The organism is Cribrihabitans neustonicus, from assembly GCF_048820895.1.
In the GTDB taxonomy this organism is placed as follows: Bacteria; Pseudomonadota; Alphaproteobacteria; order Rhodobacterales; family Rhodobacteraceae; genus Cribrihabitans_A; species Cribrihabitans_A neustonicus.
This window is the reverse complement of the sequence record NZ_JBMERQ010000002.1, coordinates 836,747-892,302: the sequence shown is the minus strand read 5'-3', so window position 1 is coordinate 892,302 and position 55,556 is coordinate 836,747. Positions and strand designations below refer to the sequence as shown.

Sequence of the window (55,556 nt, the reverse complement as noted above, 5' to 3'; positions counted from 1 at the left end):
GCCGCCGCCCAGCGGTTCATCTCCACCGCCGAGGCCGCCAGCGAGGCAGGCCGCCCCACACGTGCGGCAGTGGCCGACATGCCGATCATCTCTGCAATCAGGTTGTTGGAATACTTCAGCATCGCCTTCAGCATGGCGTCCAGAGGCGGGCTCAGGCGGCTGGCCAGCACCTCGCCTTCGGGCAGCGACGCGGCCGCCTCCGGCGGCGGCAGCTTTATGCCCTCGGCCTGGACCAGGGTGCGGAAGACATCGCCCGCATAGACGCCCGGGTTGCGCACCGGCAGCCAGCGCGACCCGTCCCGGCCCAGCGCGCTGTCCGCCACTGTCCAGTGATCGAGGCCATTTTCCTGCTTGTAGGTGTAGACCGGCCCGGCCCGGTCCGCGACCTCCATCCGCGCGGCGGTGACGCCGGGGCGGTAACGCGCGGTGCGCGCATCCATCGTGATGTCCCAGCTGCTGCCCGCCCGGCGCCATTCGAAATGCACCCGGTTGAAGTTGAGTGCAATGCCCGAGACCGCGGGCGAATAGCCAAGGTGATCTGGCTGGCCCGGATCGATCGAAATCACATGCGGCAGCGCGCCGTCCCAGACCAGGAAGCGGCCGCGCAGCTCGCGAAGGCCCGCGGCCTTCAGGCCCGCGGCAAGCTCCGCAAGGCCATCGGTGTCAAGCATCGGATCACCGCCGCCCGCGAGCAGCAGATCGCCCTCCAGCACCCCGTTGGTAACTGGCGCCGTGGCCAGTACCCTTGTCTCAAACCGGTGCTGGGGCCCCAGAACGTCCAGCGCGTAAAGCGCGGTCAGCGCCTTGGCAACGCTGGCCGGCGGCAGCCCCGTCCGGCCGCCCTCGGCCTCCAGCACCATGCCGGTCTTCACATCCGCCACCGCGCAGGCAGCCTGCCCCGGCAGGTTCGCCTGGCGCAGCACCGCCTCCAGCCCGCCTTCGGAGGCCGGTGCCAGGGTGTTATGGCGTTCCCTCGGTCTGAGTGAGACCGCAGGCGCATTGGCCCAGGCCGCCGCGCCCGACAGCGCCGCAAGGCCGGTTGAAAGAAAAGAGCGCCGTGAAATCATTGCTTTATTCATTCCGTTGTTCGCCTAGGCAACACCCTCACAAAAAACGCGAATCCCGTGCTGCTGCAAGCTTTTGCAGGGCGGGACCCGCTGCTACCGGTTGCAGCCATGTTTCAGGCAGTCATTCTCATGTTCCTCGCCATGTCAATGATCCCTGCGGGGGATCTCTGCGGGAAATTGCTGACCGGCAGCGGGCTCGCGACGCCCGCCTTTGTCGCCTGGTCTCGGTTCTCGCTTGGCGCTGTGCTGATCCTGCCCTTCGTGCCGCGCCGCGCTTTTCTACTAATGCGCGACTGGCGGCTTTGGTTCCGGGCGCTGTTGCTGGCGGGAGGCATTTTTTCGATCCAGACCGCACTCAGGACCGAGCCCCTGGCCAGCGTCTTTGCCGCCTTCTTCATCGGTCCGGTAGTGAGTTATGTGCTGTCGGTGTTCTTCCTGAAAGAACAGGCCACTTGGGAACGCAGCCTCTTGATGGCGCTGGGGTTCCTGGGCGTTCTGATGGTGGTGCGGCCGGGGTTCGGCGGCTCCGCCAATCTGCTCTGGGCGGTGCTGGCGGGCTGTTTCTACGGCGGCTTCCTGACCAGCTCGCGCTGGCTTGCGGGGCTTCGCACGCCGCTGGAGCTGAGCCTCACCCAACTGGTGCTGAGCGCAGTGATGCTGCTGCCGGTGGGGCTGATGTCCCTGCCCGCCTTCACTCCCTCGACCGCCGCGCTGACGCTGGGAAGCGCGGTCTTCTCGATGCTCGGAAACCTGCTCCTGCTCAGCGCCTATGGCCGGGTGCAGGCGGTGAAACTGGCGCCGATGGTCTACTTTCAGCTGATCGCCGCGGTCGGGCTGGGCTGGGCGGTGTTCAACCAGCTGCCCGGCGCCTGGACCTGGGCCGGCCTCGCGCTGCTGACCAGCGCGGGGCTGGCCTCAGCCGTCTTGCGCCGCTGACCATTCGCCGCGGGCGCGGATCTCGGTCGAGCTCTCCGCCACCATCGGCACGTTCACAAAGCACCAGGCGGGTGCCTCGGCATGGGCCAGCAGGCGGCTCTCGCTGCCCTTCAGCATAGCATGGCGCCAGATCCGCGCCGCGGGCGAAAACCGCGCCGAGATCCTGTCCCCCGGCCGCGCCAGGACCCCCACCGGCACCGTCGCGAGGATCTGCTGCCAGTCCTTCCAGCGGTGGAAATGGGTGAGATTGTCGGCTCCCATCAGCCAGACAAACCGCACGCCCGGATGGCGGCGGCGCAGATGGCGCAGGGTTTGGGCGGTGTAGCGGGTGCCAAGGTCTGCCTCGATGCCGCTGACGTGGATGCGCGGGTGCTGCACCACGGCCTCGCTGGCCGCGATCCTCCGCCCGAGCGGCGCGGGCTGGCGGCGTTTCAGCGGATTGCCGGGCGAGACCAGCCAGATCAGGTGGTCCAGCCCAAAGCGCTTCAGCGCCGCCTCCGAGATCGCCGCATGGCCCCGGTGCGGCGGGTCGAAAGACCCGCCAAGCAGCCCGACGGTCTGGCCCGGGCGGATATGCGGCAGACGATGCATCATGGCCGCCTTGATGCGCATAGTTTGCAGGGGACATCAATCGGGTGTTGAGTAACGCGTTCGCGCAACAGAGGGCAATGCCCGGCCCTGGGTGGGCATGAAGCGCCCTCCCGTGGGGAGGGTCGGGCGCTGCCCGTGCTCCGCACGGGACGATTTGAGTAGCGGCAGCTTGCCTTCCCCGCCGGATCAGGTTTTGTTCACGCATTTGCTGCGCAAACGGTATTGGCAGACTGCCCTAGGAGAATTCGGATGAAGTGCTTTGTGATACGGATGGATTTCGAGGCCGAAATGTCGATGTTCTACAGTTGGTCACGGACGACTTCGCTCGAGGGTGTGTTTAGGGTTCCTTTGCCACGGGATGAATGGGTGCCAAGGCGGGACATCAGATTCGAACATGGCAGTGTCCGCTCTTACGGCGCACTTCTGCGGGGCGGCCGCCTAACAGAGGCGACCAAACATGAACTGGCTAAGTTACATTGTGTTGTGCAATCTCAGTCTGGGACAGCTCGTGAAACGATCGACAGCTATTCGATAAACATGGACAAAATCCCGTTGGTGAATGGCCGCTTGAAATCAGCACTTGAGGACAGGTTCGCCGGGGTTTTTGACTTTGCACCTGTCAATCAGGTTTGGAACGAAGTCCATGACTGCCCCTTGCCGGGAGGTCCGTACTATATGGCAAATCTACTGGCGCGCATTGACAGCTGGGACAAGGAAAAATCCGTCATCCACTCTGTCACGCGCAAGAACGGAACAAGTTTCAACTCAACGAACACCTCGAAAAGCGCACTGCTGGAAAGCGCTCTGGAAGATGCATCTATTTGGCGGGACACGGTCACGGGCGACGTTCTATGCACGGAAGACTTCCGTGACTTCGTAACCGAAGCTGGCTGTGCAGGATGGTCGTTCAGAGAAATTTCCGTAACCCCGATCGAGTAAGGACACCTTGCCGGTGCACGGCACGGGCAGCGGCCGGCCCGCCCCTGTCAAACCAAGATATTGCCTCCGGCAATGGGCAATCGCGACACAATGCGCGGGCCGCCCCGCTGCGCACCGCATCCCAATGAAGCAAGTTTCATCTGACGGGGGAACATTCGCAAGGCACCGCCCGGTGCACATGGGGTGCACAGTTGGTGCACGCGCCGCCCTCACACGGCCCCGCTTCCCGCATTGCCCCGCCTGCGCCCATCAGGTATCACACCCGCCAGCGAATTCCCCCCATCACGGAGCGACACAATGGCTTCCTACCAGTACGTCTACCACATGCAGGGTGTCTCCAAGACCTACCCGGGTGGCAAGAAATGCTTTGAAAACATCCACCTCTCCTTCCTGCCCGGCGTGAAAATCGGTGTCGTCGGCGTGAACGGCGCCGGTAAGTCCACCCTGATGAAGATCATGGCCGGTCTGGACAAGGACTACACCGGCGAGGCCTGGGCCGCCGAGGGCGCCAAGGTCGGCTACCTGCCGCAGGAGCCAAAGCTGGACGAGAATCTCACCGTGCGTGAAAACGTCATGCTGGGCGTGCAGGCCAAGAAGGACATCCTCGACCGCTACAACGAGCTGGCGATGAACTACTCGGACGAAACCGCCGAGGAAATGGCCAAGCTGCAGGACGAGATCGACGCCCAGAACCTCTGGGACCTGGACAGCCAGGTCGACGTCTCGATGGAGGCGCTGCGCTGCCCGCCGGACGATGCGATGCCCGCCAACCTCTCGGGCGGTGAGCGCCGCCGGGTCGCGCTTTGCAAGCTGCTGCTCGAAGCGCCCGACATGCTGCTGCTTGACGAACCGACCAACCACCTCGACGCCGAAACCATCGCCTGGCTGCAGCAGCACCTGATCGACTACAAGGGCACCATCCTCTGCGTCACCCACGACCGTTACTTCCTGGACGACATCACCGGCTGGATCCTGGAGCTCGACCGCGGCCGCGGCATTCCCTACGAGGGCAACTATTCCGCCTGGCTGGAGCAGAAGGCCAAGCGCCTGCAGCAGGAAGCCCGCGAGGACAAGGCGAAGCAGAAGACACTGGAGCGCGAGCTGGAGTGGATGCGCCAGGGCCAGAAAGCCCGCCAGGCGAAGTCCAAGGCCCGTATCCAGGCCTATAACGAGATGGCCAGCCAGTCCGAACGCGAAAAGGTCGGCCGCGCCCAGATCGTCATTCCGAACGGCCCGCGCCTCGGTTCCAAGGTGATCGAGGTGACCAACCTCGCCAAGCATTATGGCGACAAGCAGCTGATCGAGGGCCTGAATTTCTCGCTGCCGCCCGGCGGCATTGTCGGCGTGATCGGCCCCAACGGCGCCGGTAAGTCGACCCTGTTCAAGATGCTTACCGGCCAGGAGCAGCCCGACGAGGGCACCGTCGAATACGGCGACACGGTGAAGCTGTCCTACGTCGACCAGTCGCGCGATGATCTGAAGGACAATGAAACCGTCTGGGAGGCGATCTCCGGCGGCGCCGAGATTATCGAGCTGGGCGATGCGCAGGTAAACTCCCGCGCCTATTGCTCCTCCTTCAACTTCAAGGGCGGCGACCAGCAGAAACCGCTGAGCCTGCTCTCCGGCGGTGAGCGCAACCGGGTGCACATGGCGCGGCTGCTGAAAGAGGGCGGCAACGTCTTGCTGCTCGACGAGCCGACCAACGACCTCGACGTCGAAACCCTCCGCGCGCTGGAAGACGCGCTCGTCGATTTCGCGGGCTGCGCCGTGGTGATCTCGCACGACCGTTTCTTCCTCGACCGGATCTGTACCCACATCCTGGCCTTCGAGGGCGATGCCCATGTGGAGTGGTTCGAGGGCAACTTCGAGGACTACGAAGAGGACAAGAAGCGCCGCCTCGGCCCGGACGCGCTGGAGCCCAAGCGGCTGAAGCACAAGAAATTTGTGCGGTGACAATCAGCGGGTTACTGGGCTGTCAAAGCCCAGTAACCTTCACCTTTGCGTCCTGCGATTCTGAACCAATCCTGCCCAAGAAAGGCTTTGGAATCCGGAGAACGGATCTCCAGCTCTTTCCTCACTACCTCTTCGAGCGTTTCAGGAGTTGACCGTCCTGCGTCAGATCGAATTTCGCGCACTTTGGCATATATCTTTTCCAAGTGAGCCTTACCACCTAGTTGCGTTAGCGCTTCACGCACATCGTCACACCACCTTACTCTTCTCACTCTTTCTTCTCCTTTCCTGGCAGCAGTTCTCTTTTGAACCGTTTTAAAATCTCGTAGATTTCCAACAGGCTGCCTTTTCCCATCTTGATCTAAAAAGAACCAATTCATCCAAGCATTTTCTGTTTTTGTGCCGATAGCACGGCTCAGTTCATTCAAAGTACTGAAACTGGAGGTTTTTCCATCAAGCCTCCAAGCGCCTTGACTAACCACGGCTCTGTATTCGTTGCCGAGGTAGCGGCGAAAAATCTCAAAACCTTCTTGGAAAGTGACGCCAAATTTGAAGTCAACCAAACCATTGGCCTTTCCAGTAGTAAGGGAGGTCAGAGATTCCGCGGCTACCCTACTTTCCAAAAGCAGTCTGCGAAGAATCTGATCTTCCGTTTCCTCCCCTGCTTCGCGAGCCGCCCAAATAAGCGCAAAAACGTCTGTTGAAATTTCGATCTGCCGCACAGCCTACCTCCAGCTTCCTCTGCTAGATGGATCTAGATAACTCCAGAGTAGCCATTCTGTCAACAAGCCAAACTTATTGGTCAATTTGAGGTTGCCTCAACACAAGGCCCGCGCCTGACCTTGGGAGGGCGCGAACGCGCCTTCCCAAGGGGAAGGTCAGGCGCGGTCCGTGCCACTGCGTGACACGTCCCAAGAGGGCAGAATGTAATAGTCTCGCGATATGGCATCGGCGTCTGTCATACGCTGCACGGGTGGCGCATCGGCCCGCCTGCCAGCCTGCTCCGCCTCAAGTCCACATTGCGTTAACCGCATTTGAAGAAAGTCCGCCGCAATATCTCCTTGAGATGTTCCGCGGCGGCAGGGTTTCTTCGGCCTGTCTGCGATGGCGCGGGCGGGGAGGCGTCATGGCATGGGTTGGTATCTTCTTGGGCACGCTAGCGGGGCTTCTGGCCGCGGGCCTTGCCTATGCCGGGCTGGGCTGGCCGCTTTGGGCCAGCGCGCTGCTCTACCCTGCCGCGGGCACTTCCACGGCGGTTCTGGTCATCCTGCTGCTTGCTCTGCGCGGAACCGGCGGCGCGGGCGGCCTTCCAGAAGGGAAGCGCCCGGAACTGGCGGCAGCCTGACCCCGAGGCCTGGGATGTGCCCCGGCCGTTAGCCCAGGCGGGATCATCCCTCCCGGCGCCCCGCCCCGGGATTGACCGGCCCCGGCCTGCGAGCCGATACGCAACCCGCCGATGATTACTTTAGCCAGACTAGCGGGCGGACAACCCGCTGAGCGCCCGGCAGCTCTACCTATGCCAGAAAAGCGCCCGCGCGGAAATCTGCCGGAGGCATCCGGTAATTTTTTCTAATTTCCCTTGCCACATCGGCAATCATGCCCAAATGTGTCACCGCGACGTTACGCAACGGCCATTACTGTACCTTCACTGGCGCGGTCATGTCCTCTGCTGCACTGAGCCACTCTGCCGCACGCGCGGGCAGGCACTATGACACGATTTAGGAGTACAGACGATGGCCACCGGCACCGTCAAATGGTTCAACACCACCAAAGGCTACGGCTTTATCGCCCCTGACGAAGGCGGCAAAGATGTGTTCGTGCACATTTCCGCCGTGGAGCGGTCGGGGCTGACCGGGCTTGCCGACAACCAGAAGGTAACTTACGAACTGCGTTCCGGCCGTGACGGCCGCGAGTCCGCGGTCGATATTGCCCTGGCTTCCTGAGAGAGGGGCCTGAGAGGGCCCGTATCTCCCATTTGACAATCTGCTGACGGCCCCGCCTGTTCCGGGGCCGTTTTCGTGTCCCGGGTTATCCGCCCCGGACCCCGCCCGTCTGAACCCTTCGGTTCAATTTCCCGCTTGCGGCGCTTCTGCGCCCGCTCCTTCCGATTCGATCCGCGCCACCAGCTCCAACACCGCAGGCCCCATCGCCGCCACGTTCAGCGCCACGCCTTGGGCATTCGGGTGGATGCCGTCCTCCTGCATGAAGGCGCGTGCCGCTGCCGGGTCGCCCCCGGCCTCTGCCGCCATGCCGGCAAAGGCATCCGCGTGCAGCAGCGTGCCGTGCGTCTCTGCCAGTTCAGGGTAGAGCGCGTCAAAGGCGGCTTTATACTCCGGCCCGAAGTTGCCTGGCGCTTTCATTCCCACCAGCAGCACCTCGCTGCCCGCCGCCCCTGCGGCCTCCAGGATGCGGCCAAGGTTGGCCCGCGCCTCCTGAGGCGGCAGGCCGCGCAACAGATCATTGCCGCCCAAAAGCACGACTACCCCCTCCGGTCCGCTCGCCAGCGTCCATTCCGCGCGCTCCGCCCCGCCTGCGGTGGTGTCGCCGGAAACACCTGCGTTCTGCAGTTCGACATCGGCCCCCTGCCGGCGCAGCCAGCGCTGCAGCTGCGGCACCAGCCCGTCCCCTTGTGGCAGCCCGTAGCCCTGCACCAGGCTGTCGCCCAGCACGGTGATCCGCAGCGGTTCCGCCGCCGCGGCGCCCGCAAAAAGCATCAAACTCAACAGGGCCAATATCTTGCGCATTGCGGCAAACACTCCATATCCGAATGATGTAACCAACAGGCAGGCCGGATGACAGACAACAGCAGCCCCGTACTCCACCTCCAAGATGCCTCTTTGACCCTGAATGGCAATACCGGTCCTGTCGGGATCCTGCACGGTGTCTCGCTGGACGTGCACCGGGGGGAGACCCTGGGGCTTGTGGGGCCGTCCGGTTCCGGCAAGTCCTCGCTGCTGATGCTGATGGGCGGGCTGGAGCAGGCGAGCGGCGGCACGATCACCGCGCTTGGCCAGGATCTGACCGCGCTGGACGAAGACGCGCTGGCGCGGTTCCGGCGCGACAACATGGGCGTGGTGTTCCAAAGCTTCCACCTGATCCCGACCATGACCGCGCTGGAAAATGTCGCTACTCCGCTTGAGCTTGCGGGGGTAGCCGATGCCTTTGGCCGGGCGCGCGAGGAATTGGAGGCGGTCGGCCTCGGCCACCGGGCCGGGCATTTCCCGGCACAGATGTCGGGCGGCGAGCAGCAGCGGGTGGCGCTGGCCCGCGCGCTCGCGCCGCGGCCGGCGCTGCTGCTTGCCGATGAGCCGACCGGCAACCTGGACGAGGCCAATGGCGCGGCGGTGATGGACCTTCTTTTCGGCCTGCGCGACCGCTATGGCGCGACACTGGTGATGGTCACCCACGCGCCCGAGCTTGCCGCCCGCTGCGACCGCGTGGTGCGCTTGCGCGACGGCCGCATTGACGAGGAGGCCAGCGGCCGCGAGGCGGCGGAATGAGCGCGCGCGGCTTTGCGCTTGCCTGGCGATTTGCCACGCGCGAGCTGCGCGGCGGGCTGAAGGGCTTCCGCATCTTTCTTGCCTGTCTGGCGCTCGGGGTGGCGGTGATTGCCGCCATCGGCTCGATCCGCGCCTCGATCGAGACCGGCCTCACCCGCGAGGGCGCCGCCATCCTCGGCGGCGATGCCGAGATCAGCTTCACCTACCGTTTTGCCGAAGACAGCGAACGCGCCTGGATGGAGGCCGCCGCGGCGCGGGTGTCCGAAGTGGCCGAGTTCCGCTCCATGGCCACGGTGGGCGAGGAGCGCGCGCTGACGCAGGTGAAGGCCGTCGATGGGCTCTACCCGCTGAAGGGCACCGTGCGCCTCGACCCCGAAATGCCGCTGGAGACCGCGCTCGCGGGATCGGATGGCCTGCCCGGCGGGCTGATGGACAAGGTGCTCGCCGATCGTCTGGGCCTTCAGCCCGGCGACAGCTTCCGGCTGGGCACGCAGGACTTCCGGCTGATGGCGACGGTGGCACAGGAGCCCGACGCGGCCGCATCCGGCTTCCAGCTCGGCCCGCGCACGCTGGTGGCGGCGGAGGCACTGGCAGAGTCGGGCCTGCTGGCTCCCGGCACGCTCTTCACCGCCCGCTACCGCATGTCGCTGCCGCCGGGCACCAGCCTCGACGCACTGCGCAACGAGGCCGAAGCCGAGCTTGCAGGCAGCGGGATGCGCTGGCGCGATGCGCGGAACGGCGCGCCCGGCATCACCTCTTTCGTCGAGCGGCTCGGCTCCTTCCTGATCCTCGTCGGCCTCTCCGGCCTTGCGGTCGGCGGGGTTGGGGTCTCGGCCGCGGTGCGCGCCTATCTCGCCACCAAGACGGAAACCATCGCGACCCTGCGCACACTGGGGGCGGAGCGGCAAACCATCTTTCTCACCTACTTCCTGCAGATCGGCGCACTGGCGCTTCTGGGCGTCGTGCTGGGGCTGGTCCTTGGCGGGCTGGTGCCGTTGGCCCTGGGCCCGCTGATTTCCGCAGCACTGCCGTTCCCGGCGGTGTTCTCGCTTTACCCTGGCGCACTGGCGGAGGCCGCGCTCTACGGGCTGCTCACCGCCTTTGTCTTTGCGCTCTGGCCGCTGGCCCGGGCCGAGCGCATCCGCGCCGCTGCCCTGTTCCGCGATGCCTTTGCCAGCCGCACCCGGCTGCCCGCGCCGCGCTACCTGCTGGCGACCGCGGCGGCACTGGCGGCGCTGGTGGGGCTTGCCGCCTGGTTCAGCGGCTCCGCGCGTCTCACGCTCTGGACCGCGGGCGGGCTGATGGGGGCGCTCCTGGTGCTGCTCGTGGCGGCGCTGGCGATCGGCTTCCTCGCCCGCCGCGGCGCCACCCGCGCCCGCGGCCGCCCGGCGCTCCGCTGGGCGCTTTCGGCCATCGGCAGCGCCCGCGACGGCGCGGTGCCTGCTGTGCTGGCGCTTGGCCTCGGACTCACCGTGCTTGCCGCCATCGGCCAGATCGACGGCAACATGCGCCGCGCCATTTCAGGCAACCTGCCCGATGTGGCGCCCTCCTATTTCTTCGTTGATATCCAGCGCAGCCAGATGCCCGCCTTCCTGGAGCGGGTCGAAGGCGACCCGGCGGTGAGCAAGGTCGAACACGCCCCGATGCTGCGCGGCATCGTCACCCATATCAACGGCACCCCGGCCGATCAGGTCGCGCCCGACCACTGGGTGATCCGCGGCGACCGCGGCATCACCTACGCCGCAGCACAGCCCGAAAGCACCACGGTCACCGCCGGTGAATGGTGGCCCGAGGACTACACGGGCGACCCGCAGATCAGCTTTGCCGCCGAGGAGGCCGAAGAGCTGGGGCTGAAGCTCGGCGACACTATCACCCTCAACATCCTCGGCCGTCCGATTACCGGCACCATCACCAGCTTCCGCGAGGTCGACTTCTCCACCGCCGGTATGGGCTTCGTGATCGTGCTGAACGAGGCCGCGCTGAAGGGCGCGCCGCACAGCTTCATTGCCACCGTTTATGCCGAGGACGCGGCCGAGACGCAGATCCTCCGCGACCTGGCCCGCGCGATGCCGAACATCACTGCGATCCGCATGCGCGATGCCATCGACCGGGTGTCGGAGATCCTGAGGCAGCTGGTCGCCGCCACCGCCTATGGCGCGGGCGCGACACTGCTTACCGGGTTCCTGGTTCTGCTGGGCACCGCCGCAGCGGGCGAGCCGGCGCGCCGCTACGAGGCCGCGCTTCTCAAAACGCTGGGCGCGCCGCGGCGCCAGATCCTGCTGAGCTTTGCCCTGCGCTCGGCGCTGCTGGGCGGGGCCGCCGGGCTGGTTGCGCTTACGGCAGGCATCACCGGGGCCTGGGCGGTCAACGCCTATGTGTTCGAAACCGGCTACTCCGTGATCTGGCCGAACGCGCTCGCGGTGGTGTCGGGCGGGGTTCTGATCACGCTGCTGGCGGGGCTTGCCTTTGCGCTGAAGCCGCTCGCCTCGCGCCCTGCGCGCATTCTCAGAGCACGGGAATGAAGCCTGTTTTTTCTATGCCGGGAGGGCGCGGAAATATTCCTGCCGCCTCAGGCCGCCGAGGAGCAGGTAACAGGCTGCAACAGCTGCATCAGCGCATCATTACCGCAAAGCAGCGCCTCCAGCGTGATACCGTCGAGCGAGGCATAGAACGCCTGCGCCGCCTCGGCGAGCGCTGCCTTAAGGCGGCAGGCACCGGTCAGGGGGCAGGTGTTGTCGGCATCGGCAAAACACTCCACAATCGGAAGCCTGCCCTCCACGTCGCGGAACACGTCGCCGATCCGGATATCCGCCGCGGCCCGCCCCAGGCACATGCCGCCGTTACGGCCGCGCTGGGTGGTCAGATAACCAAGCTGGCTGAGCTGGTGGATCACCTGGGCCAGATGGTTTTCCGAGATGTTGCAGCAATCGGCGATTTCAGATTTGGTCACCAGGCGTTCACCATGCGCGGCACAATACATCAGCAGCCGCACCGCAATATTGGTCCTCTTGGTAATCCGCATGGGCAGGGCTCCCGCAACTTCCTTGCCAGGCATATTGCATGATGGGAGAAAGAGCGGATTGACATACATCAATAGGAGGACGAGAGCTCCCGCCATGACAGCACCCTATTTCTTCGGCTACGGCAGCCTGGTCAACACCGCCACCCATACGTATGGCGATGCCCGCCCCGCGCGGCTGAACGGTTGGCGCCGGACCTGGGCCCATACGGACCTGCGTGATGTCGCCTTCCTGACCGCAGTTCCTTGCGCCGAAAGCACCATCGACGGGCTGATCGCCGCGGTGCCGGGGGCGGACTGGGCGGCGCTGGACGAGCGCGAGTTCGCCTACGAGCGCCTGACCGCCAGCCACGCTGTGAGCCATGACCTGAAGGGCGTGGCGGATATCTCGGTTTATGCGGTGCCGCAAACGGCGCAGCGGCAGGGCTCGGAGCATCATCCGATCCTGCTCAGCTACCTGGACGTGGTGCTGCAGGGCTACCTGCAGGTCTTCGGCGAGCAGGGCGTGCAGGACTTCATCGCCACCACCAGCGGCTGGGAGGCCCCGATTCTGGACGACCGTGCCGCACCGCGTTATCCGCGCCACCAGCGGCTCAGCCGTGACGAGCGCGCCTATTTCGACGACCTGATCACCGCCACCGGCGCGCCGCGTCTGGCCGCGGAGTAATGAACAGCCGCCCGCTCCTGCTCCTGCGGCGGATCACCCGCCAGCTCTGGTTCCGGGTGGTGCTGATCTCGCTGTTCTCGCTGATCGCACTGGCGGTGGCGCCACTGCTCGCGCCAGTGACCCCCGGCGGCCTGGCCGACCGCATCGGCAGAGACGCGGTGCTGCCGGTACTGACCATCCTCGCCTCCAGTATGCTGGCGGTCACCACGTTTTCGTTGAACGTCATGGTCAGCGCTTACCGGACCGCGTCTTCGATGGCGACGCCGCGGGTCTACCGGCTGCTGCTTGAGGACACGGTGACCCACAGCGTGCTGGCGACCTTCACCGGCGGCTTCGTCTACGCGCTCTGCGCCATCATCCTGTTCCGCGCGGGCGCCTACACACCCGAGGCTACCATCGTGGTTTTCGGTATCACGGTGCTGGTGGTGGTGCTGATCGTCGGCGCGATCCTGCGCTGGATCGACCATCTCTCGGGCCTTGGCAGCATGGACCACACGTTGCGCCTGATCGAGCAGCGCACCCGCACCGCCCTTGGGCAGCGCGCCCGCAAACCCTGTCTCGGCGGTGCCCGCGCCACCGGCGGACCGCCGGAAGACGCCCGCCCGATCCTCGCCCGGCAAAGCGGTTTTGTCCGCTTTGCCGACATTGCCGCGCTAAACGAGCTGGCTGAGAAGGCGGGCGCTGAGGTGGTGCTGCATCGCGGCGCGGGCGAATACGTGCTGCGCAACCGCGCCGTCGCCTGGGCCAGGGGCGGGGACGAGAAATTCTGCACCGCCGCCGCCAAGCTGATCGACATCGGCGACGTGCGCAGCTTCGACCAGGACCCGTCCTTCGGTCTCACGCTGCTGGCCGAGACCGCGCTCAAGGCGCTGTCGCCCGGCATCAACGATCCCGGCACCGCAATCGAGGTGATGGGACGCATCGAGCGGCTGCTGTGGGAAAACTTCCCCGATGACGGCGGGGATGACGAGGGCGATGATGGTGCGGAAACCGAGCCGGGGCCGCCGCAGGCCGGGACTCGCGGCGAAAGGCCGGGCAATGCCGGTGCCGACCGGGCGGAAGACGGCCCCGAGTTCCCGCGCATCTTCGTGCCGCCGGTCACCGCCGGGCGGCTGCTCGACAGCGCCTTCCCCCCGATCGCCCGCTGCGGCGCGGACGACCCCGAGGTGATGGCCTGGATGGACAAGGCCCTGCGAGCCCTCGAAGGCCACCCCAACAGCCGCATGGCCGCCGCCGCGGGCAAGATGCGGCGGCGTCTGACGGCACCGAAACGCTAGCCGCCTGCTCCCGCGCCGCGCGCCAGCGCGGCGCGGGGCCCAACGGGCGTGGCGGCATCTCTGATGCCGCCGCAACGGGCGGGCGCCGTCTTGGAGTTTCGCGTACAGCGGGCGGATAGGCCCCGAGCGGATCGGGACAAGACGCAAGTGCGGCAAAAAAACTGCCGGTGCGAACAAAAAGATGAGCCGTGCATCGACGTCGCGCGCGGGGGCGATCCTGTTGGGAATGACTGGCAGTTTATCCCGGCCAAGTCCGTACGTCTTTTCAAGGGACCGCCCAGCCGCAACCAAATCGCCGCCGCGTGGGGGCGCGACGGCGATGCGCGGCGGCCTTCGGCCCTGTCCCGCGCTGGGTCGCAAGACACATATGAAGAAGGCGGCACCCACGGCACCGCCTTCCATCCATGTCAGTCCGCCAGCGTCCCCGCCTCAGCCGCGGGCGCGCACGGTCTCCATCAGCGCAAGCAGCGCGCTCATGTCGGGGCCGCGCTCCATGCCGGTCACGGCCTTGCGCAGCGGCATGAACAGGCCCTTGCCCTTGCGGCCCGTTGCTTCCTTCACGGAGGCGGTCCACTTGCCCCAGCTTTCGGCATCATAGGGGCCTTCGGGCAGGAGTTTCATCGCCTCGGCGATGAACTCCTTGTCCTCATCGGCCACCAGCGGCTCGGCGCCGTCGCGGCAGAGCACCCACCAGCCCTCGAGATCCATGAGCGTGGTGATGTTCTCCTTCGCCATGTCCCAGAACGCCGCCTGCTTTTCCGCGGGAACGCCAATCGCGTCCACCTGGGACTGCACCGCCGAAAGCGGCAGCGATTGCAGGTGGCGGGCGGTCAGCGGGAACAGGTCCTGCACGTCGAACTTGGTCGGCGCGGCGCCAAAGCGGGTAATGTCGAAACCCTCGATCAGCTCGGCCAAGTCGCTGCGCAGCTCCACCGGGTCGGACGAACCCAGCCGGGCCATCAGCGACAATAGCGCCATCGGCTGCACGCCCTGCTCGCGCAGATCGCGCAGCGCCAGCGTGCCAAGGCGCTTGGACAGCGCCTCGCCCTGCGGGCCGGTGAGCAGCGAGTGGTGCGCAAAGGAGGGGACAGAGCCGCCCAGCGCCTCGATGATCTGGATCTGGGTCGCGGTATTGGTCACATGGTCCGAGCCGCGCACCACATGGGTCACCCCGAACTCGGTATCATCCACCACCGAGGCCAGCGTGTAGAGGAACTGCCCGTCGCCGCGGATCAGCACCGGATCGGAGACCGAGGCCGCGTCGATGGAGATATCGCCCAGGATACCGTCGGCCCACTCGATGCGCTCATGGTCCAGCTTGAAGCGCCAGACGCCATCGCCGCGCTCGGCGCGCAGCTTTGCCTTCTCCTCCTCCGACAGCGCAAGTGCTGCCCGGTCATAGACCGGCGGTTTGCCCATGTTGAGCTGTTTCTTGCGCTTCAGGTCCAATTCGGTCGGGGTCTCGAAAGCCTCGTAGAAGCGGCCGATCTCCCGCAGCTTGTCCGCGGCGGCGTGGTAGCGGTCCAGCCGCTCGGACTGCCGCTCAACGCGGTCCCAGGTCAGGCCCAGCCACTCCAGGTCCTGCTTGATGGCATCGACGTATTCTTCCTTTGACCGCTCCGGGTCGGTGTCGTCGATGCGCAGGATGAAAGTGCCGCCGGCCTTGCGGGCGATCAGGTAGTTCATCAGCGCGGTGCGCAGGTTGCCAACGTGGATATAGCCGGTCGGCGACGGGGCAAAACGGGTGGTGGTCATCACATGTCTCCTGTTGCCCTGCCCTTGTCACATGGGCAGCGCTTTGTCCAGTTTCCCGCCAGTTAACGCGCCTGCGGCGCGGGCCTGCGGCGCGAGTATTTTTTGAAAGATGAGGACGCGTTTCCGCAGGGGGCGCGCCGCCTGGGTGCTGCGCAGATGGACGGTGCGGTTCACTCCGGCTCGACCGGCCAGATCGCATTGAGATCCCTGAGCCCGGCCGCGATCAGCTCCTCCAGCACTGCAAGGTCGATATCGGCCAGCTTGTTCACGTAAAGACAGCTTTTGCCCAGCTTGTGCTTGCCGAGCCGGGCGAGGATGGCGCCGTAGTCCTGGTAGCCCGGCATGATGTAGAGCGAGAAACGTGCCTTGCGCGGAGAGAACCCGGTGGCGAGGAAATCGCCCTCCCGCCCGCTCTTGTAGCGGTAGCGGTAGCGCCCGTAGCCGATGATCGAAGTTCCCCACATCTGCGGCGCGAAGCCCGTCACCCGGCGGAACATCGCATCAAGCTCCTGCGCCTCGGCGGCTTTGCGGGGCGGCTCAATGGCGGCGAGGAAGTCTTCCACGCTGGCGCCTGTGGGCATCGTCTTGTTGCCGCTCATTCCGCGCCTCCCGAAGTGATGGCTCGGGCGCAGGATAGCAGCCTCACGGGAATGTTAACAGCCGCCGCGCGGGTCCGGCCTAGTCTCCCCAAGGTTATCCAACAGCGAGGTTTTCCCATGAGTGCCCCCCTCTCCCGCCGCGCCGCTCTGGCTGCTGCCGCCGCACTGCCGGCCGCGGCCTTGTCCCTGACCGCCACCGGCGCCCGCGCGCAGGAAGCGGCGAGCGGCACCGGCCCTGCCGCGCCGCTGCGCCGGTTCCGCCTGGGCGATTTCACCGTCACCACGCTCCTGGACGCGAGCCTGCCGCGCGAGGGTGCCAAGGAGATCTTCGGCGGCGGCGCGTCGGACGAGGCCTTTGCCGAGGTCTCCCGGGATAACTTCATCCCAGCTGACACCGCGCAGTTCTTCTTCACGCCGACACTGGTGGAGACCGGCGACGCCAAGATCCTGTTCGACACGGGGCTGGGCCAGGGCGGGATCCAGAACGCATTGTCCGCGGCGGGCGTTGCGCCCGGGGATATCACCACCGTTGTCATCACCCACATGCACCCGGACCATATCGGCGGGCTGATGCAGGACGGCACGCCTGCCTTCGCCAATGCCGGTTACGTCACCGGCCAGGCAGAGTACGACTACTGGGCCGGGGTGGAGCCTGGCCACCGGGTGGGTGATCTTTTTGCCAAGAACATGAAGCCGCTGGCGGAGAAAACCAGCTTCCTGGGGGATGGCGGAAGCGTCGCGCCGGGGATTACCGCTATGGCGTCCTTCGGGCATACGCCGGGCCATATGGGGTATCTGCTGGAAAGCGGCGGGCAGCAGCTGCTCCTCACCGCGGATCTTGCCAACCATTATGTCTGGAGCTTCGCGCATCCCGAATGGGAGGTGCAATTCGACATGGACAAGGCCGCCGCCACCGAATCCCGCCGCAGGGTGCTGGGGATGCTCGCCTCCGAGCGGATGCCGATGATCGGCTACCACATGCCCTTCCCCGCCGCAGGCTTCGTCGAGGCGCGCGGCGAGGGGTTCCGCTTCGTGCCGGTCAGCTACCAGATGATGGGCTAGGCGGAAACGCAATGCCGGCGGGCGGGACTTCAGCCGGGTGCCGCCGGTCCGCTCACCCTTGGCTGCTGTTCAATACCCGCTCTGCGGCTTCGGACGGCTGCCGTCGTTGAAGCGCGACAGGCGGAAGTCCTGCGGCGCCACGATGGGCGCATCCCCCGCCACCAGATCCGCCGCCAACCGCCCCGCCGCCGGGCCAATTCCGAAACCATGGCCGCTGAACCCGGTGGCAATGAACAGTCCTGGGACGTCATCAGCAGCAGAGATGACCGGCAGCCCGTCCGGGGTGACGTCGATCAGCCCGCCCCAGCTTTGCACCACGTCCGCGCGCTCCAGCACCGGGAAGGCCTTCTGCGCCGCCGCCCAGCCGCTGCGCAGCGCCTTTTGCGAGGGCGCGGGGTCCAGCACACGGCATAGCTCGAACGGCGTGGTCTGATGGGGCTGCCAGCGCCGCGCCTGCGCCGCCTCCTCACCCCAGCGGCCCGAGACGCGGAATTGCAGCGCCCGCCACTCGTGCCGCAGGCTGGGCAGGAACTGCCAGCCCAGGCGAAAGCTGTCGGGCACGATGTCGACCATGTTTTCCAGCGCGTGCGAAACGGTATAACCGCCATCAGCACGCTTGCGCAGGCCGAGGTCGCCGGTGCGCAGCGCCGCTTCGGGACCGCCCTGCACCGGCGAGGTGCGCAGCACCGAGTTCAGCACCTTCAGCTGCGGCAGCGCCACCCCCGCATTGCCGAGGAACAGCCGCGACCAGGCGCCGCCCGCAACCACCACCGCCGAGCAGGCGACGCGGCCGCGCTCGGTCATCACGCCGCTGATCCGGCCCGCGGCGGTCTCCACGCTGCGCACTGCGCATTCGGTCATCACCTTGGCGCCCGCGGCGCGGGCGGCGGCGGCGATGGCATGGGTGGCCAGCTGCGGCTCGGCGCGCCCGTCCATGGGCGTATGCAGCGCCGCGGTTGCGCGCGTCTGGTGGCCCGGCAGCAGTGTTCCCAGCGCGTCCCCACTCAGCATCTGCGCACCGAGACCGTAGTCGTCGAGGTTGGTGAGCCAGCGCGCGAGCTCCGCTTCCCGCCCGGGCGTTTCCGCCGCATAGAGGATACCGGCCCGGGTGAACCCCGTGGCCTGCCCGGTGCGCGCGTCCAGCCCTTCCCACAGGTCCAGCGCCGCGGCCATCAGCGGGATCTCCCGCGGGTCGCGGCAGGCGATCCGCACCCAGCCCCAGTTGCGCGAGCTCTGCTCGCCCGCAATCTGTCCCTTTTCGCACAAGAGCACCGAATAGCCGCGTTCAGCCAGCTCCAGGGCGGTGGCCGCGCCGATGATGCCGCCGCCGATCACCACGGCGTCGACAGCCTTTGGCAAGGCCAGATCGGATTGGAAATGCGGCAGTTTCGGTCCCGGCATGACAGCCTCTATGCCCGCGCTGCGGCGGGCGGTCCAGCGCACATGCGGCACGTACTGCGCCGCATACGAGAAGTGTGGATTAACCGCCGCAAACGCCGGGGCGGCCGGGCGGAGGCGCGCCTCACGTGGGGTCGCGCCAGCGGTTCACGATCGGGTAACGGCGGTCGAGCCAGAACGCCCGTGGCGTCAGGCGCGCCCCCGGCGCCGACTGGAAGCGCTTATATTCGCTGATGTACACCAGATGCTCGACCCGCTTGGCCACCTCCCGGTCAAAGCCCGCGGCAACGCAATCGGCAATCGAGCCCTCGCCATCCACCAGGATCGTCAGGATCGCGTCCAGCTCGGGGTAGTCCGGCAGGCTGTCGCTGTCCTTCTGGTCCTCGCGCAGCTCGGCGCTTGGCGGCTTGTCGATCACGTTGGGGCGGATCACCTCCCCCGCCGGTCCCTTCATCCACGGCCGGTGGTTGGCGTTGCGCCAGCGGCAGGTCTCGAACACGCGGGTTTTGTAGAGATCCTTGATCGGATTATAGCCGCCGTTCATGTCGCCATAGATAGTGGCATAGCCGACTGCGACCTCGGACTTGTTGCCCGTGGTCAGCAGCATCTCGCCGAACTTGTTGGACATTGCCATGAGCAGCAGCCCGCGCAGGCGGGACTGGATGTTTTCCTCGGTGATATCCGCGCCGCGCCCCGCGAACAGCGGCGCGAGCGTGCTGGTGATCGCGGCGCGGCTTTCGCTGATCGGCACATAGTCGTAATGCACCCCGAGCGCCTTGGCCACGGCCTCGGCATCGTCCAGAGATTCCTGGCTGGTGTATTCCGAAGGCAGCATCACGCAGCGGACATTCTCGGCCCCCAGCGCATCCACCGCAATCGCGGCAACAATCGCCGAGTCCACCCCGCCCGACAGACCCAGCAAAGCCTTCTTGAAGCCGGTCTTTCCCATATAGTCGCGCAGGGACTCCACCATCACGCGGTAATCCTGCTCCCACTCGTCGGGCATATGCGCCTTTTCGCCCTCTTTCACGCGCCAGCCGTCATCGGTGCGGATAAGGTCTACGTGGGTGATGCATTCGTCGAAGACCGGCATCTGTACCGCCAGCGCGCCGCCGGGGTTCAGCACGAAGGAGCCACCGTCGAAGACCTGATCGTCCTGCCCGCCCACCATATTGAGGTAGATGACCGGCAGATGGGTCTCCACCGCTCGCGCCACGATCACGTTAAAGCGCACTTCCATCTTGTTGCGGAAATAGGGCGAGCCGTTGGGCACCAGCAGGAACTCAGCGCCAGTCTCAGCCAGTGTCTCGGCCACGTCTTCGTGCCAGCTGTCCTCGCAGATCGGCGAACCAATGCGCACACCGCCGATCGCGTAAGGTCCCCCCAGGGGGCCGGAGGCAAACAAGCGCATCTCGTCAAAGACGGTCTCGTTCGGCAGGTGGTGCTTGAGGCTGCGGGCCGCGATCTTGCCGTCCTTCAGGATCAGATAGGCATTGTAGAGCCGGCCGCCCTCTACCCAGGGGCTCCCGATCGCCAGCGCCGGGCCATCGGCGCAGTCGGCGGCTAGCTTCTGCACCTCGGCAATCGCGGACTGGTGGAACACCGGCTTTAACACCAGGTCCTGGGTGTTGTAGCCGGTGATGAACATCTCCGGCAGCGCCACCAGGCCCGCACCCGCAGCGCGCCCTTCCTCCCAGGCGGCCCGCGCCTTCGCGGCGTTGCCCGCCAGATCGCCCACGGTCGGATTGAGCTGGGCGAGGGTCACCCGGAAATGGTCTGCCATCTTGCCTTGGGCCTTCTGCAATTCGCTCCTACAGCCATTTACCAGATTGGCCGGCAAGGAAAAGACCACCCGGGCAAAAGACATTGCGGCTCCGGTCAGCGTGGCATAGTTTCCCCAGAAGCACCCTTTTCAGCGGCCGCACCATTCCCCCGGCAGGCAGAGGCTTCGATGACCCGTTTTGGCACCGCATTGGCATTCACTTCCCTCCTGGCGCTGGCCGCACCCGCGCTGGCGCAGGAACAGGACGGTAAGGTGATCACCACCCAGGACGAGATCGGCGGGGTCTACGAAGGCACCTTCAAGGGCGGGCTTCAGCACGGCACCGGGACCTATACGCTGCCGAGCGGCTATCAGTACACCGGTGAATGGGTAGAGGGCGAGATCCGCGGCCGCGGTGTAGCGCGCTTTCCCGACGGCTCGGTCTATGAGGGCGAATTTGCCCGCGGAAAGCCCGAGGGCATGGGCCGGATCACCTTTGCCGATGGCGGGACCTACGAGGGCCAGTGGAAAGATGGTGAAATCCACGGCGAGGGCATTGCGGTCTATGCTAACGGTGTGCGCTACGAGGGCGGCTTTGCCTCGGGCGAGCACCACGGCCAGGGCGTGATGGAGAACCCCAACGGCTATGTTTACGACGGCGCCTGGGTCAATGGGAGCAAGCAAGGTGAGGCCAAGGTCACCTACCCCGACGGCTCCACCTACGAAGGGGGCGTCGTGGACGGCCGGCTTGAGGGCCAGGGCAAGCTGGTGATGCCGGACGGACTGGTTTACGAGGGCGAATGGGCGGCCAACCAGATGCACGGCACCGGCAAGCTGGTGCAGCCGAACGGCGACATCTACGAAGGCACCCTGGCCGAGGGCCGCCGCGAGGGGCTGGGCAAGCAGACCCATGCCAACGGCGACGTCTACGAAGGCGAATTCGAGGACGATCTGCGCCACGGCACCGGCACTTTCACCAAGACCGATGGCTACAGCTACACCGGCGAATGGGCAAACGGCCAGATCGAGGGCAAGGGCAAGGCCACCTACCCCGACGGCTCGGTCTATGAGGGCGAATTCCGCGACGACCTCGCGGAAGGCCACGGCAAGATCACCTATCCCGACGGCTCCACCTACGAAGGCACTTGGGTCGCGGGGGTGATCGAGGGCGAAGGCACCGCCACCTACCCCAACGGCGTGGTCTACACCGGCGAATTCAAGAACGCCCGCAACCACGGCCAGGGCGTGATGACCTATACCGACGGCTACCGCTATGAGGGCGGCTGGCAGGACGGCCAGCGCCATGGCGAGGCCAAGGTGACCTATTCCGACGGCTCGGTCTACGTAGGCGAGTTTGCCAACAGCCAGCGCCACGGCCAGGGCCGGATCGAGATGCCGGACGGTTTCGTCTACGAAGGCGAATGGCAGGAAGGCAAGATCAGCGGCGAGGGTATTGCCACTTATGCGAATGGCGATGTTTACGAGGGCCATTTTGTGAACGGCAAGCGCCAGGGCCCGGGCACGATGAAATACGCCACCGGCCAGAAAACGGAAGGCACCTGGGAGAACGGCGCCCTGGTCCGCAAAGGCGCTGCTGCCCCGGAAAACGGCGCGGCAGAGGCAGGGGCAGAACAGCCCGGCAGCAACTGAGCCGCAGCCGCCTTCGGGCATATCTTCCTTCACCCCAAGCAGGGCGCGCGCGCCCGTGCCCGCACACCCGCGGGCTGCCGCCCGCAGGCCCGGAACGGCCTTGGACCGGGCGCCGCGCGTGCGCGCGGCGCCGAGCCGTTTGAGCCCTGCGGTCTGCCAAGCCGGTCCGGTGCGCCCGGCTGCGCAAGGGTGCTGGCCCGCGCTGCCCCGGCGTTCTAGACTTCCCGCCATGGCGCATTTCGAACAACTGGTTCTCTCCGGCGGGGGCTGCCGCTGTTTCTGGCAAGGCGGATTTCTGGATGTGGTACGGCACGCGCTGCCGCTGGCTCCGGCGCGCGTTGCGGGTGTCTCCGGAGGGGCGCTGACGCTTGCGGGGTTCCTCTCCGAACGCGGGCCACAGGTGCTGAAGGAGATGAAGGCCGCCTTCCGCCGCACCGGCAGCAACATCGACTGGCACGCCCGCGGCGCAGGCGGACTCACCCCGCACCAGCGGGTCTATGGCGAGGTGGTCACTGCGGTTGTCGACAAGGAGGCAATGCAGCGGATCGCCCGCGGCCCGCAGGCCCAGATCCTGCTCGGGCACCCGCCCTCCGGCCGCTGGGCGCGGCTGAGTGGCAGCCTGGCGGCGCTTGCCTATGAGGCGGAGCTGCATCTGGTTGGCTCGCCGCATTTCAACTGGGCGAAGCGATTGGGCGTCACTACCAGCCTTGTGGATGCGCGGGAAGCCGCGCGGCAGGGCACGCTGCCCGATCTCGTATGCCACGCCGCCACCATCCCACCGGTCTTCACCCCGCCGCGCTGGCTGGGCCGCGCGGTGATCGACGGCGGCATGGCGGATCAGGCGCCGATGCCGGAGCCGGACCGCGGGGCAACGCTGGTGGTGCTGACCCGCATCTACAAACGCTTGCCGCAGGCCGGCGGGCGGCTCTATGTCTGGCCCGAGGAGGACGTGCCCGCCGACAAGATCGATTTCACCGACCCGGAAAAAATTCAGGCCACTTGGGATGCCGGCCGTAAGGCGGGAGAAGCTTTCCTGCACCGAAGCGATATCAGGGATTACCCGGCATAGCGGCCTGTCTCAGCGCGAAATATTCCTTTACGGCTAAGCTGGGTCTCATTAATGTTCTTGTATTGTTCCATTTTTTTTTGGGGGGGGGGTGAACGATGCAAAAGGTTGCGCGCTGGTGCGACTGGCAGCGGCAGGGTCTGGAACACTGCGTCCTCACCGGGACGGCGGAAGGGCTGACGCTTGACGGCGTGGTGGCCGGATGCGACCCGGCGCTTTTTGGCGCGTACTACTGGGTGCGCACGGACGCGCAGTTCCACACGCGGGAGGTGCGGCTGTGCTTTACCGGCGGGCGCTGCCTGCACCTTGCATCGGACGGCCGGGGGCAATGGCAGGATGTGACCCGCGCCGCTGCCATTCCCGCTCTGGAAGGCTGTATCGACGTTGATATCGGCATCACGCCTGCGACCAATACGCTGCCGGTCCGCAGGCTGGGCCTCGCAGTCGGCGCAAGCGCCGAGATTCTTGCGGCTTTTGTGCCGCCGCCCGAGACCGGCGCGGGAGAGGCAGCACCCCGCATGACGCGTCAGCGCTACACCCGGCTGGACGAGACCCGCTACCGCTATGAAGGGCTGGAGAGCGGCTTCACCGCTGAAATCGAGGTGGATGCGGCGGGAATGGTGCTGGACTACCCTGGGGTATTCCGGCGGCTAGGCTGAGCTGCGGCCGGAGAAAGAAATGGCAACCTCCGCAGTCCCGCGGGAGAGCCTCCGATTTTATGGGCTGATCCAGTTCCGCATGTCCCCAGCGCGGGACAAGGCCGGGAGGCCGCCGCGCATCGCCGGCGCGCCCCCACGCGGCGGCGATTTGGCTAAGGCTGGGCGGTGCCCTCGCGAGGGTCAACGGTCTTGGCCGGGATAAACTGCCAGTCATATCGGTTGGGATCGCCTCCGCGCGCGCCGTCAATGCACGGCTTTGCGCCCGGTGCAGACGCGGGTGCCTTCGCCACGGCGAAACAACGCGATGGAAACCACCGAAGAAAAAACCGCCCCGGCGAACCGGGGCGGCCTCCGTGTCTTCACCTCAAGCGCCAGACGCTCAGGTGAATTTCTTGATCTCGCCCGTGCGCAGCCGCGACATGTAGCTGTCCAGCTCGCGCTTGACGATCGGCATCAGGAAATAGAGCGCGATGATGTTGACCACGGCCATCGCAAAGATCGCCGCATCGGAGAAGTCGATCACCGGGCCGAGGTTGGCGGCCGCTCCGATCACCACGAAGATGCAGAAGATCACCTTGAACACCAGCTCCTTGGTCTCACCTTCGCCGAACAGGAAGGTCCAGGCCTTCAGACCATAGTAGGACCAGCTGATCATGGTGGAGAAGGCAAACAGGATCACCGCGATCGCCAGCACGTACTGGAACCAGTCGAAGGCGGAGGAGAAGGCGGCCGAAGTCAGCGCCACACCCTTATTGCCGTCGATGGTCTGAAGCGTGCTCGCGCCCTCATCCAGCAGGTAGAGGCCGGTATTCGGGTCCTGCACCAGCTGACCGGTGATGATGATCACCAGCGCGGTCATGGTGCAGATCACCACGGTGTCGATGAACGGCTCCAGCAGCGACACGAAACCTTCGGTAATCGGCTCCTTGGTGCGCACGGCAGAGTGGGCGATCGCGGCCGAGCCGACGCCGGCCTCGTTGGAGAACGCCGCCCGCTTGAAGCCCTGGATCAGTGCGCCGACCATGCCGCCGGCCACGCCGAGCCCGGTAAAGGCACCGTCGAAGATCTGCCCGAAGGCCCAGCCGATCTTGTCGGCGTTCATCGCCAGGATCACCAGCGCCGCGGCCACATACATCACGCCCATGAAAGGCACGACCTTTTCTGTGACCCGCGCGATCGACTTCAGGCCGCCGACGATCACTGCAAACACGATAGCCGCGAACACCACGCCGGTGATCCAGCCCGGATATTCGCCAACGACGCTGGAAATCTGCGCGTGCGCCTGGTTGGCCTGGAACATGTTGCCGCCGCCCAGTGAGCCGAGGATGCAGAAGACCGAGAACATGACCGCAAGGACCTTGCCCATCGGCAGGCCGCGCTCGGCAAAACCCTTGGTCATGTAGTACATCGGCCCGCCGGAGACATGGCCGTCCGGGAACTCGTTGCGGTATTTGACGCCAAGCGTGCATTCGGTGAACTTCGAGGCCATGCCCATCAGGCCCGCGAGGATCATCCAGAAGGTCGCTCCCGGCCCGCCGATGCCGACGGCGACGGCCACACCCGCGATATTGCCAAGACCGACGGTGCCCGAAAGCGCGGTGGCAAGCGCCTGGAAGTGGCTGACTTCACCCGCGTCATTGGGGTCGGCGTAGTCGCCTTTCACCAGCGCGATCGAATGCGGGAACGCGCGGAACTGGATCAGACCGAAATAGACGGTGAAGACTGTCGCCGCGATCACCAGCCAGCCGACGATCCAGGGGAAGTCGGTGCCGGGGAAGGGGCTGAAGATCAGGTTGACGAACCAGCCGGTGGAATTTGCGAACAGCGCGTTGACCTGCTCGTCGATGGATTGCGCCATTGCCGGCATGGGTGCAGCCAGCAGTGCCGCCAGCGCGGCGGCGGAGATAGGAAATTTCATGACAGTCCCTCAGCTGCTGGATTTCATGGAACGATGGTAACCGGCACCGGAGCTGCCTGCGCGAGGCTGCCGGCAACCGAGCCGAACAGACGCGAGGACAATGCCGAATGGCCGGTGCGGCCGATGATCAGCTGCGAAGCCCCCGTGTCCTTCAGGATCGCGCACAGCGTTTCGGCGATATGGCCGTATTTCAGCACTGTGGTGACAGTGATTCCCGATCCCTCGAGGCTTTTGCGAACCGGCGCGAGCAGCGCGTCCTCGGCACGCTTCAGTTCATCCTCGCGGCGCTGGTGCCGGGCCTCGATCTCCTCCGGGGTCAGAAAGGAATATGGCGACCATTCAAGCACATGCGCGATGACCAGCTCGGCGTTCTGCGCCTTGGCCAGATCCGCGGCAAAGGCAAGCGCCGACTTCGCGGCGCGGCTGTCGTCATATCCCAGTAGGACTTTTTTGTGTGACACTCTCTTCCTCCTCTTGGAGGCGCTGGCACAGGCGGCCGCGCCCCGATCCGGACCTTCAAGGCGAAGACAGATTATTTTGCAAGCGTCAATTCGCCGCCGGGCCATCCCCTTGACAGGGGCCGCAGCGGGGCAGAAGTGGCTCCGTCTGCGGCCCCCCTGCCTGCCACTCTACCCCGAATCCGGCAAATTGTCTTTATCCCCGCAGGCTTGGCACCCCGCCGCACCGGTTCCCGGGCCCGCGCGGAACGTCCGGCGCACCCGAACGCACGGCAGCAAGAAATTTCTTCCCATTCGCATTTGCCTCTGTATAAATCACCCCCATGAGCAGACGCGCAGAAATTCCCGCTACCCATGCCGCCTTCCGCGGGACGGCTTTCTGCGCCCTACTGATCCTAGCCCGCCTCTGAGCGTGCCGGTCTGGCGCGCCCGCTCAGAGGATTGCTGCTCGCGCGCCAACAGGCAAAGACCACCCCCCACGTCCCGCACTCCGCAGATGCAGCCCGCCGCGGCGCAATCCCGCAGGGTTCAGGACCAACCGGCTCAGGACAGAAACGAAAGATATCAGCCATGACCAAAGCATTCCCCACTTCCGGCGGCAGCGACCGCGTATTGATTTTCGACACCACCCTGCGCGACGGCGAGCAGAGCCCCGGCGCCACGATGACCCATGAAGAAAAGCTGGAGATCGCCGGCCTCCTCGATGAGATGGGCGTGGACATCATCGAAGCAGGCTTCCCGATCGCCTCCGAAGGCGACTTCCGCGCGGTGTCGGAGATTGCCGAGAGGTCGCAGAACGCGGTGATCTGCGGGCTCGCGCGCGCCAACCTCAAGGACATCGACCGCTGCGCCGAAGCCGTGCGCAAGGCCGCGCGGCCGCGCATCCACACCTTCATCGGCACTTCGCCCCTGCACCGCGCCATCCCGCACCTGACGATGGACGAGATGGCCGACAAGATCCACGAGACCGTCACCCACGCCCGCAACCTGGTCGAGGACGTGCAGTGGTCGCCGATGGACGCGACCCGGACCGAGTGGGACTACCTCTGCCGGGTGATCGAGATCGCGATCAAGGCGGGCGCGACCACCATCAACATCCCCGATACCGTGGGCTACACCGCGCCTATGGAATCCGCCGAGCTGATCAAACGGCTCATCGAGACAGTTCCGGGCGCCGACGAAGTGGTCTTTGCCACCCACTGCCACAACGACCTCGGCATGGCGACGGCGAACGCGCTGGCGGCTGTGGCAGGCGGCGCGCGGCAGATTGAATGCACCATCAACGGGCTGGGCGAGCGCGCGGGCAACACCGCGCTGGAAGAGGTGGTGATGGCGCTGAAGGTGCGCAACGACATCATGCCCTGGTCGACCGGCATCGACACCACCAAGCTGATGCACATCTCCCGCCGCGTCTCCACCGTCTCGGGCTTCCCGGTGCAGTTCAACAAGGCGATCGTCGGCAAGAACGCCTTTGCGCATGAGTCCGGCATCCACCAGGACGGCATGCTGAAAAACAAGGAAACCTTCGAGATCATGCGCCCCGAGGATGTCGGCCTCTCCGGCACCTCGCTGCCCTTGGGCAAGCACTCGGGCCGCGCGGCGCTGCGCGACAAGCTGGAGCACCTCGGCTACGAGGTGGGCGACAACCAGCTGAAGGACGTCTTTGTGCGCTTCAAGGAGCTCGCCGACCGCAAGAAGGAAGTCTTTGACGACGACATCATCGCGCTGATGCGTTCGGGCGAGGATGCCGAGAACGATCATTTGCAGGTGGTCTCGATGAAAGTGGTCTGCGGCACCGGCGGCCCGGCCGAAGCCACCATCGAAATGGAGATTGACGGCAAGGATGTTTCCGCCACCGAAACCGGCGACGGGCCGGTGGATGCCACCTTCAAGGCAATCCGCGCGATCTATCCTAACGCGGCGCATCTGCAGCTTTATCAGGTGCATGCGGTGACCGAAGGTACCGACGCGCAGGCCACTGTCTCCGTACGGCTGGAGGAAGACGGCATCATCGCCACCGGCCAATCTGCCAACACCGACACGGTGGTCGCCTCGGCCAAGGCCTATGTGAACGCGCTGAACCGCCTGATCGTGCGCCGCGGCAAATTCGGGGAGGGCGCGGACGCCAGGGAGGTCTCTTACAAGGATCTCGCCTAAGCGGCCGCACAGGCCCCGCTGCAGCCCGCTGCTCCAGCGGGCTGCCCCCGGCTTTGCCGCGAAAACGCGCAGTCAGGGCGTTACGGCTTTCACACGATGCCTGCTTTGCGCACCCCTTCGGCAAAGTGCTCTGCGTCCTCACGGCGGCCGTAATGAAGCCCGGCCAGCAAGGCTGGAACGTCCGCCTCCGGAGCCAGCGCACGCACCTCGGCCGCGTAGGCAGCCGCCTTTTCCTCGTCCCCGGCCCAGGCGTGGCAGGCCGCCACAATCGCCGCCTGCACCGCGTCCAGCGAAGGCAAGCGCATGAAATCGGAAATGGCCTCGTCGTAACGCCGGGCCGTGAAATGCGCTTTGCCCAGGTGGCTCCAGAACCGGGCTGGGAAATGCGGGTTCAGACGCATTGCTTTGCGGATCCATTCCGCGCCCTCCTCCGGCTGCCCCGTCCAAGTCAGCAATTCGCCCATCTGCACCACCGACAGGTCGTAATTCGGGTTCAGTGCCAGCGCCCGTTCCTGGTGATATTGCGCCCTGTCGAGATCGTTGCGGACGATGCTGAGGGCCGCCATCAGCCGGTGCACATCAGCGTCGTTGTCATCCAGAGCCGCAGCCTTCTCGATCGCTTCTCCGGCCAGCGCCAGCATCGCGTCCCGGTCTTCGCACCACCCGCAACCCCAAGCCTGGCCGCGGATGCAGCCGCGCCAGGCATGAGCGTGTGCGAATTCGGGATCCAGCTCGATCGCCCGGTCAATCAGCTTCATCGCTTCCGCATTGTCCTCGCGGGTGCAGCGGTGATGGAGCACCTTCGCCGCCAGCACGCATTCATAGGCTGCAAAGCTGGACGGGGCTTTCCTGTACAGTTCCACCTGCTGTGACGCTTCGATTCGCCCGGGCAGTGTTGCAACGATGGAGGACGTCACTTCGTCCTGGATAGCAAAAATGTCATCCAGATCGCGGTCGTACTTTTCCGCCCAAATGTGGGAATCGTTGCGGCTGTCAATCAGCTGAACACTCACCCGCAGCCGCCTCCCTGCTCGTCGCACACTGCCTTCGACGATGTACCGCGCTCCCAGCTTTTCGGCCACCTCGCGCAGATTTACGGCCTGCCCCTTATATACGAACGTGGAGTTCCGGGAGATCACGAACAGTTCGTGGCGGCGGGCCAGTTCAGTCAGAATATCTTCGGTCAGGCCGTCGGCGAAGAACTCCTGCTCAGGATCGCCGCTCAAATTCGCAAACGGCAGGACGGCGATCGATGGTTTGACAGCCCCTCCCGGGAGAGCGCCAGCCGCCTCGGCGTCCGGCCCGCCCGGGTCCGTTTCAGCCTCCTTCCCGCGAAGCAGCCGGTAAACCCGGACGGGCGCGGATATGTTCTTCAGGGATTGCTCGCCCAAATCCTCAAACCGCATCGCGCCTTGGCTGCGCACTTGCTGATAGACAGCGTCAGATACACAAACCTCACCAGCCCCTGCGAACTGCTCCAGCCGGGCAGCGATGTTAACACCGCTGCCAAAAATATCTCCCTGCTCGAACATTATGTCGCCGAGGTTAATCCCGATCCGGAATTGGATACGACGATCGGCCGGCACCCCGGCATTGCGGTGCAGCATCTGCTCCTGAATTGCGGCTGCACATGCCACCGCCTCACACACGCTGTGAAACTCGGCCAGCAAGCCGTCGCCGGCAGTCTTTATAATGCTTCCATGGTGAGTGGCGATCGCCGGATCAATCAGTTCGATGCGGCAGGTGCGCAGACGCGCAAGGGTCCCTTGCTCGTCAGCTTCCATCAGCCGGCTGTAGCCTGCCATGTCAGCCGCCAGCACAGCGGCCAGCCTCCGTTCCATCTGACTCTCCTCCATCAGCCTAAAGCTAGTATGGCCTCGGGGGAAGTCTACGCCGCCTGGATGGGCTGCCCGCCGGTCAGCCTGGCCCGAAAAGCCGGCTGATGCGCGCGGCTTCTTCACCGGCGCCAAAGGGGGCGTTCACCACGAACATGCCCGATCCCACCATCCGGTGGCCCGCCCGAACCGGCGGGAAGCGCACTTCGTGGCGCAGAGCGCCGGGCAGAGCCTGCGCGTCCAGCGCCGCCAGCATTTCCTTGTGCGCGCCGCCGGTCAGGATCGGATACCAGAGCGCGATCACGCCCACGTTCCACTTCCGGTGCAGCTTGCCGATGATCCCCGGGATACGGGCATAGTCCGCCTTCACCTCGTAGCTCGGGTCGATCAGGCAGAGACCGCGGCGCGGCGTGGGCGGCGCAAGCGACAGCGCCAGCTCGAACCCGTCCTGCCTGTGCGCCTTTGCCTTGTAGGGCGCAAGCGCCTCCGCAAGCGCAGCGTATTCCCGCGGGTGCAGCTCCGCAAAATGCATGGAATCGCCGGGCCGCAGCAGCTCGGCCGCGATCAGCGGCGAGCCGGGGTAGGCCGCGCGCCCGTGCCGTGCCCGGACCGAGGCGATCGCGCGGTGCAGCGGGTGGCCGGCGTCCAGCGCCTGCGCCTGCAACAGCCGGGTGATGCCCGCCTCTGCCTCGCCGGTCTGCACCGCCTCGGGCGCGTCGAGATGGTAGAGCCCGCGGCCGGCGTGCGTCTCGATATAGCTGAGCGGTTTGTCCTTTCGGGTCAGATAGCCGAGGATCCACGCCAGCAGCGCGTGCTTCTGCACATCGGCCAGGTTTCCGGCGTGGTAGATATGTTGATAGGACAGCATGGCCCTCCCCTAGCCGCATTCGCTGCCAGGCGGAAGAGGCCGCAGCGCCGCGGTAAACGGAATCGCAACCCCCCCCGTGCAAGTCTGCCCGCACCCCCGCCGGCAGAAAGCAGGTCCCGATGCCCCTCAGAACGAGCACCCAAGCCCTCCCCCCGGCTACCCTCCCCCTGTTCGGCCTGTGCCTGGGGCTGCTTTCACTGGCAGCGCCGGGCACAGGCCGGGCCGGTGCCTATTCGCTGGTCGGCAACGGGGTCTTCCTGCACCAGGCCTCCACACCCAGCCCGGGGGCCGATGCCCCGGCGGCCGGAACCCGGACGCCCGGCGCGCTGGCTCAGCCCAACACCAGCCTGCTGCCTGATACTGTGCCCGGTGCCGGAACGGGCCGCGGCGCGGTGGCGCTGCGCCCCGGGGCGAACAGCCTGTTCCGCGGCCGCGGCAGCGGCGGCCTGTTTGCGCGCGCCCCCGCCGCGCCGGCGGACGCACAGCAGCTGATGACACTGATCGCCAGTGCCGAGGCCGGCCATGCGGGATATGACGCGGTGCAATACGGCGCCACCCGCCGCCCCGCCCGCAAACCCACCGAAATGACCATCGGCGAGATCTATGCCTGGATCGACGCCACCCCCGGCCAGCCGCACGCCATCGGCCGTTACCAGCTGATCCCGGCGACCCTGCGCCGCCTGGTGCGCCACCAGGGTGTGAGCCGCGGGGCCCGTTTCACGCCTCAGCTGCAGGACCAGCTGGCGCATCAGCTCCTGGAGGAAGCGGGCTACAGCGACTTCCTGCAAGGGGACATGGGCCGCAAGACCTTCATGCACAACCTGGCCAAGATCTGGGCAGGCCTGCCAACGTCCAGCGGCAAATCCTACTACCACGGCTATGCTGGCAACCAAGCGACGCTGACCTGGGCCCGCTTCGACGCGGAGATGAAGCGGATTTTTTCGGGCTGAGTATACGCTTGGCCGCCGCGCCTTGCCTATAACCCCAAACACACGTGCCCGGAGCGCGGCGCGGCGCTTGGCGGAAAGGCGCTGTTTCACCATAATACGCCCTTTCGCGGCCCTCCGGGGGCGCATATAAGGTTGGGGACTCCAGCGCAGGCGGAGTCGGTACGGTAAAAAACGGCAGAACTCACAGGATCCCGGCTTAATGGCGCTTTTCGGAAATTTAGGCGGTCTGTTCACTTCGGACATGGCCATCGACCTCGGTACGGCGAACACGCTGGTCTATGTGAAGGGCCGCGGCGTGATCCTGTCCGAGCCTTCCGTGGTTGCCTATCACGTCAAGGACGGCGTCAAGAAGGTGCTGGCCGTGGGCGAGGACGCCAAGCTGATGCTGGGCCGCACCCCCGGCTCGATCGAAGCGATCCGGCCGATGCGCGAAGGCGTGATCGCCGACTTCGACACCGCCGAGGAGATGATCAAGCACTTCATCCGCAAGGTGCACAAGCGCTCGACCTTCTCCAAGCCCAAGATCATCGTCTGCGTGCCGCATGGAGCCACCCCGGTTGAAAAGCGCGCGATCCGCCAGTCGGTGCTGTCCGCGGGCGCGCGCCGCGCCGGGCTGATTGCCGAGCCGATTGCCGCGGCCATCGGGGCCGGCATGCCGATCACCGACCCGACCGGTAACATGGTCGTCGATATCGGCGGCGGCACCACCGAGGTGGCCGTCCTGTCGCTGGGCGATATCGTCTACGCCCGTTCGGTCCGCGTCGGCGGCGACCGCATGGACGAGGCGATCATCTCCTACCTGCGGCGCCAGCAGAACCTGCTGGTCGGGGAAGCAACCGCCGAACGCATCAAGACCTCCATCGGCACCGCGCGGATGCCCGATGACGGCCGCGGCCAGTCGATGCAGATCCGCGGGCGCGACCTGCTGAACGGCGTGCCGAAGGAGATCGAGATTTCCCAGGCCCAAGTGGCCGAGGCGCTGGCCGAACCGGTGCAGCAGATCTGCGAGGCAGTGATGACCGCGCTTGAAACCACCCCGCCGGATCTCGCCGCCGACATCGTCGACCGCGGCGTGATGCTGACCGGCGGCGGAGCGCTCCTCGGCGACCTCGACTTGGCCCTGCGCGAACAGACCGGACTGGCCGTCTCGATTGCCGATGAAAGCCTCAACTGCGTGGCGCTTGGCACCGGCAAGGCGCTGGAATACGAAAAGCAGCTTGCGCACGCGATCGACTACGATAGCTAAGGACTGAGGCGGCCGTGCGCCGCCTTGCCGACCGCCGGAAGGAGTCCCGTGGCAAAAGACCGCTCTCAGCGCGACGACTATACCGCTCCGCTGCGGCGTCTGCTGCTGGCGGTGCTGTGCCTGTGCCTGGCTGCGGTCTTCATCATCTGGCGGATCGACAGCCCGCGGGTTGAGCGTTTCCGGGCGCAAGTGGCTGACCGCGTCGTGCCGAACATGGAATGGGCGATGGTGCCCGTCACCGCCACCATCAACCTCTGGCGCGACTTCCAGAGCTACCAGCGCCTGGCCGAGCAGAACCGCGAGCTGCGCAGCGAGTTGCGGCAGATGCGGGCCTGGAAGGAGGCCGCACTGCAGCTGGAGCAGGAAAACGCCCGGCTCTTGGACCTCAACAATGTGCGGCTGGACCCGCAGCTGACCTACATCACCGGCGTGGTGATGGCCGACAGCGGCTCGCCCTTCCGCCAGTCGGTGCTCCTGAACGTGGGTGCCCGCGACGGGGTGCATGACGGCTGGGCGGCAATGGACGGGATCGGGCTTGTGGGCCGCATTTCCGGCACCGGGCGCAACACCTCGCGGGTGATCCTGCTGACAGACGCCGCAAGCGCCGTCCCCGCCACCATCCAGCCCTCGGGGCAGACCGCGCTGGTCTCCGGCGACAACAGCGCCGCTCCGGTGCTGAGCTTCCTCGAGAACCCCGACCAGGTGCGCCCCGGTGACCGGGTGGTGACCTCGGGCGACGGCTCCGTCTTCCCGGCGGGTCTCCTGATCGGCCAGGTCGCCAAAGACCGCTCCGGCCGGATGCGGGTGCGGCTGTCGGCTGACTACGGCCGGCTCGAATACCTGCGGATCCTGCGCCACCACGGCACTGAAGTGATCGAAGACCCGGGCGCACTGGTCGGCCCCGCTCCGGGCGACCCGGTGCCGCAGGCGCGGCCTGAAAGCCTGGGTGCAGGAACCGGCGCGGAAACCGGCGTGGACAGCGGGGAGGAGGCCGCCACCAATGGCTAACCCCGCCCCCGCAAGGACCTGGGCCATGCGTGCCGCGTTCCCGGCGCTGGCGCTGGTGATCATTTTTTTCCACCTCCTGCCGCTGGCGACCGAACCGCGCCGCTGGGCGCCGCCGGATCTTCTGCTGGCGCTGGCGATGGTCTGGTCGCTTCGGCGGCCGGACTATGTGCCTGCGCTGTCGATCGCGCTGGTGATGCTGCTGGCGGACCTGCTGTTCCAGCGCCCGCCCGGGCTTCTGGCGCTGCTCACGGTCTTGGGCTGCGAGCTGCTGAAGGCGCGCGCCGCGCCGCAGCGGGATTCGACCTTTGCGGGCGAGTGGCTGGCGGTGGCGCTGGTGCTCACGGGCATCGCCACACTTGAGCGCCTGACGCTGGCGCTGTTCAGCGTGCCGCGCGCGCCGGTGAGCCTCTCGGTTATCCAGACGGTGATGACCGTCCTCGCCTACCCGGCCGTGGTATGGTTCAGCCAGAGCGTGATGGGGGTGCGCAAGCTGTCGCCCGCCGAAGCCGAAACCCTGGGAGCCCGCTGATGCGCCGCAGCCCGAAGGATACCGACGCCTCGCACCGCAAGATGACGCGCCGCGCACTGCTTCTGGGCGGCTTGCAGCTGGGCTTTGCCGGCGGGCTGGCAGCCCGGATGCGCTATCTGCAGGTCGATCAGGCGGACGAATTCCGCCTGCTGGCCGAGGAGAACCGCATCAACATCCGCCTCCTGCCGCCTGCGCGGGGCGAGATTTTCGACCGCAACGGGCGGATCATCGCGCAGAACTCGCCGTCCTACCGGATAACAGTGGTACCAGAGGACGCAGGCGACGTTGAGGAGGTGATTGCCCGGCTCGCCAAGCTCTTGCCGCTTGATCCCGAGGATCTGGAGCGCGCCCGGGCGGAAATGCGTCGCTCGCCGCCCTTCCTGCCGATAACGCTGGCGGACCGGATCGGCTGGCAGGATATCTCCAAGGTCGCGGTGAACGCGCCCGCCCTGCCGGGCATCACGCCGGAGGTTGGCCTGACCCGCGTCTATCCGCAGATGGAGGATTTTGCCCATGTGATCGGCTACGTCGGCCCGGTCTCCGACTACGATCTGTCGAAGATGAAAGACCCGGAGCCGATCCTGCGCATCCCGCGCTTCCAAATCGGCAAAGTCGGCTTCGAAGCCCGGCGCGAGGACGTGCTGCGCGGCAAGGCTGGCGCAAAGCGGGTGGAGGTCAACGCCACCGGCCGGGTGATGCGCGAGCTGGATCGGCAAGAGGGTGTCGCGGGGGCCGACATGCAGCTCACCATCGATGCGGAACTGCAAGCCTACGTGCAGGCGCGGCTCGGAAAGGAAAGTGCCGCCGCGGTGGTAATCGATTGCGAGAAGGGCGACGTGCGCGCGATCTGCTCATCGCCCAGTTTCGACCCCAACCTGTTTGTACGCGGCATTTCGGTCGCTGATTACCGGATGCTGACCGGGGACCCCTACCGCCCGCTCGCCAACAAGACGGTGCAGGGCACCTACCCGCCCGGCTCCACCTTCAAGATGATCACCGCGCTTGCCGCGCTGGAGGCCGGGCTGATCGGGCCGGAGGATACCGTCTGGTGCCCCGGCCACCTGGAGGTCTCCGGCCGCCGCTTCCACTGCTGGAAGCGGTCGGGCCACGGGCATGTCGATCTCAATACCTCGCTGAAGCGCTCATGCGACGTCTATTACTACGATGTCGCCATCAAGGTCGGCATCGACAAGATTTCCGAAATGGCCAATCGCTTCGGCCTTGGCATCCGCCACGACCTGCCGATGTCGGCGGTGGCGCAAGGGCTTACTCCGACCAAGGAATGGAAACGGCGCTCCTACGGTCAGGACTGGCTGGTCGGCGACACCGTGAACGTCTCCATCGGCCAGGGCTACATGCTGGCTTCGCCCCTTCAGCTTGCGGTGATGTCGGCACGCATTGCCACCGGCCGCAGCGTGACGCCGCGGCTGTTGAAGTCGATCGACGGGGTGGAGCAGCCGGATGGCGCGGGCGAGCCGCTGGGCATCAGCGAGAACAACCTGCGCATGGTGCGCCGGGGCATGTACGCGGTCAGCAACGACCGCCGCGGTACCGCCTACCGCTCACGCGTCCTCCCCGAAGACATGCACATGGCTGGCAAGACCGGCACCAGCCAGGTCCGCAACATCACCGCCGCCGAACGCGCGGCCGGTGTCATCCGCAACGAGGACCTGCCCTGGGAGCGCCGCGACCACGCGCTGTTTGTCTGCTTCGCCCCCTACGACAACCCGAAATACGCGGTTGCGGTGGTCGTCGAGCACGGCGGCGGCGGCTCAACTGCGGCCGCGCCGGTGGCGCGCGACGTGCTCCTGCAGGCGCTCTACAACGGCACCCCGCCGCTCGAAGCCTATCCCAAGGCCGACCGCAGCCGTATTAAGGCGCAACAGGAACGTCTGGAGCGCGAGCGCGAGGAGCGCCGCCGGGAAGACAGCGCGAGGTCCAAGGCATGAGTTACCTGGCCTATCACGCCAAATCGATGCCAACCGGCCTGCGCAAGATCCTCTACCTGAACTGGGGGCTGACGCTGCTGCTGGTGACGGTGGCGGGCGTCGGCTTCCTGATGCTCTACTCGGTGGCGGGCGGCTCGTTTACGCCATGGGTCGAGCCGCAGGTGAAGCGCTTTGCCGTAGGCATGGCGGGGATGCTCTTCGTGGCAATGGTCCCGATCTGGTTTTGGCGCAATATCTCGGCAGCAGCCTATCTGGTTTCGGTGATGCTCCTGGTGGCGGTGGAGCTGTTCGGCACTGTCGGCATGGGTGCACAGCGCTGGATCGACCTTGGCTTCATGCGGCTGCAGCCCTCCGAGATGACCAAGATCACCCTGGTGATGCTGCTTGCCGCCTATTACGACTGGCTGCCCTCGGAGCGCGCCTCACGGCCGCTCTGGGTGCTGATCCCGGTGGCGCTGATCCTGCTGCCCACCGCGCTGGTCCTGAAACAGCCCGACCTCGGCACCTCGATCCTCCTGATGGCGGCCGGCGGGGGGGTGATGTTTCTGGCAGGCGTGCACTGGGCCTATTTCGCCGCGGTGATCGCCGCGGGCGTGGGCCTGGTCTCCGCCGTGTTCCAAAGCCGCGGAACCGAGTGGCAGCTCTTGAAAGACTACCAGTTCCGCCGCATCGACACATTCCTCGACCCCTCCCAGGACCCGCTCGGCGCGGGCTACCACATTACCCAGTCGAAGATCGCCCTCGGCTCCGGCGGCTGGTCGGGGCGCGGCTTCATGCAGGGAACGCAGTCACGGCTGAACTTCCTGCCGGAAAAACACACTGACTTCATCTTCACCACCCTCGCGGAGGAGTTCGGCTTCATCGGCGGCTTCACCCTGCTCGGCATCTACATGCTGATCATCGCCTTCTGCATCGCTACAGCAATTGCCACCAAGGACCGTTTCTCCTCGCTGGTCACCATGGGCATCGCGATCACATTCTTCCTGTTCTTTGCGGTGAACATGTCGATGGTCATGGGGCTGGCGCCGGTGGTGGGCGTGCCGCTGCCGATGGTTTCCTACGGCGGCTCGGCGATGCTGGTGCTGCTCGGCGCCTTCGGCCTGGTGCAGAGCGCTCATATCCACCGCCCGCGCCAGTCTTCACGCTAAGGAGCGCATATGACCGTCAACGTTCTCTTCGCAGGCCGCCCCGATGCCTGGCCCGCTTACCAGCCTCTGCTCAAAGCCGAACTCAGCCGGCGCGGAGTGGAAGCCGAACTGCGCGACCGTTTCGCACCGGAAGATGTCGACTACATCGTCTACGCCCCGAACGGCCCGGTCAGCGATTTCACTCCCTTTACGCGGCTGAAGGCCGTGCTGAGCCTCTGGGCCGGCGTAGAGCGCATTGTCACCAACAAAAGCCTCACGGTGCCGCTCACCCGGATGGCCGACAGCGGGCTGCAGGAGGGGATGACGGAATGGGTCGCGGGCCACGTGCTGCGCTATCATCTGGGGATGGACGCGCAGATCCGAGGCCTGAACGGCCGCTGGCACCGCCACGTGCCGCCACTCGCGCGCGGCCGCAAGGTGACCGTACTGGGCCTCGGCGCCCTCGGCGCGGCCGCCGCCCGCACGCTCGCCATCCTGGGCTTCAATGTCACCGGCTGGAGCCGCAGCCTAAAAGAAATCGACGGCATCACCTGCCATTCCGGCCCCGAAGGTCTGCGGGCCGCGCTTTCCGAAGCCGGGATCCTGGTTCTGCTGCTGCCGGACACGCCCGCGACCGAGAACATTCTCAACGCCGAAACACTCGCCTGGCTGCCCCGCGGCGCCCGCATCCTCAACCCGGGCCGCGGCACGCTGATCGACGATGCAGCCCTGTTGGAGGCGCTCGACAGCGGCCAGGTCGGCCACGCCACGCTCGACGTCTTCCGCACCGAGCCGCTGCCCGCCGCGCATCCCTACTGGCAGCACCCGAATGTGACCGTGACGCCGCATATCGCCTCGGAAACCCGGGAAGGCACCGCGGCCGAGCTGATCGCAGAGAACATCCGCCGCAATGAGGCGGGCGAGCCGCTACTGCACCTCGTCGACCGCGCGCGCGGCTACTGAGGCGGGGGCCTAGCCCCCCTGCGCCTTGCGGCGCATTCCCCCCAGGGTATTTCCGGCCAGAAAGTGGAACTCCTGCCACTTTCTGACCAGCAAATACCCCCGCCGGAGGCAGCGCCCGCGAGGGCGCTTCTTCAGCCTGCGGCCAGCCCGCGGCCCTTCAGCAGCGCCTCCACGCCAGGCAGGCGGCCGCGGAAGGCGGTGTAGAGTTCGGCCGGATCGCGCGAACCGCCCGCGGACAGGATGTGCTCTTCCAGCGCTTGGGCGCGTTCGGCATCGAAGGGGCCGCCCGCTTCCTTGAAGGCGGCGAAGGCGTCCGCGTCCATCACCTCGGACCACATGTAGCTGTAGTAGCCCGAGGAATAGCCGTCGCCGGAAAAGACATGCGCGAAATGCGGTGTCGCGTGGCGCATGGTGATCGCATGGGGCATGCCGATTTCCTCCAGCACCCGGGCCTGTTCCGCGATCGGATCGGCGGGTGCCGCGCCGTCGTGGAAGGCGAGATCCACCAGCGCCGAGGCCACGTATTCCACGGTCTGGAAGCCCATGTCGAAATTGGCCGCTCCCAGCACCTTCTGCAGCAGCGCTTCCGGCATCGGCTTCCCGGTCTCCGCATGGGTCGCAAACTCCTGCAGCACTTCCGGCACCTCCAGCCAGTGCTCGTACAGCTGGCTCGGCAGTTCCACGAAGTCGCGCGCCACCGAGGTGCCCGAGATGCTGTCATAGGTCACATCCGACAGGATCTGGTGCAGGGCGTGGCCGAACTCGTGGAACAGCGTGCGCGCATCGTCCCAGGACAAGAGCGCCGGGTCGCCCTTGGCGAAGTTGCAGACGTTGATCACCACCGGGGTCTGCCGTTCAGGGTGTTTGGCTTGGCTGCGCATCGCCGAGCACCAGGCGCCGGAGCGCTTCGAGCCGCGGGCGAAATAGTCGCCGATGAAGACCGCGAGGTGCTCGCCATCGCGCGTCACCTCCCAGGCGCGGCAATCGGGGTGGTAGAGCGGGATGTCCAGCGGCTTGAACGCCAGCCCGAAGAGGCGGGTGGCGCAGTCGAAGGCGGCCTCAATCATCCGGTCCAGCTGCAGGTATGGTTTCAGCTCCGCTTCGTCGAGATCGTGCTCTGCCTTGCGCCGCTTGGCCGCGTAGTAGCGCCAGTCCCAGGGTTCCAGATCGCCGTTGATGCCATCGGCATGCATCATCTCTGTCAGCACCGCGGCATCCGCTTCGGCGCGCGCCTTGGCCGGGCCCCAGACCTCCATCAGGAGGCCGCGCACCGCCTCGGGCGTCTTGGCCATTTCGGTTTCCAGCTTGTATGCCGCGAAGCTCTCGTAGCCGAGCAGTTTTGCGCGCTCCTCGCGAAGCTGCAGGATCTCGGCGGCGATGGCGCGATTATCGGTCTCCCCGCCCCCGGCGCCGCGGGCGGCCCAGGCGGTGAAGGCTTTTTCCCGCAGGTCGCGGCGGGGCGAAAACTGCAGAAAGGGCACGATCAGCGAGCGCGACAGCGTGATGACCGGGCCACCGGCGCCCTTCTCCTCGCCTGCCGCGCGGGCTGAACGGACAACAAAATCCGGCAGCCCTTCGAGGTCCGCCTCGGAGAGCGGCAGCATCCACTCCCGCTCATCCGCCAGGAGATTCTGAGTGAACTGGGTGCCCAGTGCGGCCAGCCGTCCCTTGATCTCCTGCATGCGGGCGTCCTCGGCCCCTTCCAGCGCCGCCCCCCCGCGCACGAAGCCACGGTGGGTCAGCATCAGCACCCGCTGCTGTTCTTCTGTCAGCTCCAGCTCTTCGCGCTGTTCCCAGACCGCCTTCACCCGCGCATAAAGCGCCTTGTTCGCGGTGATTGCGGAGAAATGCGCCGCCAGCCGGGGCGAGAACTCGCGCTGCAGTTCCTGCCGCTTGGGGTTGCTGTCGGCGCCGGCCACGGCGAAGAAGACCGACAGCACCTGCTCCAGCTCACGGCACGGCGTCTCCAGCGCGCCGATCACGTTGCCGAAGTCCGGCGGCGCCGGGTTGCTGGCGATTGCGGCAATCTGTTCGTTGTGGGCCTTCAGCGCGCTGTCCAGCGCGGGGGCGAAATCCTCGTCGGAAATTTCCGCGAAGGGCGCGATATCGAAGGGCGTGTCCCAACGGGACAGAAGCGGGTTGGACATGGGCTGTTCTCCTTTGCGGGCGACGCTAGCGGCAAAGCCAGAGGGCTGCAATTGCGCTGCCAGATTGGAATGGGGTTACCGGGCCTCGCCGCGTGGCGGGCATCGGCCGCTCAGCCGCCCGCCCCCAAACCGCTTGCCAGAACTGCCGGGATTATCCAAATCGGGACCCCGGCCGCATTTGCCGCGCGGGCAATACGCCACTCAAAACGGCCCATCTTGCCGTCAGTGTCTATCAGCGCGATGACCGGTGCCTTGCCGGTAACCTCCGCTGCGAACAGTGCCTGCTGGAGACTGTCCAGGTTGCTGCGTTTGTCGAGACCGAACTCGATGACGCGGTTTCCGGTTACGCAGTCCATCCGGATCGACACCTTGCCGCCGGGATAGGTGAAGGAATGGGCCGTCTCTGGCTGGCCGCCGAACAGGGCGCTGCACAGCACCGCAATGAAGTAGGCTTCGTTCACGGACCGGTCTCGTCAGGACACCGTTTTGCTTCCGCAGGCCGGGCAGTCGCCGCGCCGGGAGAGCCGGATTTTCCGGGTCTCGCCATAGAGCCCGTCGTAGATCAGCATTTCCCCGCGCAACACGGCTCCGGCGCCGGTGATCTGCTTTATCGCCTCGACCGCCATCATCGAGCCCACCACGCCCGGAAGCGGACCGATTACGCCTGCCTCGGCACAGCTGGGCGCGAGGCCCGGTGCCGGCGCTTCGGGGAAGATGCATTGGTAACAGGGGCCGCCCTGGGCCGGGTGAAACACGCTCAGCTGGCCTTCCCATTGCGACAGCGCGCCGGAGATCAGCGGCCTGCCCAGTTTCACGGCGGTTCGGTTTGCCAGGTAACGGGTAGCGAAGTTGTCGGTGCCGTCGAGGATAAGGTCGTAGTCCGTAAAGAGCTCCTCCGCGATCTCTTCGGTCAGACGGCGGTGATAGGGGCGCACGGTGACATATGGGTTCTGCGCCAGCATCGCGGCCTGGGCGGAGAACACCTTGGGCATGCCGATATCGGCATCGCGGTGGATCACCTGGCGCTGCAGGTTGGCGTTTTCCACGGTGTCGAAGTCGATCACTCCGATGGTGCCGGTGCCAGCAGCGGCGAGATATTGCAGAGCGGGCGCGCCCAGGCCTCCGGCCCCGATCACCAGCACGCGGGCCGCCTTCAGCTTTTTCTGTCCCGCTCCGCCCACCTCGCGCAACACGATGTGGCGGGCATAGCGGTCCAGCTCGGTCTCAGTGAAAGCCGCCTGGCCGGCCTGCGCCGCGGCCTCCGCTTCGTCCTCCTGCGCGCGCGCCTTGAGCCCGGCAACAACGCGGCCGTAAAGCGCGGCCAGACCGCCGAAGCCTGCCAGCATCAGCCAAGGCGCGGCAGAGCCGCCGGTCGCCTCGCGCAGAGGGCTGCCTGCGGGCAGGGTAAACTGCATTGCGATCACCGCGGCAAACAGCAGCGCCAGCAGCGCCAGCCGCAGAGGCTGCTCCAGCCCGGCCAAACGTCCGCCCCACCAGATCAGCCCGGCAATGCCCAGAACCGCAAGCATCAGCCGGTCCCGGTGGAGCCGAAGCCGCCGCTGCCGCGGGCGGTCTCGCTCAGGTCCCCGGCCAGCTCGAAGCGGGCCCGCAAGACCGGCGCCACCACCATCTGCGCGATCCGGGCCCCATGGGTGATGGTAAAGCTTTCCTGGCCTGCGTTCATGACGATGACGCCCAGCGGGCCGCGGTAGTCGCTATCGATGGTTCCGGGCGTGTTGGGCAAGGTGATCCCATGCTTCAGCGCCAGACCGGAGCGCGGGCGGAGCTGCACCTCGTAGCCCTCGGGAATCTCGATCCGCAGGCCGGTGGGCACCAGTGCGCGGGCGCCGGGCGCGAGCCGGATCGCGCCGCGGTCCGGCAGGTTGGCCCGGATGTCGGCACCCGCGGCGCCCGCGGTCTCGTAAGACGGCAAGGGTACGCTTTGGTCGGCGCCTTCGTCGTGGATCAGCCTGATGGTGACCATGACTGCTCCTCCGTCATCTTGCCCCAAGTACTCATTGCGCACCTGTCAGCGCCGCCGCGATCCGTTCCGCCAGCCGGCGCGCCACCGCATCCTTGCCCATGCGCGGCCATTCCTCGGCGCCCTGCTCCGAGATCAGCGTCACCGCGTTCTCGCTGCCGCCCATGATGCCGGTCGCGGGCGAGACGTCGTTGGCAACGATCCAGTCACAGCCCTTGCGCAGCCGCTTGGCGGTGGCGTTCTCGACCACGTCGTTGGTCTCGGCGGCAAAGCCCACCACCAGTGGCGGACGGCCCTGGTCCAGGCGCGACACGGTTTTCAGAATGTCGGGGTTCTCGGCGAACGCCAGCGCGGGCAGGCCGTCCTTGGATTTCTTCAGCTTCCGGTCCGAGGCACCTTCCACACGCCAATCTGCGACTGCGGCGGCAAAGACGCCAGCATCGGCGGGCAGCGCCGCCGCGACCGCCTCCGCCATCTCGCGCGCGGTTTCCACCGCCACCACCTGCACGCCCTCGGGGGGCCGGACCGCTGCCGGGCCCGTGATGAACACCACCTCCGCGCCCAGATCGCGCAGAGCACGGGCCACCGCCGCCCCCTGCGCCCCCGAGGAGCGGTTGGCGATGTATCGCACCGGGTCGATCGGCTCATGCGTGGGGCCGGAGGTGACGAGGATGCGCTTGCCTTTGAGCGGCCCGCCGGCGAGCCGGGCGGCGATGGCTGCGACGATCTCGTCGGGCTCCGCCATGCGGCCGGGGCCGTATTCGCCGCAGGCCATGCTGCCCTCGTTTGGGCCCACGGTGGAGACGCCGTCCGCGGTCAGAGTGCCGAGGTTGCGCTGCGTGGCCGGGTGGTTCCACATCCGAACGTTCATCGCGGGCGCGAGAAGCACCGGCGTGTCCGTCGCGAGCAGCAGGGTCGAGGCGAGATCGTTGGCGTGGCCTTGCGCCATCTTTGCCATCAGATCGGCGGTAGCCGGCGCCACCACCAGCAGGTCGGCGCTGCGGGAGAGCTGAATGTGCCCCATTTCCGCCTCGGCGGTGAGGTCGAAGAGATCGCGATGCACCGCAGTCCCCGCCAGAGCGGAAACCGACAGGGGCGTCACGAATTCCTCGCCGGCGCGGGTCAGCACCGGTGTCACCCGGGCACCCTGATCCTGCAGCCGGCGGATCAATTCCAGCGACTTGTAGGCCGCAATGCCGCCGCCGATGATCAGAAGAATATGCTTGCCAGTCAGCATCTGCGCGTCCCTGCCGTTGCCCCGGCGCTGACTGTACCGCGCAAGGCGGCGGGAGGAAACGCCTTTTCCCGGCGAGCACCAGCCCCGGACGGCGTGAGACGCAGGCGAAGCGCTCCCTCCCCCGCAGGCCCTTGCGGGCCTTGGCAGCGGTGGGCCGGGCGCCCTGCTGCGCAAGGCGCGAGGGTGGCTCAGCGGAAGGCCTCGCAAGGATCGGGCCGCTGTACGGCAGGCGCGTCGAGAACCACGTCGAAGGTGCCGTCGAGCGCTCCGGCCTCGGACTGGCCCAGGCTCAGCACCGCGGCCCCGGGGTTCAGCCGTGCGAGGTAGACGGCAACGCCGCGATCACGCCGGGCATGACCATTGCCGGTGATCACCGCAACCGGGCCGCCGGTCTCCGCCAAGGCGCGGGCGGCTTCAGACGCCAGCCGGGCGTCGCGCAGGCGCTGGATTTCGACCATGCCGGGCAGCATCTCCGGCGGCAGCGCGTCGCAATGCGCCGCCATCTGCCCGGCCTCCCGCGCGGCCTGCTCGGCGGACGGCAGCGGCTCCAGCAAGCCGAGCCGCGCCGCGTCCTCCGGCCCGAAATACCCCGCCGCCCCCTGCTCCAGCGCCGCTTTTGCCGCGTCACGCGGCAAAAGCGCGCCGTAATGGCGCGCGTCACCCGCGGCGGCGAAGACCGGGGCGTAGAGCGCAAAGTCCGGCCAGCCGGAGTTGTCCCAATCCAGGTGAAGGGCCAGCGCGTCCGGATCCTGCATCTGCTCCGGCGTCAGCGCCGCGGCCTGCGCCGGCGGCACCATCTCCCACACCACCGCCCGCGGCTTCAACGCCTGCAGGAGCGCCGCCTGATTGAAGTGATGCTGCGGATTGTCATGCACCTCGCCCAGCAAGATCACGTCCGCACCCACGAACTGTGCCGCGGCCTGCGCAGCATCCGTTGCAACAGACGGCGCCTGAGCCGCGGCGCCAGACGCAACAAGCGCCGCCAAAGCGGCGGCGCCCATGAGTGCCTTCCATGCCTGCAGGTGAGCGGTCATGAAAGAAGTCTGTGCACCTCGCGCGACTGGCTTTCAAGGCTCTTGCGCATCTTCTGGAAGGCTCCGGCTTCCAGCTGGCGCACCCGCTCCTTGGACAGCCCGAGCTCGGTGCCGAGGCTTTCCAGCGTGCGCGGCCGCTCGCGCAGCTTGCGTTCGGTGATGATGAAGCGCTCGCGGTCGTTGAGCGACTGCAGCGCCATCACCAGCCATTTGCGCAGCTGGCGGCGGTCGTGGCGGGCCTGCACCAGCTCATCGGCCTGGCGGCTTTCGTCTTCCAGCGCGTCAATCCACTCGCGGCCGTCCTCATCGGAGGATTGCACGGCGTTGAGCGAGAAGTCCGCGCCCGAAAGCCGCCCCTCCATCATCTCCACATCGCGCAGCGGCACGCCGATCTCGCTGGCGATCTTCTGGTGCAGCTGATGCTGGTCCAGCCGCTCGCCGGAGGCGCGCGCCGCCCGTTCCAGCTGGGCCTGCACCCGGCGCATGTTGAAGAACAGGGATTTCTGCGACGAGGTCGAGCCGGTGCGCACCATCGACCAGTTGCGCATCACGTAATCCTGGATCGAGGCCTTGATCCACCAGACCGCATAGGTGGAGAACCGCACGCCGCGGTCGGGGTCGAACTTGTCGGCCGCCTTCATCAGCCCCAGCCCTGCTTCCTGAATCAGGTCGTTCATCGGCGCCCCGTAGCGCTTGAACTTGGCGGCCATGGAAATTGCCAGCCGCATGTAGGCGTTGATCAGGCGGTGCAGTGATTCGACGTCGCGGTCGTCGCGCCAGGCATAGGCCAGGCGCAATTCGGTTTCGGCGTCCAGAAGCTCAGCCTTCATCGCCTGTTTCGGCAATGGGTTTTCGGTCGCGTGATCAAGTGGCATGTTTCTCCCCCCGGAAACTGATTAAAAACTACATCCTGAGGCAGCGCTTGGATCACATTGGGCCCGGTACACCCATTTTTGCAGCTGGCGTGGCGGATCAGACCTTGGTCTTGCGGCACAGATCCACGGGCCAAATATGTTTCGTGAAAAAAGTCTTTGGCCCTTTACAGACCTCCCCGGTTTGATGAGTGGAACCCCGGGGGTGCTGCGGTCTCTTGTCTTAACCGGGCCCCGCGGTTACCCACAGGAACGGCTTCGGTACTTCAAGGGTAATTAAATTGCCGGTAAATGTCACATTTATTCTGGGCGGAGCTGCATCGGGCAAATCGGCCTTTGCCGAGGGCATCTGCGCAAGCAGTGGAAAAGACAGGGTTTATTGGGCAACTTCACAAGTCCTTGATGGCGAAATGGCGGCAAAAGTGTCGCGCCACGTGAAACAAAGAGGCCCAGGCTGGACCACTGTTGAAGAGCCGCAGGATGCGGCCCGGGTTCTGGGCGCGCTTGCGCCTGGCCAGATCTGTCTGATGGACTGCGCCACCATGTGGCTGACCAGCCATCTCATGGCTGGCAGCGACCTCTCCGCGGCGCAGGAGGCGCTGCTCGGCGCGATCGAAGACTGCGCCGCGGAACTGGTGATCGTTTCCAATGAAACCGGTTTGGGCATCGTGCCGGAAAACCGCCTTGCAAGGCAGTTCCGCGAGGCGCAGGGGCGGCTCAACATCGCGCTGGCCGCGAAAGCGAACCGGGTGGTGCAGGTCACCGCCGGGCTTCCCCTGGTTCTGAAGGGGGCGCCTGCATGAGAGGGGCGGAAACCCGGCTGTTCCTGGTGCGGCACGGGCCGACCCACGCCAGGGGCATGGTAGGCTGGACCGACCTCGCCGCCGACCTTTCCGACGCCGCAGCTCTGGCACGGCTGTCCGAGTATCTGCCTCCCAACGCGCTAGTAGTCGCCTCCGACCTGCGCCGTGCGGCCGACACTGCCGCTGCGCTGGCAAACGGGCGCCGCCGCCTGCCGGACCTGCACGGGCTGCGGGAGATCCATTTCGGCGCCTGGGAGATGCGCACCTGGCAGGAGGTCGACGCCGAGAACCCCGCCCGCATCCGCGCCTATTGGGATGCGCCCGGCGACAATACCCCGCCCGGCGGCGAAAGCTGGCACCAGACCTGCGCCCGGGTCAACGCCGCGGTGGACGGGCTGCTGGCCGCCCATGCCGGGCAGGACCTGATCGTGGTCGGCCATTTCGGCCAGATCCTGACCCAGATCCAGCGCGCAGCCGGGATCACCGCGCTTGAGGCCTTCGGCCACAAGATCGACAACCTCTCGGTCACCGAGCTGGCCTTCGGCCCTGCGGGCTGGCGCTGCGGGCGGATCAATCACCGTCCGTGAGCCAGTGCATCACAAAGTTTCCGTTCTGAAAACCGCGCTGCCGCGCTAGCGTCACGGCATGACATATGACCTTTATATTGGCGATCGCATGTTCTCCAGCTGGTCCCTGCGCGGCTGGCTCATGCTCGAAAAATTCTCGCTGCCCCACCGGGTTCACATGGTGGGGCTCTATTCCGGCACGATGGCAGAGGATCTGGCCCCGCTGGCGCCGGCCCGGCTGGTCCCTGCCCTGCGCACGCCCGAGGGCACGGTGGTGGGCGAAAGCCTCGCCATTGCCGAAACCCTGGCGGAGCGCCACCCGGAGGCCGGGCTCTGGCCCGCCGAGCCTGCCGCCCGCGCCACCGCGCGCTGGCTGACGGCAGAGATGGCGGCGGGCTTCGGCGCCCTGCGCAGCGCCTGTCCGATGCAGCTTGCCCATGTCTACGAAGGCTTCGAGCCCTCGCAGGCCGTGCGCGATGATCTCGCACGGATCGAGACGCTGTTTGCCCATGCCCGCAAGATCTCCGGCACCGCCGAGGGCTGGCTGTTCGGCGCCTATTCGCTGGCGGATGTTTTCTACACCCCGATAGCGGCGCGCATCACCGGCTACGGCCTGCCGGTTTCTGCCGGAACCCGTGCCTACTGCCGCGCGCTGCTGTCGGACCCGGCCTTCTTGCAGTGGCAGGCAGAGGCGCATGAGGTCACCTATGACCCCGAGCCCTACAGGCTCGACCTGCCGCGCCGCCCCTGGACGCTCGATTAAGGCGGCGGTGACCGGTCCAAGCGGCAAGACTGCGTGAATTCGCCCAGCCCCGCCCGGCGCATTAACCTTTCCGAAACCACGATTGCCAAGCATGGCTCCCCAGACCGGCGGATCAGGGGGAGCCATGATATCACGCGCGTATACCGTCGCCTTTCAGGGTGTCGAAGCCCGGCTGGTCGAGGTGCAATGCGCGGTGGCGCCGGGCCTGCCCGCGTTTTCCGTCGTCGGCCTGCCGGACAAGGCGGTAAGCGAGGCGCGCGAGCGGGTGCGCGCGGCCTTTGCCGCGATGTCCATCGCCCTGCCCTCGCGCCGCATCACGGTGAACCTCTCGCCGGCCGACCTGCCCAAGGAAGGCAGCCATTTCGACCTGCCGATCGCGCTGGCGCTGCTCGCCGCCATCGGTATCGTGCCGCCCGACAGCGCGGCGGAAACCATTGCCCTGGGAGAGCTGTCGCTGGACGGCACGCTGATGCCGGTGGCGGGCGCCCTGCCCGCAGCGGTAACCGCGGCGGAGACGGACCGGATGCTCCTGTGCCCCAAGGCCTCCGGCGCCGAGGCCGCCTGGGTCGGCGCTGCACGGGTGACCGGCGCGGCCTCCCTCACCGAAGCGGTGCAGCATTTCACCGGCCAGCGCCTGATCGAGCCTTCGCAGCCGGGCGAGGTCACGGCACCTGGCGGCGGTAAGGACCTGCGCGACGTGAAGGGCCAGGAGCGCGCCAAGCGCGCGCTGGAGATCGCCGCCGCCGGGCGGCATCACTTCCTGATGACCGGCCCGCCGGGTTCCGGCAAGTCGATGCTGGCAGCACGGCTGCCTTCGATTCTGCCGCCCCTCAGCGCGGCGGAAGCGCTGGAGACTTCGATGATCCATTCGCTCGCCGGGCTGACCGGCGACGGCGGCATCAGCCGTGCCCGCCCGTTCCGCGAGCCGCATCACACAGCGTCGATGGCGGCGATTGCCGGCGGCGGGCGGCGGGCGCAGCCGGGCGAAATCAGCCTTGCGCACAACGGCGTGCTGTTTCTGGATGAGCTGCCGGAATTCGCCCGCCCGGTGCTGGAGACGCTGCGCCAGCCGCTGGAGACCGGCGAGGTGATGGTGGCGCGGGCCAATGCGCATGTGAAATACCCCAGCCGCTTCATGCTGGCGGCGGCGGCCAACCCTTGCAAATGCGGCCACCTGGCCGATGCCTCCCGCGCCTGTCCGCGTGCACCGCAATGCGGGGCGGACTATCTCGGCCGCCTCTCCGGCCCGCTGCTCGACCGGTTCGACCTGCGCATCGACGTGCCGCCGGTGAGCTTTGCCAGCCTCGATCTGCCGCCCGCCACCGAAGGCTCGGCCGAGGTCGCCCGGCGCGTGGCCATCGCCCGCGAGATTCAGGCCGCGCGCTTCCGCGATCACCCCGGGCTGCACCAGAACGCCGATGCCGAGGGCGCGCTGCTGGAGGAGCTGGCCGCCCCCTGCGCCGAAGGCCGCGAGCTGCTCGCACGCGCCGCCGAACGATTCGGCCTGACCGCGCGGGGTTATCACCGGGTGCTGAGGGTGGCGCGCACCATTGCCGACCTTGCGGGCTGCGAGCGTGTAGAGAGGTCCCACATCGGCGAGGCTCTGAGCTTCCGGCTGCCTGCCTCCGGGGTTTGAATTCAGCGGGGCTTTGGCGTGCCGGGCGGCGCCCGCAGAAAGGCGCCGGCCTCGGTGAGGGCGGCGCGGCCCTCGGGCAGCTTGCCGGCCATGAACTGCCACACATGCGGCACGTCGCGCCACAGGCTCAGCTTCACCTTCCCGCCTGCCTGCCGCAGCCGGGCTGCCATACGTTCGGCATCGGACAGCAGCACCTCGGTATCGCCTGCCTGGATGAGCACGGGCGGCGGGCCAGGGTAGCGGGCAAACAGCGGCGAAGCGCGGGGATCAAACGGATCGGCGCCGCCGAGGTAGAGCGCGATCACCTCCTGCATCCGCGCCGCAGGGATCACCGCGTCCCGGGCCCGGTTGCGCCGGACGCTCGCGCCGCTCAGCGTGAGATCGCACCAAGGCGAGAACACCGCTGCCGCGCCTGGCTTCTCACCGCGCCGCAACAGCGCAGACAGAAGCGCCAGCGCCAGCCCGCCGCCCGCGCTGTCGCCCGCCAGCAGGATGCGCTCCGGCGGATAGCCGCGGTCCCGCAGATACTGCCACGCGGCCAGCGCATCCTCGAAGGCGGCCGGAAACGGCGCCTCCGGCAGCACGCGGTAGTCGGGGGCTGCCACCACGGTCTCTGCGGCGCGGGACAGCCGCGACAGAAGGCCGGTGTAGGAACGCGCGCTGCCCGCCAGATAGGCACCGCCATGCAGGTACAGGATCACCTCCCGCCGCCGCGTGCGTCCGCAGCTGACAAAGGTCATTGGCACCGGCGCAGAGGAGCGCCGCAGCAGCACCGTATGCGGCAGCGGCGGGCAGAAGACGGGCGCGAGATGCTCGAAACACCACCGCGCGAGCGCCGGGCTTCTCACCAGCCCCAGCACCGGCTTCATCCCGTAGCGGAAATACGCGTTGAGCGCCCAGCGCTGCCAGCTCATCAGCCAATCTTGGCTTCGATCGCTTCCCAGATCTTCGCTGCGATGTTTTCGCCCTCGAAGCGTTCGAGCTCCTGAATGCCGGTGGGCGAGGTCACGTTGATTTCAGTGAGGTAGTCGCCGATCACATCGATGCCGACAAATATCTGGCCCTTCTCGCGCAGAAGCGGACCGATGGCGGCGCAGATCTCGCGGTCCCGCGCGGTAAGGCCGATCTTCTCAGGCCGCCCGCCCACATGCATGTTAGAGCGGGTCTCGCCCTCGGCCGGCACCCGGTTGATCGCGCCCACGGGCTCGCCATCGACCAGGATGATGCGCTTGTCGCCCTGGCTGACAGCAGGCAGGAATTTCTGCACGATCAGCGGCTCGCGGCTGAAGCCGGTGAACAATTCGTGCAGGGCAGTCAGGTTGCGGTCGCCTGCATCCAGGCGGAACACGCCCGCGCCGCCATTGCCGTACAGCGGCTTGAGGATGATGTCGCCATGCTTTTCCTTGAAGGCCTTGATGGTGCCCAGGTCGCGCGCCACCGCGGTGGGCGGGGTCAGTTCGGGGAAGTCCAGCACCAGGAGTTTCTCGGGATAGTTGCGCACCCAGAACGGGTCGTTTACCACCAGCGCCTTGCCCTTCAGCCGGTCCAACAAGTGCGTCGAGGTGATGTAGTGCATGTCGAACGGCGGGTCCTGGCGCAGCCAGACCACGTCAAACTCCGCCAAGTCCACCTCGTGCTCGGGGCCGAGCTCGGCCGGGGCACCGGCCACCCGCTGCACCTTCATGTCATGGCCGCGGGCGGTGATGCGGCCTTCCTGATAGGCCAGGTGGTCGGGGCCGTAGTAGAACAGTTCGTGCCCCCGCGCCTGAGCCTCCTCGGCCAGGCGGAAGCTGCTGTCCGCGTTGATGTCCACGCCCATGACCGGGTCCATCTGAAAAGCGATTTTCATGGCAATATCCCTTGTAAGGTAGCAAATACATGGCCTAGCCTCAGCCCGGGTTCAATGCCCCTTGAAAGGGGCGCGGCGCAGGGGCGCGGCCAAGGCATTGTCAATCGTGGCCAAAGGCGTTTTCGATGATCTCCACCCGGCCCTGCCCATCCACCAGCGCCACGTCAAAGCGCAGCGGCGTGAGCTGGCCGTTCGGTTCGTTCTCCAGGTACTGCCCGGCGCTGGCATAAATCCGCGCTGCCTGCTGCGGCGAGATTCGCAGGGCGGCGGCGCCGGTGGTGGAGTGTTTGACCTCGGCAAAAACCAGTCCTTCGGGGCCGCGCAGAATCAGGTCGATCTCGCCGCCCGGGCCGCGCCAGCGCCGCTTTGCGACCTGGTAACCGCGCCGCTCGTAGTGGCGGGCCACGATTTCCTCGGCGGCAGCGCCTGCCAGATGCGCGCGGCGGCCGCGCCGGCTGCGGGGTGCCGCCATGCGTTCCTACCCCTCTTCCTTGGCCAGCTGCAATGCAAGCTGGTAGACCTTGCGCCGCGGCAGCCCGTGGGTTTCGGCCACGATGGCAGCGGCGTCCTTGACCGAGTTGCCGCCGAGCGCAGCGCGCAGATCGGCTTCGATGTCGCCGTCGCTTGCCGCCGCCGCCTGCGCGCGGTCGACCAGCAGCACGATCTCTCCCTTCACAGGCGACGCCTCCAGCCCGGCGGCGAGCTCCTCCAGCGGCGCGCGACGGACCTCCTCGAACTTCTTGGTGATCTCGCGCGCCAGCGCTGCCGGACGGTTGCCCAGCATCGCCGCCATGTCGGCCACCGACTCCGCCACGCGTTTGGGCGACTCGTAGAAGACCAGCGTGCCGGGCACTGCGCGCAGCTCCTCCAGCCGCTTGCGCCGCGCGCCGGTGGCATTGGGCAGGAACCCGGCAAAGAAGAAGGCATCTGTGGGCAGCCCGGCCAGCGTCAGCGCCGTCACCGCGGCGCTCGCACCGGGCGCGCAGGTCACCAGGTAGCCTGCCTCGGCAGCGGCCTTGCTCAGCCCGTAGCCCGGGTCGGCAATCAGCGGCATCCCCGCTTCGGAGGCATAGGCGAGCGACTTGCCCTCGCCCAGCGCCTCCATCAGCTTGGCGCGCGCGCCCTCGCCCGAATGGTCGTGGTAGGCGATGATCCGCCGCCCTTCCAGGGGCACGCCGTGGATCTCCATCAGCTTGCGCAGGGAGCGCGTATCCTCCGCCGCAAGCACGTCTGCCGAGGCCAGAACGTCCAGCGCGCGCAAGGTGATGTCGCGGGCGGTGCCGATCGGGGTTGCGACGAAGTAAAGGCCAGGAGCCAAACTCACATTCTTGAAATTCAACGCTGGACCCGCCTTTTTCGTTGTCTATTATCGGCTCCAAACCCACACGGTGCTGCGGCGCCGGGAGCACGGAGTTTCAAGTCCATTATGTTTGCTGTTTTTCGAAAAGCCCGCAAGGCGGCACTGGCCGCGGCTGCGGCAGTTTCCACAGTTGTTCTGGCGGCCTGCGAACCGGTCGCGCTCAGCACCGGCCCCAGCATCGACACTTCGAAACCGGTTCCGGTGGCGCTCCTGGTGCCGCGCGGCTCGGGCCAGCATGGCGACAGCGTGCTGGCGCAGAGCCTTGAAAATGCCGCCCGCCTGGCAATTGCCGATCTAGGCAGCGTGCAGATCGACCTGCGCGTCTACGACACTGCGGGCAATCCGCAGCAGGCGGCCACCGTGGCCGCGCAGGCGGTGAACGACGGCGCCCGCATCATCCTGGGCCCGGTCTATGCCGAGGCCGCCAATGCAGCAGGCATCGCCGCCGCGCAGAGCGGCGTGAACGTGCTGGCATTCTCCAACAACACCGCGATTGCCGGCGGCAATGTCTTCATCCTCGGGCCGACGTTTGAGAACACCGCCCGGCGCCTGACCGGCTATGCCGTGCGTCAGGGCAAGCGCAACATCCTGATCGCCAGCAGCAATGACGCCGCAGGCCTGGCTGGGCGCGAGGCGATCCAGCGCGCCGCCAGCCAGACCCGGGCGTCGGTGGTCGGCAACGTCGGCTACGAGCTTTCGCAGCAGGGGGTGATCAACGCGGTGCCCGCGATCCAGAGCGACCTGGCAAGCTCGGGCGCCGATGCGCTGTTCCTGACCGCCACCACCGCCGGCGCACTGCCGCTGCTGACCCAGCTGCTGCCGGAAGCGGGCGTCGATCCCGCAGTCACCCAATACATCGGCCTCACCCGCTGGGACATCCCGCCCCAGACCCTGGCGCTGCCCGGCGTGCAGGGGGGCTGGTTCGCGCTCCCCGATCCGGTCAAGGCGGAAAGCTTCCGCGACCGCTACCAGGCGGCCTATGGCGCCGCGCCGCATCCGATCGGCGGGCTGGCTTATGACGGCATCGCCGCGATTGGCGCTCTGGCGGGCGCGGGCCGGTCCAACGCGCTGACCGCCGCGGCGCTCACCCAGGGTGCGGGCTTCCAGGGCACCGGCGGCATTTTCCGCCTGCGGCCCGACGGCACCAACGAGCGCGGCCTGGCGGTCGCCACCATCCGAGAACAGAAAGTCGTCGTCATTGACCCAGCCCCAAGCAGCTTCGCAGGCGCCGGCTTCTGATCCGGCCGCCGCGTCGGCGGCCACCCGCGTCCCAGTTCCCTTGGGACCGCTGATCTGTGACGCCGCGGCGATCTTCGATGCCGCCGCGGTGCGCGCGGAGATCCGGGCCCTGGCCGAAGGGTCCGATGCCGCCACCCTGCGGGCGGAGACGGTGAAACTGCTGCGCGGCGCCAATAAGGCAGGCCGTGCAGCGATCGCCGAAGCCTTTGCCGCCCAGCCCTTCGCGTCGCGCGAGCTCACCCGCTCTTACACCTTCCTCACCGACGGGCTGGTCACCACCGCTCTGTACGTGGCCTCGGAGCTGCTGCACCCGCTTGCCAACCCGACGCGGGGCGAGCGCATCGCGGTGATCGCGGTCGGCGGCTACGGCCGCGGCGAGATGGCGCCCGCCTCGGACGTCGACCTGCTGTTCCTCACCCCCTACAAGATCACCGCCTGGGCCGAGAGCGTGATCGAATCGATGCTCTACATCCTCTGGGACCTGCGGCTGAAGGTCGGCCACTCCAGCCGCACCATCAAGGACTGCATCCGGCTAGGCGGCGAGGATTACACCATCCGTACCGCGATGCTGGAGCAGCGCTTTCTCGCGGGCCATGCGCCGCTCGCGCGGGAGCTCTCCAAGCGGCTGAAGGCGGAGCTGTTCTCGCAGGACGCCCAGGCCTTCATTGAAGCCAAGCTGGCAGAACGCGATGCCCGGCACCTCAAGCAGGGCCAGCGCTACGTGGTGGAGCCGAATGTGAAGGAGGGCAAAGGCGGGTTGCGCGACCTGCAATCGCTGTTCTGGATCGCCAAGTATCTGCACCAGGTCAAGAGCGTGCGCGAACTGGTGCCGCTTGGCCTGTTCCGGCCTGAGGAGCTGGAACTGTTTGCCAAGGCCGAGCGCTTCCTCTGGGCAGTGCGCGCGCATCTGCACCTGGTCACCGGACGCGCCACCGAGCAGCTGACCTTTGACATGCAGGTCGAGGTCGCAAGCCGGATGGGCTACGAGGACAAGGCCGGGCGCCGCGGCGTCGAGGTCTTCATGCAGGAGTATTTCCGCCACGCCACCCGTGTCGGCGACCTCACCCGCATCTTCCTGACCAAGCTGGAGGCAAGCCAGCAGAAGGGCGCGCCGCTCCTGGAGCGCATCTTCCGCCGCCGCCCGCGCATCAAGCCTGGCTACCG

The 55,556-nt window shown here is 66.7% G+C and carries 52 protein-coding genes (2 of these 52 running past the window's edge); 27 read left to right on the top strand and 25 right to left on the bottom strand.

The window, feature by feature from the left end:
• Positions 1 to 1,067 carry the 5' portion of a D-alanyl-D-alanine carboxypeptidase/D-alanyl-D-alanine endopeptidase gene (gene dacB / locus ACOHWE_RS09320; protein WP_420665870.1) on the bottom strand. It extends 418 nt beyond the left edge of the window, so only the first 1,067 of its 1,485 coding nucleotides appear in the window; its start codon is at positions 1,065 to 1,067; its stop codon lies off the left edge, out of view.
• Between the two features lie 108 nt (positions 1,068 to 1,175).
• On the opposite strand from dacB, the gene ACOHWE_RS09315 reads away from it, so the two are divergent.
• Positions 1,176 to 2,003, top strand: coding sequence for a DMT family transporter (locus ACOHWE_RS09315; RefSeq protein WP_420665868.1), 828 nt, complete (start codon positions 1,176 to 1,178; stop codon positions 2,001 to 2,003).
• Here the strand turns inward: ACOHWE_RS09315 and ACOHWE_RS09310 are convergent.
• Complete coding sequence (locus ACOHWE_RS09310; protein WP_420665867.1) at positions 1,983 to 2,597, bottom strand: nicotinate-nucleotide adenylyltransferase; 615 nt, start codon at positions 2,595 to 2,597, stop codon at positions 1,983 to 1,985. The two genes, ACOHWE_RS09315 and ACOHWE_RS09310, sit on opposite strands and share 21 nt — an antisense overlap.
• 246 nt (positions 2,598 to 2,843) lie before the next feature.
• Between ACOHWE_RS09310 and ACOHWE_RS09305 the strand changes: the two genes are divergently transcribed.
• Positions 2,844 to 3,533, top strand: a complete 690-nt coding sequence (locus ACOHWE_RS09305; RefSeq protein ID WP_420665866.1) for an imm11 family protein — start codon at positions 2,844 to 2,846, stop codon at positions 3,531 to 3,533.
• A 297-nt stretch (positions 3,534 to 3,830) separates the two neighbouring features.
• Positions 3,831 to 5,486 carry an energy-dependent translational throttle protein EttA gene (gene ettA / locus ACOHWE_RS09300; RefSeq protein WP_420665865.1) on the top strand — a complete coding sequence of 552 codons (1,656 nt, stop codon included), beginning with the start codon at positions 3,831 to 3,833 and terminating at the stop codon, positions 5,484 to 5,486.
• An 11-nt stretch (positions 5,487 to 5,497) separates the two neighbouring features.
• Here the strand turns inward: ettA and ACOHWE_RS09295 are convergent, their stop codons facing one another.
• Positions 5,498 to 6,205, bottom strand: coding sequence for a hypothetical protein (locus tag ACOHWE_RS09295; protein ID WP_420665863.1), 708 nt, complete (start codon positions 6,203 to 6,205; stop codon positions 5,498 to 5,500).
• Positions 6,206 to 6,609: 404 nt separating this feature from the next.
• Here ACOHWE_RS09295 and ACOHWE_RS09290 point away from each other — a divergent pair, with 404 nt between their 5' ends.
• Together ACOHWE_RS09290 and ACOHWE_RS09285 are read left to right on the top strand one after the other, a co-directional pair.
• Complete coding sequence (locus ACOHWE_RS09290) at positions 6,610 to 6,828, top strand: hypothetical protein (RefSeq protein WP_420665861.1); 219 nt, start codon at positions 6,610 to 6,612, stop codon at positions 6,826 to 6,828.
• 388 nt (positions 6,829 to 7,216) lie between these two features.
• Positions 7,217 to 7,426, top strand: a complete 210-nt coding sequence (locus ACOHWE_RS09285) for a cold-shock protein (protein WP_420665859.1) — start codon at positions 7,217 to 7,219, stop codon at positions 7,424 to 7,426.
• 123 nt (positions 7,427 to 7,549) lie between these two features.
• On the opposite strand, the gene ACOHWE_RS09280 is transcribed toward ACOHWE_RS09285, so the two are convergent.
• Positions 7,550 to 8,227: an arylesterase gene (locus tag ACOHWE_RS09280; RefSeq protein ID WP_420665857.1), complete on the bottom strand. Its 678-nt coding sequence runs from the start codon at positions 8,225 to 8,227 to the stop codon at positions 7,550 to 7,552.
• Positions 8,228 to 8,275: 48 nt separating this feature from the next.
• Between ACOHWE_RS09280 and ACOHWE_RS09275 the strand changes: the two genes are divergently transcribed.
• Both ACOHWE_RS09275 and ACOHWE_RS09270 read left to right on the top strand, forming a co-directional pair.
• Positions 8,276 to 8,983: an ABC transporter ATP-binding protein gene (locus tag ACOHWE_RS09275; RefSeq protein ID WP_420665855.1), complete on the top strand. Its 708-nt coding sequence runs from the start codon at positions 8,276 to 8,278 to the stop codon at positions 8,981 to 8,983.
• The gene (locus ACOHWE_RS09270) at positions 8,980 to 11,505 is read left to right on the top strand and encodes an ABC transporter permease (protein WP_420665853.1); all 2,526 of its coding nucleotides are present in this window, start codon (positions 8,980 to 8,982) and stop codon (positions 11,503 to 11,505) included. Before ACOHWE_RS09275 ends, ACOHWE_RS09270 begins: the two co-directional genes overlap by 4 nt.
• A gap of 47 nt (positions 11,506 to 11,552) precedes the next feature.
• Here ACOHWE_RS09270 and ACOHWE_RS09265 read toward each other — a convergent pair whose 3' ends face one another.
• The gene (locus ACOHWE_RS09265) at positions 11,553 to 12,005 is read right to left on the bottom strand and encodes an RrF2 family transcriptional regulator (RefSeq protein WP_420665851.1); all 453 of its coding nucleotides are present in this window, start codon (positions 12,003 to 12,005) and stop codon (positions 11,553 to 11,555) included.
• Between the two features lie 94 nt (positions 12,006 to 12,099).
• Between ACOHWE_RS09265 and ACOHWE_RS09260 the strand changes: the two genes are divergently transcribed.
• Positions 12,100 to 12,669, top strand: a complete 570-nt coding sequence (locus tag ACOHWE_RS09260; RefSeq protein WP_420665850.1) for a gamma-glutamylcyclotransferase family protein — start codon at positions 12,100 to 12,102, stop codon at positions 12,667 to 12,669.
• Positions 12,669 to 13,946, top strand: coding sequence for a DUF2254 domain-containing protein (locus tag ACOHWE_RS09255; protein WP_420665849.1), 1,278 nt, complete (start codon positions 12,669 to 12,671; stop codon positions 13,944 to 13,946). The genes ACOHWE_RS09260 and ACOHWE_RS09255 overlap by 1 nt, the downstream gene beginning before the upstream one ends.
• Before the next feature lie 429 nt (positions 13,947 to 14,375).
• Here ACOHWE_RS09255 and gltX read toward each other — a convergent pair whose 3' ends face one another.
• Genes gltX through ACOHWE_RS09240 form a run of 3 tightly spaced genes read right to left on the bottom strand, consistent with a single transcriptional unit; the run spans position 14,376 to position 16,300 of the window.
• The gene (gene gltX, locus ACOHWE_RS09250; protein WP_420665847.1) at positions 14,376 to 15,701 is read right to left on the bottom strand and encodes a glutamate--tRNA ligase; all 1,326 of its coding nucleotides are present in this window, start codon (positions 15,699 to 15,701) and stop codon (positions 14,376 to 14,378) included.
• Between the two features lie 27 nt (positions 15,702 to 15,728).
• A complete protein-coding gene (locus ACOHWE_RS09245; RefSeq protein ID WP_420665845.1) occupies positions 15,729 to 15,875 on the bottom strand; it encodes a hypothetical protein in 147 nt (48 codons plus the stop codon).
• Positions 15,872 to 16,300, bottom strand: coding sequence for a DUF1801 domain-containing protein (locus tag ACOHWE_RS09240; protein ID WP_420665844.1), 429 nt, complete (start codon positions 16,298 to 16,300; stop codon positions 15,872 to 15,874). The genes ACOHWE_RS09245 and ACOHWE_RS09240 overlap by 4 nt, the downstream gene beginning before the upstream one ends.
• A 117-nt stretch (positions 16,301 to 16,417) precedes the next feature.
• Here ACOHWE_RS09240 and ACOHWE_RS09235 point away from each other — a divergent pair, with 117 nt between their 5' ends.
• A complete protein-coding gene (locus ACOHWE_RS09235) occupies positions 16,418 to 17,362 on the top strand; it encodes an MBL fold metallo-hydrolase (protein WP_420665843.1) in 945 nt (314 codons plus the stop codon).
• 69 nt (positions 17,363 to 17,431) lie between these two features.
• On the opposite strand, the gene ACOHWE_RS09230 is transcribed toward ACOHWE_RS09235, so the two are convergent.
• Positions 17,432 to 18,763: an NAD(P)/FAD-dependent oxidoreductase gene (locus ACOHWE_RS09230; protein ID WP_420665842.1), complete on the bottom strand. Its 1,332-nt coding sequence runs from the start codon at positions 18,761 to 18,763 to the stop codon at positions 17,432 to 17,434.
• A 121-nt stretch (positions 18,764 to 18,884) separates the two neighbouring features.
• Complete coding sequence (locus ACOHWE_RS09225; protein WP_420665841.1) at positions 18,885 to 20,543, bottom strand: NAD+ synthase; 1,659 nt, start codon at positions 20,541 to 20,543, stop codon at positions 18,885 to 18,887.
• Positions 20,544 to 20,711: 168 nt separating this feature from the next.
• On the opposite strand from ACOHWE_RS09225, the gene ACOHWE_RS09220 reads away from it, so the two are divergent.
• From ACOHWE_RS09220 to ACOHWE_RS09210, 3 genes are all read left to right on the top strand, one after another.
• On the top strand, positions 20,712 to 22,172 hold the full coding sequence (locus ACOHWE_RS09220) for an MORN repeat-containing protein (protein ID WP_420665840.1): 1,461 nt from the start codon (positions 20,712 to 20,714) through the stop codon (positions 22,170 to 22,172).
• 229 nt (positions 22,173 to 22,401) lie between these two features.
• Entirely contained in the window at positions 22,402 to 23,241 is an 840-nt protein-coding gene (locus ACOHWE_RS09215) for a patatin-like phospholipase family protein (RefSeq protein WP_420665839.1), read from the top strand.
• A gap of 95 nt (positions 23,242 to 23,336) precedes the next feature.
• Positions 23,337 to 23,897, top strand: a complete 561-nt coding sequence (locus tag ACOHWE_RS09210; protein ID WP_420665838.1) for a putative glycolipid-binding domain-containing protein — start codon at positions 23,337 to 23,339, stop codon at positions 23,895 to 23,897.
• 379 nt (positions 23,898 to 24,276) lie between these two features.
• Here ACOHWE_RS09210 and ACOHWE_RS09205 read toward each other — a convergent pair whose 3' ends face one another.
• Positions 24,277 to 25,815 carry an alanine/glycine:cation symporter family protein gene (locus tag ACOHWE_RS09205; protein WP_420665837.1) on the bottom strand — a complete coding sequence of 513 codons (1,539 nt, stop codon included), beginning with the start codon at positions 25,813 to 25,815 and terminating at the stop codon, positions 24,277 to 24,279.
• A gap of 23 nt (positions 25,816 to 25,838) precedes the next feature.
• Positions 25,839 to 26,276 (bottom strand): universal stress protein, encoded by a 438-nt coding sequence (locus ACOHWE_RS09200; protein WP_420665836.1) that lies wholly within the window; start codon positions 26,274 to 26,276, stop codon positions 25,839 to 25,841.
• 567 nt (positions 26,277 to 26,843) lie between these two features.
• On the opposite strand from ACOHWE_RS09200, the gene ACOHWE_RS09195 reads away from it, so the two are divergent.
• Entirely contained in the window at positions 26,844 to 28,430 is a 1,587-nt protein-coding gene (locus ACOHWE_RS09195; RefSeq protein ID WP_420665834.1) for a 2-isopropylmalate synthase, read from the top strand.
• A gap of 89 nt (positions 28,431 to 28,519) precedes the next feature.
• Here ACOHWE_RS09195 and ACOHWE_RS09190 read toward each other — a convergent pair whose 3' ends face one another.
• Positions 28,520 to 30,271 carry an adenylate/guanylate cyclase domain-containing protein gene (locus tag ACOHWE_RS09190; protein ID WP_420665832.1) on the bottom strand — a complete coding sequence of 584 codons (1,752 nt, stop codon included), beginning with the start codon at positions 30,269 to 30,271 and terminating at the stop codon, positions 28,520 to 28,522.
• A 76-nt stretch (positions 30,272 to 30,347) separates the two neighbouring features.
• Positions 30,348 to 31,133 carry a 23S rRNA (adenine(2030)-N(6))-methyltransferase RlmJ gene (rlmJ, locus tag ACOHWE_RS09185; RefSeq protein ID WP_420665830.1) on the bottom strand — a complete coding sequence of 262 codons (786 nt, stop codon included), beginning with the start codon at positions 31,131 to 31,133 and terminating at the stop codon, positions 30,348 to 30,350.
• Positions 31,134 to 31,252: 119 nt separating this feature from the next.
• Here rlmJ and ACOHWE_RS09180 point away from each other — a divergent pair, with 119 nt between their 5' ends.
• From ACOHWE_RS09180 to ACOHWE_RS09150, 7 genes are all read left to right on the top strand, one after another.
• Positions 31,253 to 32,083: a hypothetical protein gene (locus ACOHWE_RS09180; protein WP_420665829.1), complete on the top strand. Its 831-nt coding sequence runs from the start codon at positions 31,253 to 31,255 to the stop codon at positions 32,081 to 32,083.
• A gap of 199 nt (positions 32,084 to 32,282) precedes the next feature.
• Entirely contained in the window at positions 32,283 to 33,329 is a 1,047-nt protein-coding gene (locus tag ACOHWE_RS09175; protein WP_420665828.1) for a rod shape-determining protein, read from the top strand.
• A 48-nt stretch (positions 33,330 to 33,377) separates the two neighbouring features.
• Entirely contained in the window at positions 33,378 to 34,337 is a 960-nt protein-coding gene (gene mreC / locus ACOHWE_RS09170) for a rod shape-determining protein MreC (protein WP_420665826.1), read from the top strand.
• On the top strand, positions 34,330 to 34,866 hold the full coding sequence (locus tag ACOHWE_RS09165) for a rod shape-determining protein MreD (RefSeq protein WP_420665824.1): 537 nt from the start codon (positions 34,330 to 34,332) through the stop codon (positions 34,864 to 34,866). The genes mreC and ACOHWE_RS09165 overlap by 8 nt, the downstream gene beginning before the upstream one ends.
• The gene (gene mrdA, locus ACOHWE_RS09160) at positions 34,866 to 36,815 is read left to right on the top strand and encodes a penicillin-binding protein 2 (RefSeq protein WP_420665822.1); all 1,950 of its coding nucleotides are present in this window, start codon (positions 34,866 to 34,868) and stop codon (positions 36,813 to 36,815) included. Before ACOHWE_RS09165 ends, mrdA begins: the two co-directional genes overlap by 1 nt.
• A complete protein-coding gene (rodA, locus tag ACOHWE_RS09155; RefSeq protein WP_420665821.1) occupies positions 36,812 to 37,963 on the top strand; it encodes a rod shape-determining protein RodA in 1,152 nt (383 codons plus the stop codon). Before mrdA ends, rodA begins: the two co-directional genes overlap by 4 nt.
• 9 nt (positions 37,964 to 37,972) lie before the next feature.
• A complete protein-coding gene (locus tag ACOHWE_RS09150) occupies positions 37,973 to 38,905 on the top strand; it encodes a 2-hydroxyacid dehydrogenase (RefSeq protein ID WP_420665820.1) in 933 nt (310 codons plus the stop codon).
• 131 nt (positions 38,906 to 39,036) lie between these two features.
• Here the strand turns inward: ACOHWE_RS09150 and ACOHWE_RS09145 are convergent, their stop codons facing one another.
• The 7 genes from ACOHWE_RS09145 to ACOHWE_RS09115 form a co-directional block, all read right to left on the bottom strand.
• Positions 39,037 to 41,052: a M3 family metallopeptidase gene (locus ACOHWE_RS09145; RefSeq protein ID WP_420665819.1), complete on the bottom strand. Its 2,016-nt coding sequence runs from the start codon at positions 41,050 to 41,052 to the stop codon at positions 39,037 to 39,039.
• A gap of 110 nt (positions 41,053 to 41,162) precedes the next feature.
• Positions 41,163 to 41,513 (bottom strand): hypothetical protein, encoded by a 351-nt coding sequence (locus ACOHWE_RS09140; RefSeq protein WP_420665818.1) that lies wholly within the window; start codon positions 41,511 to 41,513, stop codon positions 41,163 to 41,165.
• Between the two features lie 12 nt (positions 41,514 to 41,525).
• The gene (locus ACOHWE_RS09135) at positions 41,526 to 42,581 is read right to left on the bottom strand and encodes a HesA/MoeB/ThiF family protein (RefSeq protein WP_420665816.1); all 1,056 of its coding nucleotides are present in this window, start codon (positions 42,579 to 42,581) and stop codon (positions 41,526 to 41,528) included.
• On the bottom strand, positions 42,581 to 43,036 hold the full coding sequence (gene dut / locus ACOHWE_RS09130) for a dUTP diphosphatase (RefSeq protein WP_420665814.1): 456 nt from the start codon (positions 43,034 to 43,036) through the stop codon (positions 42,581 to 42,583). Before dut ends, ACOHWE_RS09135 begins: the two co-directional genes overlap by 1 nt.
• Positions 43,037 to 43,067: 31 nt before the next feature.
• A complete protein-coding gene (gene coaBC, locus ACOHWE_RS09125; protein ID WP_420665812.1) occupies positions 43,068 to 44,270 on the bottom strand; it encodes a bifunctional phosphopantothenoylcysteine decarboxylase/phosphopantothenate--cysteine ligase CoaBC in 1,203 nt (400 codons plus the stop codon).
• 188 nt (positions 44,271 to 44,458) lie between these two features.
• Complete coding sequence (locus ACOHWE_RS09120) at positions 44,459 to 45,304, bottom strand: ChaN family lipoprotein (RefSeq protein WP_420665810.1); 846 nt, start codon at positions 45,302 to 45,304, stop codon at positions 44,459 to 44,461.
• The gene (locus ACOHWE_RS09115) at positions 45,301 to 46,179 is read right to left on the bottom strand and encodes an RNA polymerase factor sigma-32 (protein ID WP_420665809.1); all 879 of its coding nucleotides are present in this window, start codon (positions 46,177 to 46,179) and stop codon (positions 45,301 to 45,303) included. Before ACOHWE_RS09115 ends, ACOHWE_RS09120 begins: the two co-directional genes overlap by 4 nt.
• Positions 46,180 to 46,457: 278 nt before the next feature.
• Here ACOHWE_RS09115 and cobU point away from each other — a divergent pair, with 278 nt between their 5' ends.
• From cobU to ACOHWE_RS09095, 4 genes are all read left to right on the top strand, one after another.
• Complete coding sequence (gene cobU / locus ACOHWE_RS09110; protein WP_420665807.1) at positions 46,458 to 46,979, top strand: bifunctional adenosylcobinamide kinase/adenosylcobinamide-phosphate guanylyltransferase; 522 nt, start codon at positions 46,458 to 46,460, stop codon at positions 46,977 to 46,979.
• A complete protein-coding gene (locus ACOHWE_RS09105; RefSeq protein WP_420665806.1) occupies positions 46,976 to 47,566 on the top strand; it encodes a histidine phosphatase family protein in 591 nt (196 codons plus the stop codon). The genes cobU and ACOHWE_RS09105 overlap by 4 nt, the downstream gene beginning before the upstream one ends.
• A gap of 58 nt (positions 47,567 to 47,624) precedes the next feature.
• Positions 47,625 to 48,308: a glutathione S-transferase gene (locus ACOHWE_RS09100; protein WP_420665804.1), complete on the top strand. Its 684-nt coding sequence runs from the start codon at positions 47,625 to 47,627 to the stop codon at positions 48,306 to 48,308.
• A gap of 124 nt (positions 48,309 to 48,432) precedes the next feature.
• Positions 48,433 to 49,944, top strand: coding sequence for a YifB family Mg chelatase-like AAA ATPase (locus ACOHWE_RS09095; RefSeq protein WP_420665802.1), 1,512 nt, complete (start codon positions 48,433 to 48,435; stop codon positions 49,942 to 49,944).
• A gap of 2 nt (positions 49,945 to 49,946) precedes the next feature.
• Here ACOHWE_RS09095 and ACOHWE_RS09090 read toward each other — a convergent pair whose 3' ends face one another.
• From ACOHWE_RS09090 to rsmI, 4 genes are all read right to left on the bottom strand, one after another.
• Complete coding sequence (locus ACOHWE_RS09090) at positions 49,947 to 50,858, bottom strand: alpha/beta hydrolase (RefSeq protein WP_420665801.1); 912 nt, start codon at positions 50,856 to 50,858, stop codon at positions 49,947 to 49,949.
• The gene (gshB, locus tag ACOHWE_RS09085; RefSeq protein WP_420665799.1) at positions 50,858 to 51,793 is read right to left on the bottom strand and encodes a glutathione synthase; all 936 of its coding nucleotides are present in this window, start codon (positions 51,791 to 51,793) and stop codon (positions 50,858 to 50,860) included. The genes ACOHWE_RS09090 and gshB overlap by 1 nt, the downstream gene beginning before the upstream one ends.
• 100 nt (positions 51,794 to 51,893) lie before the next feature.
• Complete coding sequence (locus ACOHWE_RS09080; protein ID WP_420665797.1) at positions 51,894 to 52,265, bottom strand: YraN family protein; 372 nt, start codon at positions 52,263 to 52,265, stop codon at positions 51,894 to 51,896.
• 6 nt (positions 52,266 to 52,271) lie between these two features.
• Positions 52,272 to 53,132, bottom strand: a complete 861-nt coding sequence (gene rsmI / locus ACOHWE_RS09075) for a 16S rRNA (cytidine(1402)-2'-O)-methyltransferase (protein ID WP_420665796.1) — start codon at positions 53,130 to 53,132, stop codon at positions 52,272 to 52,274.
• An 87-nt stretch (positions 53,133 to 53,219) separates the two neighbouring features.
• On the opposite strand from rsmI, the gene ACOHWE_RS09070 reads away from it, so the two are divergent.
• Both ACOHWE_RS09070 and ACOHWE_RS09065 read left to right on the top strand, forming a co-directional pair.
• Entirely contained in the window at positions 53,220 to 54,392 is a 1,173-nt protein-coding gene (locus ACOHWE_RS09070; RefSeq protein ID WP_420665794.1) for a penicillin-binding protein activator, read from the top strand.
• Positions 54,352 to 55,556 carry the 5' portion of a [protein-PII] uridylyltransferase gene (locus ACOHWE_RS09065; RefSeq protein ID WP_420665793.1) on the top strand. Its footprint extends 1,627 nt past the window's final position, so 1,205 of the gene's 2,832 nt are visible here — the first part of the coding sequence; its start codon is at positions 54,352 to 54,354; the stop codon falls past the right edge of the window. Before ACOHWE_RS09070 ends, ACOHWE_RS09065 begins: the two co-directional genes overlap by 41 nt.

Excerpts from the sequence above, each read along its gene's own strand:
- dut (WP_420665814.1), bottom strand. The coding sequence starts at position 43,036 with ATGGTCACCATCAGGCTGATCCACGACGAAGGCGCCGACCAAAGCGTA.
- ACOHWE_RS09275 (WP_420665855.1), top strand. The coding sequence starts at position 8,276 with ATGACAGACAACAGCAGCCCCGTACTCCACCTCCAAGATGCCTCTTTG.
- ACOHWE_RS09220 (WP_420665840.1), top strand. The coding sequence starts at position 20,712 with ATGACCCGTTTTGGCACCGCATTGGCATTCACTTCCCTCCTGGCGCTG.
- ACOHWE_RS09190 (WP_420665832.1), bottom strand. The coding sequence starts at position 30,271 with ATGGAACGGAGGCTGGCCGCTGTGCTGGCGGCTGACATGGCAGGCTAC.
- coaBC (WP_420665812.1), bottom strand. The coding sequence starts at position 44,270 with ATGCTGACTGGCAAGCATATTCTTCTGATCATCGGCGGCGGCATTGCG.
- ACOHWE_RS09310 (WP_420665867.1), bottom strand. The coding sequence starts at position 2,597 with ATGATGCATCGTCTGCCGCATATCCGCCCGGGCCAGACCGTCGGGCTG.
- ACOHWE_RS09215 (WP_420665839.1), top strand. The coding sequence starts at position 22,402 with ATGGCGCATTTCGAACAACTGGTTCTCTCCGGCGGGGGCTGCCGCTGT.
- mrdA (WP_420665822.1), top strand. The coding sequence starts at position 34,866 with ATGCGCCGCAGCCCGAAGGATACCGACGCCTCGCACCGCAAGATGACG.
- ACOHWE_RS09070 (WP_420665794.1), top strand. The coding sequence starts at position 53,220 with ATGTTTGCTGTTTTTCGAAAAGCCCGCAAGGCGGCACTGGCCGCGGCT.
- ACOHWE_RS09230 (WP_420665842.1), bottom strand. The coding sequence starts at position 18,763 with ATGCCGGGACCGAAACTGCCGCATTTCCAATCCGATCTGGCCTTGCCA.
- ACOHWE_RS09225 (WP_420665841.1), bottom strand. The coding sequence starts at position 20,543 with ATGGCAGACCATTTCCGGGTGACCCTCGCCCAGCTCAATCCGACCGTG.
- ettA (WP_420665865.1), top strand. The coding sequence starts at position 3,831 with ATGGCTTCCTACCAGTACGTCTACCACATGCAGGGTGTCTCCAAGACC.
- rlmJ (WP_420665830.1), bottom strand. The coding sequence starts at position 31,133 with ATGCTGTCCTATCAACATATCTACCACGCCGGAAACCTGGCCGATGTG.
- ACOHWE_RS09290 (WP_420665861.1), top strand. The coding sequence starts at position 6,610 with ATGGCATGGGTTGGTATCTTCTTGGGCACGCTAGCGGGGCTTCTGGCC.
- ACOHWE_RS09305 (WP_420665866.1), top strand. The coding sequence starts at position 2,844 with ATGAAGTGCTTTGTGATACGGATGGATTTCGAGGCCGAAATGTCGATG.
- ACOHWE_RS09285 (WP_420665859.1), top strand. The coding sequence starts at position 7,217 with ATGGCCACCGGCACCGTCAAATGGTTCAACACCACCAAAGGCTACGGC.
- ACOHWE_RS09205 (WP_420665837.1), bottom strand. The coding sequence starts at position 25,815 with ATGAAATTTCCTATCTCCGCCGCCGCGCTGGCGGCACTGCTGGCTGCA.
- rodA (WP_420665821.1), top strand. The coding sequence starts at position 36,812 with ATGAGTTACCTGGCCTATCACGCCAAATCGATGCCAACCGGCCTGCGC.
- ACOHWE_RS09105 (WP_420665806.1), top strand. The coding sequence starts at position 46,976 with ATGAGAGGGGCGGAAACCCGGCTGTTCCTGGTGCGGCACGGGCCGACC.
- ACOHWE_RS09270 (WP_420665853.1), top strand. The coding sequence starts at position 8,980 with ATGAGCGCGCGCGGCTTTGCGCTTGCCTGGCGATTTGCCACGCGCGAG.
- ACOHWE_RS09210 (WP_420665838.1), top strand. The coding sequence starts at position 23,337 with ATGCAAAAGGTTGCGCGCTGGTGCGACTGGCAGCGGCAGGGTCTGGAA.
- ACOHWE_RS09095 (WP_420665802.1), top strand. The coding sequence starts at position 48,433 with ATGATATCACGCGCGTATACCGTCGCCTTTCAGGGTGTCGAAGCCCGG.
- ACOHWE_RS09150 (WP_420665820.1), top strand. The coding sequence starts at position 37,973 with ATGACCGTCAACGTTCTCTTCGCAGGCCGCCCCGATGCCTGGCCCGCT.
- ACOHWE_RS09145 (WP_420665819.1), bottom strand. The coding sequence starts at position 41,052 with ATGTCCAACCCGCTTCTGTCCCGTTGGGACACGCCCTTCGATATCGCG.
- ACOHWE_RS09135 (WP_420665816.1), bottom strand. The coding sequence starts at position 42,581 with ATGCTTGCGGTTCTGGGCATTGCCGGGCTGATCTGGTGGGGCGGACGT.
- ACOHWE_RS09265 (WP_420665851.1), bottom strand. The coding sequence starts at position 12,005 with ATGCGGATTACCAAGAGGACCAATATTGCGGTGCGGCTGCTGATGTAT.
- ACOHWE_RS09260 (WP_420665850.1), top strand. The coding sequence starts at position 12,100 with ATGACAGCACCCTATTTCTTCGGCTACGGCAGCCTGGTCAACACCGCC.
- ACOHWE_RS09080 (WP_420665797.1), bottom strand. The coding sequence starts at position 52,265 with ATGGCGGCACCCCGCAGCCGGCGCGGCCGCCGCGCGCATCTGGCAGGC.
- ACOHWE_RS09195 (WP_420665834.1), top strand. The coding sequence starts at position 26,844 with ATGACCAAAGCATTCCCCACTTCCGGCGGCAGCGACCGCGTATTGATT.
- ACOHWE_RS09175 (WP_420665828.1), top strand. The coding sequence starts at position 32,283 with ATGGCGCTTTTCGGAAATTTAGGCGGTCTGTTCACTTCGGACATGGCC.
- ACOHWE_RS09235 (WP_420665843.1), top strand. The coding sequence starts at position 16,418 with ATGAGTGCCCCCCTCTCCCGCCGCGCCGCTCTGGCTGCTGCCGCCGCA.
- ACOHWE_RS09120 (WP_420665810.1), bottom strand. The coding sequence starts at position 45,304 with ATGACCGCTCACCTGCAGGCATGGAAGGCACTCATGGGCGCCGCCGCT.
- ACOHWE_RS09165 (WP_420665824.1), top strand. The coding sequence starts at position 34,330 with ATGGCTAACCCCGCCCCCGCAAGGACCTGGGCCATGCGTGCCGCGTTC.
- ACOHWE_RS09315 (WP_420665868.1), top strand. The coding sequence starts at position 1,176 with ATGTTTCAGGCAGTCATTCTCATGTTCCTCGCCATGTCAATGATCCCT.
- ACOHWE_RS09240 (WP_420665844.1), bottom strand. The coding sequence starts at position 16,300 with ATGAGCGGCAACAAGACGATGCCCACAGGCGCCAGCGTGGAAGACTTC.
- ACOHWE_RS09090 (WP_420665801.1), bottom strand. The coding sequence starts at position 50,858 with ATGAGCTGGCAGCGCTGGGCGCTCAACGCGTATTTCCGCTACGGGATG.
- gltX (WP_420665847.1), bottom strand. The coding sequence starts at position 15,701 with ATGACCACCACCCGTTTTGCCCCGTCGCCGACCGGCTATATCCACGTT.
- gshB (WP_420665799.1), bottom strand. The coding sequence starts at position 51,793 with ATGAAAATCGCTTTTCAGATGGACCCGGTCATGGGCGTGGACATCAAC.
- ACOHWE_RS09255 (WP_420665849.1), top strand. The coding sequence starts at position 12,669 with ATGAACAGCCGCCCGCTCCTGCTCCTGCGGCGGATCACCCGCCAGCTC.
- ACOHWE_RS09180 (WP_420665829.1), top strand. The coding sequence starts at position 31,253 with ATGCCCCTCAGAACGAGCACCCAAGCCCTCCCCCCGGCTACCCTCCCC.
- ACOHWE_RS09280 (WP_420665857.1), bottom strand. The coding sequence starts at position 8,227 with ATGCGCAAGATATTGGCCCTGTTGAGTTTGATGCTTTTTGCGGGCGCC.
- ACOHWE_RS09115 (WP_420665809.1), bottom strand. The coding sequence starts at position 46,179 with ATGCCACTTGATCACGCGACCGAAAACCCATTGCCGAAACAGGCGATG.
- ACOHWE_RS09100 (WP_420665804.1), top strand. The coding sequence starts at position 47,625 with ATGACATATGACCTTTATATTGGCGATCGCATGTTCTCCAGCTGGTCC.